This is a genomic window from Micromonospora sp. NPDC049204, assembly GCF_040647935.1.
GTDB lineage: Bacteria > Actinomycetota > Actinomycetes > Mycobacteriales > Micromonosporaceae > Micromonospora.
The window spans coordinates 279,809-337,003 of record NZ_JBEZDC010000007.1; the positions used below are offsets into that span (position 1 = coordinate 279,809).

51 protein-coding genes and 5 tRNA genes (1 of these 56 running past the window's edge) are annotated in these 57,195 nt (G+C 72.3%); 28 read left to right on the forward strand and 28 right to left on the reverse strand.

Features of this window, described 5'->3' with window-relative positions:
* The first annotated feature begins 30 nt into the window (after positions 1-30).
* From bioD to AB0A90_RS16535, 3 genes are read left to right on the forward strand one after another with little or no spacing between them, the layout of a single operon-like run.
* A complete protein-coding gene (gene bioD / locus AB0A90_RS16525; protein WP_357247838.1) occupies positions 31-756 on the forward strand; it encodes a dethiobiotin synthase in 726 nt (241 codons plus the stop codon).
* Between the two features lie 54 nt (positions 757-810).
* Complete coding sequence (locus AB0A90_RS16530; protein ID WP_357247841.1) at positions 811-2,370, forward strand: histidine kinase; 1,560 nt, start codon at positions 811-813, stop codon at positions 2,368-2,370.
* Positions 2,370-3,047, forward strand: coding sequence for a response regulator transcription factor (locus AB0A90_RS16535; RefSeq protein ID WP_357247844.1), 678 nt, complete (start codon positions 2,370-2,372; stop codon positions 3,045-3,047). The genes AB0A90_RS16530 and AB0A90_RS16535 overlap by 1 nt, the downstream gene beginning before the upstream one ends.
* Positions 3,048-3,077: 30 nt before the next feature.
* Here AB0A90_RS16535 and AB0A90_RS16540 read toward each other — a convergent pair whose 3' ends face one another.
* From AB0A90_RS16540 to AB0A90_RS16560, 5 genes are all read right to left on the reverse strand, one after another.
* A complete protein-coding gene (locus AB0A90_RS16540) occupies positions 3,078-3,899 on the reverse strand; it encodes an ABC transporter permease subunit (RefSeq protein ID WP_357247847.1) in 822 nt (273 codons plus the stop codon).
* Complete coding sequence (locus tag AB0A90_RS16545) at positions 3,896-4,828, reverse strand: ATP-binding cassette domain-containing protein (protein WP_357247849.1); 933 nt, start codon at positions 4,826-4,828, stop codon at positions 3,896-3,898. The genes AB0A90_RS16540 and AB0A90_RS16545 overlap by 4 nt, the downstream gene beginning before the upstream one ends.
* A 69-nt stretch (positions 4,829-4,897) precedes the next feature.
* On the reverse strand, positions 4,898-5,749 hold the full coding sequence (locus AB0A90_RS16550; protein ID WP_357247852.1) for a polysaccharide deacetylase family protein: 852 nt from the start codon (positions 5,747-5,749) through the stop codon (positions 4,898-4,900).
* Positions 5,750-5,784: 35 nt separating this feature from the next.
* Entirely contained in the window at positions 5,785-6,906 is a 1,122-nt protein-coding gene (locus AB0A90_RS16555; protein WP_357248065.1) for a cytochrome P450, read from the reverse strand.
* A gap of 66 nt (positions 6,907-6,972) precedes the next feature.
* Positions 6,973-7,641 carry a 50S ribosomal protein L11 methyltransferase gene (locus AB0A90_RS16560; RefSeq protein WP_357247855.1) on the reverse strand — a complete coding sequence of 223 codons (669 nt, stop codon included), beginning with the start codon at positions 7,639-7,641 and terminating at the stop codon, positions 6,973-6,975.
* A 162-nt stretch (positions 7,642-7,803) separates the two neighbouring features.
* Between AB0A90_RS16560 and AB0A90_RS16565 the strand changes: the two genes are divergently transcribed.
* Positions 7,804-8,676 carry a hypothetical protein gene (locus AB0A90_RS16565; RefSeq protein ID WP_357247858.1) on the forward strand — a complete coding sequence of 291 codons (873 nt, stop codon included), beginning with the start codon at positions 7,804-7,806 and terminating at the stop codon, positions 8,674-8,676.
* A gap of 46 nt (positions 8,677-8,722) precedes the next feature.
* Here AB0A90_RS16565 and AB0A90_RS16570 read toward each other — a convergent pair whose 3' ends face one another.
* The 3 genes from AB0A90_RS16570 to AB0A90_RS16580 all read right to left on the reverse strand — a co-directional run bounded on the left by AB0A90_RS16570 (position 8,723) and on the right by AB0A90_RS16580 (position 13,198).
* Complete coding sequence (locus AB0A90_RS16570; protein ID WP_357247861.1) at positions 8,723-11,653, reverse strand: M36 family metallopeptidase; 2,931 nt, start codon at positions 11,651-11,653, stop codon at positions 8,723-8,725.
* Positions 11,654-11,933: 280 nt separating this feature from the next.
* On the reverse strand, positions 11,934-12,515 hold the full coding sequence (locus AB0A90_RS16575; protein ID WP_357247865.1) for a TIGR03086 family metal-binding protein: 582 nt from the start codon (positions 12,513-12,515) through the stop codon (positions 11,934-11,936).
* A gap of 80 nt (positions 12,516-12,595) precedes the next feature.
* Positions 12,596-13,198, reverse strand: coding sequence for a TetR/AcrR family transcriptional regulator (locus tag AB0A90_RS16580; protein WP_357247867.1), 603 nt, complete (start codon positions 13,196-13,198; stop codon positions 12,596-12,598).
* Between the two features lie 387 nt (positions 13,199-13,585).
* Between AB0A90_RS16580 and AB0A90_RS16585 the strand changes: the two genes are divergently transcribed.
* From AB0A90_RS16585 to AB0A90_RS16600, 4 genes are all read left to right on the forward strand, one after another.
* Positions 13,586-13,658: transfer RNA gene (locus AB0A90_RS16585), tRNA-Gly, on the forward strand.
* A 34-nt stretch (positions 13,659-13,692) separates the two neighbouring features.
* Positions 13,693-13,763: transfer RNA gene (locus AB0A90_RS16590), tRNA-Cys, on the forward strand.
* A gap of 13 nt (positions 13,764-13,776) precedes the next feature.
* Positions 13,777-13,851 (forward strand) — tRNA-Val (locus tag AB0A90_RS16595).
* Positions 13,852-13,984: 133 nt separating this feature from the next.
* On the forward strand, positions 13,985-14,875 hold the full coding sequence (locus tag AB0A90_RS16600; RefSeq protein ID WP_357247870.1) for a glycosyltransferase family A protein: 891 nt from the start codon (positions 13,985-13,987) through the stop codon (positions 14,873-14,875).
* A gap of 32 nt (positions 14,876-14,907) precedes the next feature.
* On the opposite strand, the gene AB0A90_RS16605 is transcribed toward AB0A90_RS16600, so the two are convergent.
* Together AB0A90_RS16605 and AB0A90_RS16610 are read right to left on the reverse strand one after the other, a co-directional pair.
* Entirely contained in the window at positions 14,908-15,642 is a 735-nt protein-coding gene (locus AB0A90_RS16605; protein WP_357247873.1) for a GNAT family N-acetyltransferase, read from the reverse strand.
* Positions 15,643-15,799: 157 nt separating this feature from the next.
* Positions 15,800-16,042 (reverse strand): DUF6458 family protein, encoded by a 243-nt coding sequence (locus tag AB0A90_RS16610; protein ID WP_357247876.1) that lies wholly within the window; start codon positions 16,040-16,042, stop codon positions 15,800-15,802.
* 147 nt (positions 16,043-16,189) lie between these two features.
* On the opposite strand from AB0A90_RS16610, the gene AB0A90_RS16615 reads away from it, so the two are divergent.
* A tRNA-Gly gene (locus AB0A90_RS16615) sits at positions 16,190-16,262 on the forward strand.
* Positions 16,263-16,310: 48 nt separating this feature from the next.
* Positions 16,311-16,385, forward strand: a tRNA-Val gene (locus tag AB0A90_RS16620).
* A gap of 153 nt (positions 16,386-16,538) precedes the next feature.
* On the opposite strand, the gene AB0A90_RS16625 is transcribed toward AB0A90_RS16620, so the two are convergent.
* Genes AB0A90_RS16625 through AB0A90_RS16640 form a run of 4 tightly spaced genes read right to left on the reverse strand, consistent with a single transcriptional unit; the run spans position 16,539 to position 24,085 of the window.
* Entirely contained in the window at positions 16,539-19,292 is a 2,754-nt protein-coding gene (locus AB0A90_RS16625; RefSeq protein ID WP_357247878.1) for an ABC transporter permease, read from the reverse strand.
* Entirely contained in the window at positions 19,289-22,459 is a 3,171-nt protein-coding gene (locus tag AB0A90_RS16630) for an FtsX-like permease family protein (protein ID WP_357247881.1), read from the reverse strand. The genes AB0A90_RS16625 and AB0A90_RS16630 overlap by 4 nt, the downstream gene beginning before the upstream one ends.
* Positions 22,460-22,463: 4 nt before the next feature.
* Entirely contained in the window at positions 22,464-23,156 is a 693-nt protein-coding gene (locus AB0A90_RS16635; RefSeq protein WP_357247884.1) for an ABC transporter ATP-binding protein, read from the reverse strand.
* Positions 23,153-24,085, reverse strand: coding sequence for an ABC transporter ATP-binding protein (locus AB0A90_RS16640; protein ID WP_357247887.1), 933 nt, complete (start codon positions 24,083-24,085; stop codon positions 23,153-23,155). The genes AB0A90_RS16635 and AB0A90_RS16640 overlap by 4 nt, the downstream gene beginning before the upstream one ends.
* 176 nt (positions 24,086-24,261) lie before the next feature.
* Here AB0A90_RS16640 and AB0A90_RS16645 point away from each other — a divergent pair, with 176 nt between their 5' ends.
* Entirely contained in the window at positions 24,262-24,909 is a 648-nt protein-coding gene (locus AB0A90_RS16645; RefSeq protein WP_357247890.1) for a TOPRIM nucleotidyl transferase/hydrolase domain-containing protein, read from the forward strand.
* Between the two features lie 10 nt (positions 24,910-24,919).
* On the opposite strand, the gene AB0A90_RS16650 is transcribed toward AB0A90_RS16645, so the two are convergent.
* From AB0A90_RS16650 to AB0A90_RS16660, 3 genes are read right to left on the reverse strand one after another with little or no spacing between them, the layout of a single operon-like run.
* On the reverse strand, positions 24,920-25,765 hold the full coding sequence (locus AB0A90_RS16650) for a universal stress protein (protein ID WP_357247893.1): 846 nt from the start codon (positions 25,763-25,765) through the stop codon (positions 24,920-24,922).
* Between the two features lie 10 nt (positions 25,766-25,775).
* Positions 25,776-28,169, reverse strand: a complete 2,394-nt coding sequence (locus AB0A90_RS16655) for a phosphoketolase family protein (protein ID WP_357247896.1) — start codon at positions 28,167-28,169, stop codon at positions 25,776-25,778.
* Between the two features lie 60 nt (positions 28,170-28,229).
* A complete protein-coding gene (locus AB0A90_RS16660; protein WP_357247899.1) occupies positions 28,230-29,090 on the reverse strand; it encodes a universal stress protein in 861 nt (286 codons plus the stop codon).
* A gap of 483 nt (positions 29,091-29,573) precedes the next feature.
* Between AB0A90_RS16660 and AB0A90_RS16665 the strand changes: the two genes are divergently transcribed.
* From AB0A90_RS16665 to AB0A90_RS16715, 11 genes are all read left to right on the forward strand, one after another.
* Positions 29,574-30,776, forward strand: coding sequence for a serine hydrolase domain-containing protein (locus AB0A90_RS16665; RefSeq protein ID WP_357247902.1), 1,203 nt, complete (start codon positions 29,574-29,576; stop codon positions 30,774-30,776).
* A 214-nt stretch (positions 30,777-30,990) separates the two neighbouring features.
* Positions 30,991-32,250, forward strand: a complete 1,260-nt coding sequence (locus tag AB0A90_RS16670; RefSeq protein ID WP_357247905.1) for a histidine kinase — start codon at positions 30,991-30,993, stop codon at positions 32,248-32,250.
* On the forward strand, positions 32,241-32,888 hold the full coding sequence (locus tag AB0A90_RS16675; RefSeq protein ID WP_357247908.1) for a response regulator transcription factor: 648 nt from the start codon (positions 32,241-32,243) through the stop codon (positions 32,886-32,888). Before AB0A90_RS16670 ends, AB0A90_RS16675 begins: the two co-directional genes overlap by 10 nt.
* 124 nt (positions 32,889-33,012) lie before the next feature.
* A complete protein-coding gene (locus tag AB0A90_RS16680) occupies positions 33,013-33,810 on the forward strand; it encodes a type II CAAX endopeptidase family protein (RefSeq protein ID WP_357247911.1) in 798 nt (265 codons plus the stop codon).
* A 57-nt stretch (positions 33,811-33,867) separates the two neighbouring features.
* Positions 33,868-34,104, forward strand: coding sequence for an HTH domain-containing protein (locus tag AB0A90_RS16685; protein ID WP_007457155.1), 237 nt, complete (start codon positions 33,868-33,870; stop codon positions 34,102-34,104).
* Positions 34,104-34,682: a Clp protease N-terminal domain-containing protein gene (locus AB0A90_RS16690; protein ID WP_357247914.1), complete on the forward strand. Its 579-nt coding sequence runs from the start codon at positions 34,104-34,106 to the stop codon at positions 34,680-34,682. The genes AB0A90_RS16685 and AB0A90_RS16690 overlap by 1 nt, the downstream gene beginning before the upstream one ends.
* A 94-nt stretch (positions 34,683-34,776) precedes the next feature.
* Positions 34,777-35,781, forward strand: coding sequence for a diacylglycerol kinase family protein (locus AB0A90_RS16695; protein WP_357247917.1), 1,005 nt, complete (start codon positions 34,777-34,779; stop codon positions 35,779-35,781).
* A complete protein-coding gene (locus AB0A90_RS16700; RefSeq protein WP_357247920.1) occupies positions 35,774-36,775 on the forward strand; it encodes a YihY/virulence factor BrkB family protein in 1,002 nt (333 codons plus the stop codon). Before AB0A90_RS16695 ends, AB0A90_RS16700 begins: the two co-directional genes overlap by 8 nt.
* A gap of 70 nt (positions 36,776-36,845) precedes the next feature.
* Positions 36,846-38,336, forward strand: a complete 1,491-nt coding sequence (locus AB0A90_RS16705; protein WP_357247923.1) for a phosphatase PAP2 family protein — start codon at positions 36,846-36,848, stop codon at positions 38,334-38,336.
* A gap of 8 nt (positions 38,337-38,344) precedes the next feature.
* Positions 38,345-39,163 carry an endonuclease/exonuclease/phosphatase family protein gene (locus AB0A90_RS16710; RefSeq protein WP_357247926.1) on the forward strand — a complete coding sequence of 273 codons (819 nt, stop codon included), beginning with the start codon at positions 38,345-38,347 and terminating at the stop codon, positions 39,161-39,163.
* Between the two features lie 32 nt (positions 39,164-39,195).
* The gene (locus tag AB0A90_RS16715) at positions 39,196-40,230 is read left to right on the forward strand and encodes a hypothetical protein (protein WP_357247928.1); all 1,035 of its coding nucleotides are present in this window, start codon (positions 39,196-39,198) and stop codon (positions 40,228-40,230) included.
* 70 nt (positions 40,231-40,300) lie between these two features.
* On the opposite strand, the gene AB0A90_RS16720 is transcribed toward AB0A90_RS16715, so the two are convergent.
* From AB0A90_RS16720 to AB0A90_RS16730, 3 genes are read right to left on the reverse strand one after another with little or no spacing between them, the layout of a single operon-like run.
* Positions 40,301-40,429, reverse strand: coding sequence for a hypothetical protein (locus AB0A90_RS16720; RefSeq protein WP_357248085.1), 129 nt, complete (start codon positions 40,427-40,429; stop codon positions 40,301-40,303).
* Positions 40,426-41,256 carry an alpha/beta hydrolase gene (locus tag AB0A90_RS16725; protein WP_357247931.1) on the reverse strand — a complete coding sequence of 277 codons (831 nt, stop codon included), beginning with the start codon at positions 41,254-41,256 and terminating at the stop codon, positions 40,426-40,428. The genes AB0A90_RS16720 and AB0A90_RS16725 overlap by 4 nt, the downstream gene beginning before the upstream one ends.
* A gap of 5 nt (positions 41,257-41,261) precedes the next feature.
* Positions 41,262-42,224, reverse strand: a complete 963-nt coding sequence (locus AB0A90_RS16730) for a TIGR03557 family F420-dependent LLM class oxidoreductase (RefSeq protein ID WP_357247935.1) — start codon at positions 42,222-42,224, stop codon at positions 41,262-41,264.
* A gap of 379 nt (positions 42,225-42,603) precedes the next feature.
* Here AB0A90_RS16730 and AB0A90_RS16735 point away from each other — a divergent pair, with 379 nt between their 5' ends.
* Entirely contained in the window at positions 42,604-44,025 is a 1,422-nt protein-coding gene (locus AB0A90_RS16735; RefSeq protein ID WP_357247937.1) for a cellulase family glycosylhydrolase, read from the forward strand.
* 55 nt (positions 44,026-44,080) lie between these two features.
* Here the strand turns inward: AB0A90_RS16735 and AB0A90_RS16740 are convergent, their stop codons facing one another.
* The 4 genes from AB0A90_RS16740 to AB0A90_RS16755 all read right to left on the reverse strand — a co-directional run bounded on the left by AB0A90_RS16740 (position 44,081) and on the right by AB0A90_RS16755 (position 48,486).
* The gene (locus tag AB0A90_RS16740) at positions 44,081-44,401 is read right to left on the reverse strand and encodes a multidrug efflux SMR transporter (protein WP_357247939.1); all 321 of its coding nucleotides are present in this window, start codon (positions 44,399-44,401) and stop codon (positions 44,081-44,083) included.
* Positions 44,402-44,503: 102 nt separating this feature from the next.
* Entirely contained in the window at positions 44,504-45,763 is a 1,260-nt protein-coding gene (locus AB0A90_RS16745; protein ID WP_357248068.1) for a sigma-70 family RNA polymerase sigma factor, read from the reverse strand.
* A 6-nt stretch (positions 45,764-45,769) separates the two neighbouring features.
* Positions 45,770-46,171: a YciI family protein gene (locus AB0A90_RS16750; RefSeq protein ID WP_357247942.1), complete on the reverse strand. Its 402-nt coding sequence runs from the start codon at positions 46,169-46,171 to the stop codon at positions 45,770-45,772.
* A gap of 107 nt (positions 46,172-46,278) precedes the next feature.
* Complete coding sequence (locus AB0A90_RS16755; protein WP_357247945.1) at positions 46,279-48,486, reverse strand: alpha-galactosidase; 2,208 nt, start codon at positions 48,484-48,486, stop codon at positions 46,279-46,281.
* A gap of 241 nt (positions 48,487-48,727) precedes the next feature.
* Here AB0A90_RS16755 and AB0A90_RS16760 point away from each other — a divergent pair, with 241 nt between their 5' ends.
* Positions 48,728-50,719, forward strand: a complete 1,992-nt coding sequence (locus AB0A90_RS16760) for a beta-galactosidase (RefSeq protein WP_357247948.1) — start codon at positions 48,728-48,730, stop codon at positions 50,717-50,719.
* A gap of 37 nt (positions 50,720-50,756) precedes the next feature.
* Positions 50,757-51,533 carry a DeoR/GlpR family DNA-binding transcription regulator gene (locus AB0A90_RS16765; RefSeq protein WP_357247951.1) on the forward strand — a complete coding sequence of 259 codons (777 nt, stop codon included), beginning with the start codon at positions 50,757-50,759 and terminating at the stop codon, positions 51,531-51,533.
* A gap of 101 nt (positions 51,534-51,634) precedes the next feature.
* On the opposite strand, the gene AB0A90_RS16770 is transcribed toward AB0A90_RS16765, so the two are convergent.
* Both AB0A90_RS16770 and AB0A90_RS16775 read right to left on the reverse strand, forming a co-directional pair.
* Positions 51,635-51,871 carry a hypothetical protein gene (locus tag AB0A90_RS16770; RefSeq protein ID WP_357248071.1) on the reverse strand — a complete coding sequence of 79 codons (237 nt, stop codon included), beginning with the start codon at positions 51,869-51,871 and terminating at the stop codon, positions 51,635-51,637.
* Between the two features lie 95 nt (positions 51,872-51,966).
* A complete protein-coding gene (locus AB0A90_RS16775; RefSeq protein ID WP_357247954.1) occupies positions 51,967-52,215 on the reverse strand; it encodes a DivIVA domain-containing protein in 249 nt (82 codons plus the stop codon).
* 327 nt (positions 52,216-52,542) lie between these two features.
* Between AB0A90_RS16775 and AB0A90_RS16780 the strand changes: the two genes are divergently transcribed.
* The 3 genes from AB0A90_RS16780 to AB0A90_RS16790 all read left to right on the forward strand — a co-directional run bounded on the left by AB0A90_RS16780 (position 52,543) and on the right by AB0A90_RS16790 (position 54,764).
* Complete coding sequence (locus tag AB0A90_RS16780) at positions 52,543-53,406, forward strand: helix-turn-helix transcriptional regulator (protein WP_357247957.1); 864 nt, start codon at positions 52,543-52,545, stop codon at positions 53,404-53,406.
* The gene (locus AB0A90_RS16785) at positions 53,403-53,615 is read left to right on the forward strand and encodes a DUF397 domain-containing protein (protein ID WP_357247960.1); all 213 of its coding nucleotides are present in this window, start codon (positions 53,403-53,405) and stop codon (positions 53,613-53,615) included. The genes AB0A90_RS16780 and AB0A90_RS16785 overlap by 4 nt, the downstream gene beginning before the upstream one ends.
* Positions 53,616-53,813: 198 nt before the next feature.
* Positions 53,814-54,764 (forward strand): sporulation protein, encoded by a 951-nt coding sequence (locus AB0A90_RS16790; RefSeq protein ID WP_357247963.1) that lies wholly within the window; start codon positions 53,814-53,816, stop codon positions 54,762-54,764.
* 63 nt (positions 54,765-54,827) lie between these two features.
* Here the strand turns inward: AB0A90_RS16790 and AB0A90_RS16795 are convergent, their stop codons facing one another.
* Positions 54,828-55,205: a hypothetical protein gene (locus AB0A90_RS16795; RefSeq protein WP_357247966.1), complete on the reverse strand. Its 378-nt coding sequence runs from the start codon at positions 55,203-55,205 to the stop codon at positions 54,828-54,830.
* A 178-nt stretch (positions 55,206-55,383) separates the two neighbouring features.
* Positions 55,384-57,195 carry the 3' portion of a glycerophosphodiester phosphodiesterase family protein gene (locus tag AB0A90_RS16800; protein WP_357247969.1) on the reverse strand. It continues 231 nt past the right edge of the window, so the window shows 1,812 of its 2,043 coding nt (coding positions 232-2,043); its start codon lies off the right edge, out of view; it ends in the stop codon at positions 55,384-55,386.

Genomic DNA, 57,195 nt, shown 5'->3' on the forward strand with positions numbered 1-57,195 from the left:
AGCCCCGCAGTCGCGAGCAGAGGTAGCCCCGTGAGTGGGTGGGAGGGGCCGGTTCTGGTGACCGGGACCGACACCGAGGTCGGCAAGACGGTGGCGACCGCGGCGATCGCGGCCGCGGCGCAGGCCGCCGGGCTGCGGGTGGCGGTGGTCAAACCGGGCCAGACGGGTACGGCGGGCGGTGAACCAGGCGACGTGGACGTGGTGAACCGGCTGGCCGCCCCGCTGACCGGCCGCACCCTGGCCAGTTATCCGGATCCGCTCGCCCCGTTGGCGGCCGCCCGGGTGGCGGACCTGCCGCCGTTGGAGTTGTACGAGGCGGTGGACGCCGTCCGTGCGGAGGCGGACAAACACGACCTGGTGTTGATCGAGGGTGCGGGTGGGTTGCTGGTGCCGATGGGGTTGCGTCCGTCGGGGGAGCTGTGGACGATGGCCGATCTGGCGGTGTCGCTCGGCGCGCCGGCCGTGGTGGTGGCGCGCGCCGGGTTGGGCACGCTCAACCACACCGCGTTGACCCTGGAGGCGCTCGACCGGCGGGCGGTGCCGGCCGGTGTGGTGATCGGGGCCTGGCCGAGCCGGCCGGAGTTGGTGCACTGGACGAACCTCACCGACCTGGTGCCGAATCTGCTCGGCGCGTTGCCCGACGGCGCCGGGGCGATGGACCCGGGGGTGTTCCGGCGTTCCGCGCCGGGCTGGCTCACGCCGGCCCTGCACGGTGTGCTCGACGACTGGCGGGTCTGGGCCGAGGAGAGCGGCTGAGGACCTGACTTTCGTCGGTGTCCGCGCAGGTCGGGCGTGGGTAGCCTGGCCGCCGTGCGGATCCTCGACTTCTCGCTGCCAGGTCCGCTGGATCGGCGGCGTCGCCTGCTGGTGGACGCGTTGCTCTGGGCGGTGGTCGCGGCCCCGGTCGGCTACGCCGGGGTGAGCCCGCCCTACCCGCGGTACGCGCTGCCGCTGCTGGTCGGCAAGTTGCTGCTGCTCGGCGCGGCGGTGGTGGAGAGTCGACGCCGACCGTTGGTCGCCCTGGTGCTGGTGGTGCTCGGGTCGGTCGTCGATGGCAATTTCGTCTTCGCCGTTCCGGTCTTCAGCTATCTCACCGGGCGGCGCAGCGTCTCCGCGCGCCCGGTGGCCGGGGTCTTCGTGTTGATCGCGGCCGGCGGTACGGCGCTCAACCTGGGTCTGCTCGGCACCGGCGAGGCCACCTGGTTCCTGCTGGCCTCGGTGTTGCTCTTCGCCGCGGTGTTCCCCTGGTTGGTGGGCCGGTACCGGCGTCAGCAGCAGGAGTTGGCCGCCGCCGGTCATCGTCACGTGGAGGCGCTGATCCGCGAGGAGCGCGGTGCCGCCGAGCGCATCCGGCTTCGGGAACGGGCCCGGATCGCCGGGGAGATGCACGACTCGTTGGGGCACGACCTCAGCCTGATCGCGTTGCGTGCCGCCGCCCTGGAGGTCGCCGCCGACCTCGACGGGCGGCATCGGGCCGCGGCGGGGGAGTTGCGGGCCAGCGTCTCCGCCGCCACCGAGCGACTTCACGAGATCATCGGGGTGCTCCGCGAGGAGGGTGGCGCGTCGGTGCGTCCGAGTGGGGAGACCGTCGCCGACCTGGTCGACAATGCCCGGGAGGCCGGCCTGGCGGTACGGCTGGAGGCCGGCTCGGCGGTCGCGGAGCTGCCGGCGATGACCGGCCACGCGGCCCATCGGGTGGTCCGTGAGGCGCTGACGAACGCGGCCCGGTACGCGCCGGGCGCCCCGGTCGAGGTGCGCCTCATCCGCGACGGTGAGCGGGTCGAGGTGAGCGTGGTCAACGCTGCTCCGTCGGGTGAGCCGCTGCCCGCCCCGCCGTCGCAGGGCAGCGGGTTGCTCGCCCTCGCCGAGCGGGTCCGCCTCGCCGGTGGGACGCTCGACGCCGGTCCCCGCGCCGACGGCGGGTTCGCCGTGGTGGCGGCGTTGCCGGCGACCGCGCCACCGGTGGAGGCGATCGAGAGCGATCTTGCTGGCGTGTCCGGCGGCTGGCCCGGCCCGGTGGAGCGGCCGGTGGACGCGGAGCGGCGGCTGCACGACGCCCGCCGGCGCGTCCGGCGCAGTCTGCTGGTGGCGCTCCTGGCACCTGCCGGTTTCGCCCTGGTGCTCTCGCTCGTCTACTACCCGGTGGCGACCGCCGGGACGGTGCTGGACCGGGCCACCTTTGACCAGATGCGCGTCGGCACGGCCAGGTCGGAGCTGGAGGGTCTGCCCCGACGGCAGGTGGAGAGCCCCGTCGGCGTCGACCGGGCCGGCTGCGAGTACTACACCGACGGCAACTTTCCCCTCGCCGAGCCGACGTGGCGGCTCTGCTTCACCGACGGCCGGTTGGCCAGCAAGGAGTGGATCGCGTAGTGGACGCCGACAGGGCCGGGGCAGCGCCGGTGCGGGTGGTGCTGGCCGACGACGAGGCGATGATCCGGGCCGGCGTCCGGGCCATCCTCGCCACCGATCCCGGTATCGAGGTGGTCGCCGAGGCCGGTGACGGGCGCGCCGCGGTGGAGCTGGTCCGCGCGCACCGACCTCGGGTCGCGCTGCTGGACATCCGGATGCCGCGGCTGGACGGGTTGGCCGCCGCCGCCGAGATCCGCCGGCTCGTGCCGGAGACCGCGACGATCATGTTGACCACGTTCGGCGAGGACGACCATGTCGCCCGCGCGCTCGGGCACGGTGCCAACGGGTTCCTGCTCAAGGCCGGCGACCCGCGTGAGCTGATCGCCGGTGTGCACGCCGTGGCCGACGGCGGGGCGTACCTGTCGCCGCGGGTGGCCCGCTGGGTGATCGAGCTGGGTGCCGGCCGGTTGGCCCGCCGGCCCGCCGCGCGGGACCGTACGGCCGGGTTGACCGAGCGGGAACGGGAGGTGCTGGCCCTGGTCGGGGCGGGGCTGTCCAACGCCGAGATCGCCCGCCGGCTGCACCTGGTGGAGGGCACCGTGAAGAGTTATCTGACCAGCATCTTCACCCGGCTGGACGTGCGTAACCGGGTGCAGGCGGCGATCCTCGCGTACGAGGCGGGGCTGGTCGACGGCTGAGCGGGGGCCGGGAAGCCCCCGCTCAGGTCGTCAGGCGTCGCGGCGGCGCAGCGCGACCCGGCCCAGCAGCAGTGCGGCACCGGCCCAGCCGGCGAGCAGGAGCAGCCCGACCAGGCTCGGGTACGGCTCGGTGTCGCCGGCCAGGAAGTGCCCGCCGGCCACGCCGGGGAACACGTCGGCGATCCGGTTCAACACCTCGATGTCCGGCTCCTGAAGCGACAGCGGCACGATCATCAGGGTGGCGAGGAGCACGACGATCGTGAGCACCGCGCTGCGCAGTGCGGCGCCGAGGCCCAGCGCGAGCACGCTGATCAGCGCCAGGTAGACCGCCACCGCCACGATGTCGCCGATCGTCTCGGCGGCCGGGGCGCTGCCCCACTCGCCGAGCACCGGCCGGGCCACCAGGGTGCCGACGCCGCCGAGCAGCAACCCGAGCGCGAAGGTGACCGCCCCGGTGACCACGGCCTTGGCCAGCAGCACCCGGCCGCGCGACGGGGTGCACTGGAGCGTGGTCCGGATGGTGCCGCTGGTGAACTCGGCGGTGATCGCGAGCAGGCCCAGCGCCAGTACCACGTACTGGGTCAGCTCGACCGAGTCGATCAGCACGCTGCCGACGGTGACGATCCCCCGGTCGTCGGTCGGGTCGTCGTTGGTGTTGGCGTTCGCGGCGTAGATGGCGAGTTGGCCGGCGCTCGCGGCCATCACCAGCAGCCCGGCCAGCGCCGTCCACCAGGTGCTGCGGACCGAGGAGAGCTTGGTCCACTCGGCGGCCACCGCCCCCCGGAGGGTGGCCGGCGCACCGGTGGTCGGCGTGCTGGCGGGGCGGGTGCCCGTGTCGGTCCGTGCGCTCATCGTTGCCCACCCTCGGTCGGGCCGCCGGCGTACTCGACGCTGTCGGCGGTCAGTTCCATGAACGCCTGCTCCAGGGTCGCGGCCTGCGCGGTCAGCTCGTGCAGTCGTACCCCCAGTTCGTGCGCCAGGTCGCCGACCCGGTCCGCGGTGGTGCCGGTGACGGTCAGCTCGTCGCGGTCGGCCGCCACCACGCTCGCCCCGGTGGCCGTGAGGCGCGCGGCCAGGGCGGCCAGCCCGTCCGGGTGCGGGCTGCGCACCCGGACGGCGACCGTGCTGCCGGCGATTACCTCGCCGATCGGCGCGTCGGCGAGCAGCCGGCCCCGCCCGATCACCACGAGTTGGTCGGCGGTGAGCTGCATCTCGCTCATCAGGTGGCTGGAGACGAAGACGGTCCGACCCTGGTCGGCCAACGAGCGCGTCAGGTGTCGTACCCAGCGCACCCCGTCCGGGTCGAGGCCGTTCACCGGTTCGTCGAACATCAGCACCGGCGGGTCACCGAGCAGCGCGCCGGCGATGCCGAGCCGTTGGCCCATGCCGAGGGAGAGGGTCCGACCCGGTTTGCCGGCGGCCCGCGCGTCCAGCCCGACGGTGTCCAGCACCTCGTCGACCCGGCGGGCGGGGATGCCGTTGCTGCGGGCCATGGCGAGCAGGTGTGCCCGGCCGGAGCGGGCCGGGTGGATGGCGCGGGCGTCGAGCAGCGCGCCCACCTCGTGCAGCGGTCGGCGCAGCTCCCGGTACGCGCGTCCACCGACCAGGGCCTGTCCGGCGGTGGGACGGTCCAGCCCGAGGATCATCCGCATGGTGGTGGACTTGCCGGCGCCGTTGGGGCCGAGAAAGCCGGTGACCCGGCCGGGCGCGACGTCGACGGTCAACGAGTCGACCGCGACGGTCGCCCCGAACCGTTTCGTCAACCCACGTAATGTGATCATGCGCTGACGCTAGGCGTGCGGCCCGCTGCCGCGCCGCGCCCGAACGGCAGCACCCGACCCTGACTTTCGTCAGGTCGTCGGCGCCTCGGTCAGCACGTAGTCCTCCAGCAGCGCCGGCGTGAGCCCAGCCCGGTGGATCGCCTTGAGCGCCGCGAGCAGGTCGTCCATCAGCGCCGGCCGGAAGTGCATCAGCAGCACGTCGCCGGGCCGCACCACCTTCTCCGGGGTCTGGTAGCGCACCTTCCCCTCGTGCACGGTCTCGGTCCAGTGGAAGACCGCCTTCGCGCCGCAGTCGTGCGCGGCCCGCAACGTGGTGGCGTCGTGGTTGCCGAAGGGCGGGCGGAACAGGGTCGCGCGTGTGCCGAAGAGCGTCTCCAGCGTGTCCGCCGCCCCGCAGATCTCCCGCTTCTGGTAGTCGTACGACCGGCCGGACAGCGAGGTGTGCGTGATGGTGTGGTTCTCGACGACCCCGCCCGCCGCCACGATCCGCCGGAAGTAGTCGGTGTGCTCCCGCGCCGCCGGCGAGTTGAGGAACATCGTGACCGGGATGTGCGCCCGCTCGATGAAGTCGGGCACCGCGGGCGGGCGGGCCAGCCCACCGTCGTCGATGGTGATGAAGGCGACCTTCTGGTCGGTCGGCAGTCGGTGCCAGAACTGGGCCGCGCCGGTCGCGGGCAGCGGCACCGGTTGCGGTGGCGGGGCCTCGGGGAAGGTCGGCACCTGGGACACGTACCAGTCCAGACTTCCCGGTGTGGGCTTCACGGTCGGGGACGGCGAGGTCGACGGCGGGGCGGACGGCGTCGGCTGCTTCGCGGTGATCTGCCGGGCGTGGATCGTGCCGCCGGCTGTGCAGGCGCTCAGCGCCAGCAGGGCCAGAACTGGTACGACGGCGAGGATCCGACGTGCGGGGGTCGCTGACACGCCCGGAAACCTACCGAAGCGAGATCAGGATCTCATCAGGCCGGTGCCCCCGCCGAGCGGCGGATGACGAAGGCGTCCGGCATCCGAAAGGTGAGATTGTCCGGGCACCAGGGCGGACGGACCACCGTCACCCCGTCCAGCAGCGGTGCTGCCTCGGCAACCACCACGGCCGCCTCCATCCGGGCCAGCACGTCACCGACGCAGCGGTGGGCGCCCGCACCGAACGACAGGTGGCGACGGGACCCACGCTGGCCCGGCCGGAACTCGTCGGGTGTCTCGACCACCGCCGGGTCGCGGCCGGCGCGAGCCAGCCAGAGCACGAGGCTGCTGCCCGCCGGGACCGCCGTACCGCCGAGTGTGCTGTCCGTCGCCGCCACCCGCCGCCAGGTGACGATCGGCGGCTCCAGCCGCAGCCCCTCCTCCACCACGTCGGCCACCGCGACGTCGCCGGTGCGTAGGCCGGCCCGCACCGCGGGCTCGCCGGCCAGCCGGTGCAGCAGCAGGGTGAGGAACTGCGAGGTGGTCTCCTGCCCGGCGACCAGCAGGAAGAAGAGCGCGCCGACCACCACGTCCGGCGGGTGCCCGGCCGCGCGCAGCTCGCCGGCCAACCCGCCGCCGGTGGCCGCGAAGTCCCGCAGTACGCGGTGGAACCGGCCCACCTCGGCGGCGAGTGCCAGCTGCCGGTCGGTGTCCAGCGGCGCCCAGAACAACTCCAGCGCGGCGCGGGCGAACTCCTTGACCGCGCCGACGGGCGCGTCCGGCAGCTCGACCAGTCGGGCCAGCGTCAGCAGCGGCAGGTCGGCGGCGAGGTCGGCGTACAGGTCGACAGGCGCGCCGGTGTCCAGCCAGGCACCGAGCCGGGCGACCCGGTCCCGGACCAGCGCGGTGAGCCAGGGCCGCTGCGCGGCGACCCGCTCGGGGTGCAACGCCGCCGCGACGATCGCCCGGATCTCCGGATGGCTGGCACCCGAGTTGTTGGCAAGCGTCGGGGGCAGCCGGAACCGGTGCCCGGCGAGCACCCGCAACGCGGTCACCGGCATCGGGGTCACCGCGTCCAGCGCGTTGTCCGGCCGGTAGGTGACCGGGTCGGCGAGCACCTGACGGACCAGCGCGTGTCGGGTGACGACCAGGTGGCGTACGCCGACGTGGTCGCTCACCTCGGCGACGTCCGGCCAGGGTGCCTGGACCGCGGACCCCCAGCTGGAGAACAGCACGTCGACACGCTAGCGGGCGGCTCCCGGCAGCCCGGCGCGCAACTGCCAGACGGTGGTGCGCTTCACCCGTACGCTCTCCAGCGCCTCCGGCACCGGCACGTCGTACGCGGCCAACTTGTCGAAGCGGTCGCGGGGCAGGAACGCCCGGCCGGGGTCACCGACCAGCGCCGGTGCGCCGGCACGCGCGGCGCGCAGCAGGAACCGCAGCACCCGCCGGGCCATCGCGTCGCTGTAGAAGACGTCACCGGCGAGCACCACCTCGGCGTCCCCGGCGTCGGAGTCGAGGATGTCGCCGAACTCGGCGTCGACGCGTACCCCGTTGGCCTCGGCGTTGAGCGCGACGGCCGCCACCGCCAACTCGTCCACCTCGACGGCTCGCACCGCCGCCGCCCCGGCGCGGGCGGCGGCGATGGCCACCAGGCCGGAGCCGGAGGCGAGGTCGAGCACCCGGCGGCCGGCGACCAGCTCCGGGTGGTCGGTCACGTAGCGGGCGAGGGCCTGCCCGCCGGCCCAGGCGAACGCCCAGAACGGCGGCGGCCGGTCGGTGGAGAACTCGCCCTCGGTCAGCTCCCACAGCCCGATCGGCTCGTCGGCCTGGTGCAGTCGCACCTCGGGGACGAAGGGGACCGGGGCCAGCCGGGCGTGCAGCCGGACGAACGTGCTGGAGAGCTCGGACACCAGGCGATTCTCGCGCACCGGCAATGGCGGGTGGCGCGGGGAGGTGGACCGGTACGGGTGAGGGGTTCACCACCCTCGGTGAAATCACCACTCGTCCTTGGCGTCCGCTGCGAAGACACCCCTCTGTCCGGCCCGCCCGTTTCCTCCTAGCGTTTCCCGGGAGTGACGAGAAGAGGCGAGGTGGTGGTGATCGTGTGGCGGTACGCGCTGCGGGTCGGGGCGTTGGTTGCCGGCGTGACGGGGGCGGTGCTGACCCTGGCCGCGCCGGCCCAGGCGGCCTTCGCCACCGAGCTGAGCGGCCTGCCGGCCCGATTCACCGCCGGGGATCAGGTGCGGACGATCTCCGCGGTGGTGTCCCAGACGGACCGGCGCGGCGGATGCGTCAAGGTGCGCTGGTCGATGGTGCTCAGCGTGCAGGGCATCCGACTCGACCAGGTGAAGATGGACCGGGTGGAGGAGACCGGCGACTTCCCGCTGGAGGTCCGGACCGAGGGTGACGTGGCCCGGCTGACCGACCGGCAGCTCGACCCGGGCACGCTCTGCCCGGGCCGCACGGTCACGGCACGCTACCGGGTGGCCTTCGCCGAGGACGTCACCCAGGGGCGGGTCACCCTCGCCGCCGAGGCGTACGACGCCAACGCGCGCCTGCTGGCCCGGCAGACGGCCACCCGCTCGGTGCGGGGCGCGGGCGCCACCCCGACCGGTACGCCGACGCCGAGCGCCACCCCGGCGCGGCCCAGCGAGCCGGCGAGCGCGCCGGCCGAGGAGGACGACACGTCCGTGGTGGAACCGGCGGGCGACTATCCGGCCGACGCGGCCCCACCGGCGGGCCGCCCAGCCTCGCAGTCCGGCGGGTTCGGCGTGGTCCACGCGGCGTTCCTGCTCGGCGGGTTGCTGCTCTTCCTCGGGATGGGCCTGCTGCTGCGGCTGCGGCACCTGACCCGGGCCCCGGCCGACGAGGCCGAGGACCCGCCGGTGGACCGGCGCTGGGAACGGCCGGTCCCCGCCGACCGCTGGCGGCCGGCCCGCCGCTGATCGAGGGACGTGGGGGCCGGCGGGTGGTCCGCCGACCCCCACGGTGTCACCCCGAGAACGCCTGGAACTCGGCGATCCGGACCTGCGTCCGGGCCGGGCTGGCGGTCGCGCAGTCCGTCGTCGTGACCGGGTCGTCGTCCTGCTCGCCCGCGTACCGGGGGCCGCCGGTGCACTGGCTCGCCAGCACCTCCAGTCGCAGGTGGGTGGCGAGCGTGCTGGGCACCGTGAACGTGCGGAGGTTGATGTCCCGGCTGTACGACCGGTACGCCCCGCCGGGGAACGCGTCGCCCGCGCTGGTGTAGATCCGCTGCCAGCGCGCCGGATCCGCGCAGTCGGTGGTCGTCGCGTTGCAGGCGGACACCGCGAACGAGCGCAGCGCGCTGAGCGCGTTCTGACTGCCGGTGTCGGCGTCGCCGGTGATCGCCGGGCGCAGCATCGCGCTGACGTTCACCCGCTTGACCGTCTGCGGGGCGCCGCCGGGCAACGCCACGGTGAGCTGCCGGCCGGCCACCCCGTCCAGGGAGGCCCAGTTCGTCGCCTCGGTGTCGTCGGCGATCCGGTCCAGGTTGACCCCGTCGCCGGTGATCGTCGCCCCGGACGCGGTGGACGCCAGGTTGCGGCTCATCCGCAGGTCCACGAACCCGTCCTGGTCGGCCTTGGCGACCACGCTGAGCCGCTGGTGCCCGAAGCCGGGGGCCACGGCGAGCAGGTCGTACGTGCCGGCCACCATCTCCACGGTGTCCGGGATCGGCGTCGCCGGGTCGGTGTCGGCGATCGGCGTGGCCCGTGCCTCGTACGCCCCGACGTACACCCGGATCGGCGCGTCGGCGCTGTCCCCGCGCGGGCGCAGGGTGAGCGTCGCGTTGCCGCCGCCCGGCGAGGCGAAGCTCGGCGTCGGGTCGGTGTCGCCGGCGCCGTTGGTGGCGGCGTCCCGGCCCATCCCGGAGCGGGCGAACTCGGCCCAGATCAGGTCCTGGTTGGCGCCGCCGAAACGAAGCAGGTCGGCGGTGAGCATGTTGTCGCGCATGTCGAGCATGCTGACCTGGCTGGCGGCCTGGAGCAGGAACGAGTCGAAGACCAACTGCGACCAGCGCCGGTTGCCCGGGCACTTGTCGGCGGCGACCTTCCCCTGTGCGCAGTCGAGCTGCCGCTGGCCGGTGCCGAGGCCGTACCGCTTGACCAGCGCGGCGCGGACCCGGAAGTTGGTGGCGCCCCAGATCTCCCCGTCGGCGTGCACGGCGGGACCGGCGGTGTTGTAGCCGATGTCGGAGTAGTTGAGCGGGCTTCGGCTGAGGTCGTAGTTGCGGATGCCGCTGACCAGGTTGCCGGTGACGTAGCCGCCGGTGACGAAGGGCGTCTCCCCGGGTGCGCGCAGTCCGTTCTGGAAGAGGTACTCGGCGGCGAGCAGGTCGCCCCACGACTCGCCCATCGCGCCGCCCTGGTGGCCGCCGATCCCGCTGTCCGGGCCGGCGATCATCCGGTTGGTGATCGCGTGGGTGTACTCGTGGCCGATCACCGTCATGTCGTAGTCGCCGTCCACACACGGCGGGTACGGGCCACCGGCCTGCGGCTGCCACAGGTACATGTTCGTGGTCGGCGGCTGCCCGTCGCGCCCGGTGCCCTGGTTGGCGTTGTTCCGGTTGCCGGTCAGCGCGCCCTGCTGGGCGCGGCCCTGCTCGGCGTCACCGCCCAGCCCGGCCGGGGTGAGGTTGACCGCCTGGAGGTTCCACGCCGACTCGGTGAAGCCCAACTGGTACGACCAGTCGTGCATCCGGTTGTGCATGGCGAAGAGGTTGGCGATCGACGCGTCGGCGTCGTTGCGCTGGGCGGAGGTGAACACCTCCGGGTTGCACTTCGCCTGGTGCCACTGGTCGGTGAACGGGTACTCGTAGCGGCGCTCCGGGCTGGTGGTGGCCGGGACGATCGGGGTGCCCGCACCCCAGGAGAGCACCGTGTTGGCCGAGTTGCCGCGCGAGGTGAAGGTGGGTGTGCCGGTGGCCGCGTCGATGTCCCACGGTTGGCCGGTGGCCGGGTCGCGGAAGGCGGCCTGGCAGCCGGGCGCTGGGTCGCCGCACCAGCGCACCCGGGGGTCCTGCCCGGGGCCGAGGTCGCGGGGCGGGGTGGCCGGGAAGACCGCCCAGCTCGGGTTGTCGGAGTCGAAGTCGACGAGGTCCTCCCGGACCAGGACCTGCCCGGTGCCACCGTCCACGTAGCTGGTGAACGCGACCGGGTCGTCGGCGTCCGCGCCGATCATGGTCACCTCGTAGGCGGCCCGTGGCCCGTCCAGCGGCGTGGGTACGGCCACCGACCGGATGGTGTGGCTGGCCACCGCGGCGGCGGTCAGCCCGGCGTCGGCGAGCGCGGCGGCGTACGCCTGCTCGGCGGTGCGGGTGGCCGGCGCGGGCGTACCGGTGTGGCGGGCCAGCGAGGAGCTGACCGAGAGCACCGTGCCCTTGGCGACCGCGAGGGTGACGAGACCGTCCGGCCCGGCGGGCAGGTCGCCGAAGCGTTGCCGGAGGGTGACCACGGCGCCGGTGCCGATCGGCCGGACCAGCACCCGTTCCATGCTGGCCACCGCTGCGGGGTCCAGGCCGAACAGGTCGCGGTTGGCCCCCAGGTAGGCGCGGGCGGCGGCTTCCGGGTCGGCGGGCAGGCCGGTGGCGAGCGGTGCGCGGCCGGGGCCGAGGGCCTGCGGGGTGCCGAGTCGGTTCCACCGGACGTCGGGGTCGGCGGCGCGGGCCAGGCCGCGCTGGCGGGCGTCGGGTGCCGCCGTACCGGTGCGGTTGTCGGCGTCGGCGGGCTCGTGCCCCTCGCTGAACGGTCCGGACCGGCGCTCGGCGGTCGCCGCGCCGCCGGTGGGGGCCGCGGTGCTCACGCCGGTGGGGAGCAGCGCGGCGACCGTGGCCGTCGTCGCCAGGACGGCGATGAGCCGGCGTCGACGCCGGCTCATCGGGGGTGACCATTCGGGTAATGGCACGGGACCTCCTCGTGGGAGCGGAAGGGCCGGCGGCCGCCGACCGTCGATGCGCGGTGAGGCATGCGCATCTGTGGATATCAGTCGATCGAGATCGCGGCAAGGTCCCGGGGGGTCCGACGGGCCAACTGATCGAAATAGCTCGACTTCACGAAAGCCGGCCTCTGGTAGAACGCGTCAGGCGGCTGGCACCCTCTGGCGGGCCGCCCGCGGCGTCACGCGCCGCGCGCGCTCAGGCGCTCAACGCTTCAACGCTCGGCGGGCGGTCGGCTTTTCGGGGCGGTCAGTCGCCCGGCGCCCAGTCGGGGTTGCGGCCGAAGGCGGCCAGCAGGTGGTCCTGCTCGTCGGCGTCGTCGGGGACCCGCACCCCGGTCTGGACCAGGTTGTCGCGGCGGTAGTCGTCGATCTGGCCGGCGAACCACCGGGCGGCCACGTGCACCGCATCCGGGTCGAGCCGCGGCTGCGCGCCGATCGCCACCGCCACATCCCAGCCGTGGACGAGATGCTCGGCGAGGAGTTGCTGAAGGTATTCCGCGGCCGGGGTCTCACCACCGGACAGGTGCACGGCGCGGTCGAGCGTGCCCGGATGGGTGGCGGCGATCTCGGCCTGCGCGGCTGCCTCCCGCGCCACCGCGATCGGGTCGTCGCCGAGTTGGTCGCCGTCGAGTCGGTCGCCGACCTCGTCGATGGTCCGGCCGGCGAGCAGCGGGACGCTCCACCGGTCCTCACTCACCACGTGGTTGACAAGCGTGCGTACGTCCCAGTCGGAGCAGGGTGTCGGGTCGGACCACTGGCCGGGTCCGACCTGGTCCACCCGGTCGACGAATTCGGCCAGGCTCCGGCGGTACGCCTCCAGCAGATCCATGCTGCCGATTGTTCCGGTCGGCGGGGCGGGCCGAGCCGTTTTGCCGGGCCTGGTGGGGGCGATTGCGCCGGCTGTCCGGCTCAGTCCAGGTCGCTGAGGTCCAGGCCGAGCTCCCGGGCGGTGACCAGCCGGACCCACTCGCCGAACTGCCGACGGGAGATCACCCGGTCGTGTACGGCGAGTTGGACGGCGAGGCCGTCCATCACCGCGCTGATCCGCCAGGCGGCCCCGTCCGGGTCGGCGCACTGGAAGGTGCCGTCGGCCACCCCGGCGGAGATCACCGCAGCCAGGTCCTGTCGCCAGCGCAGGTCGAGCCGGCGGGACACCTTCTCCAACTCCGGGGTACGCAGCGACTCGGACCAGCCGTCGATCCACATGGACCAGGAGGTTGCCCGGCCGGCCGGCGTGTAGAGCTTGAGGATCCGGCGGAGCTTGGTCAGCGGGGGAGCCGAGGAGCGGGTCACCGTGTCCAGTCGGGCCAGATCCTGCTCGACCGCGTACGCGAAGGCCTGCGCGAGCAAGCGATCCTTGGTGGCGAAGTGGTAGAACACAAGTGCCTGACTCACGCCGGCGGCCTGTGCCACGTCGGCCGTCCGGGTGTTGGCCAGACCGCGCTCCACGATCACGTCACAGGCGGTGCGCAGCAGGGCATCCAGGCGGATCTCGGCCGCACGTCTCGTCACGACCGTTACCGTAGCCCATCCGATTGAACACGAACAGTTACCGCTACGGCCGGATCCGCGATGCGACAGTCGGAAGCCGGACACTTCCTCGGGGTGCGGTCAGTCGTTCCTGTGCGAGCGTTCACCGAGGTCCGCCGCGCGTGGATGATGCACGAAGTGCCTGGTGGGCGACGTGCGGCGCAACGATGGCCATCATCGTCCGCGCGTGCCCGAGCGTGACGGTCGGTGGCGGTCACCGGCACCAGGCCAGCCCCCTAGGAAGCCTGCCCGTGGTGGTCCCGATCCCCACCCGGCAGGGATGGGACGCGCCGAGATGACCCCGAGTTGGCAGTCTCTCACTGGCTCGGCTAAAGTTCTCATCCGTCACCCGGGAACGTCCGGGGGCGTGCGGACGTAGCGCAGCTGGTAGCGCATCACCTTGCCAAGGTGAGGGTCGCGGGTTCGAATCCCGTCGTCCGCTCGGAGCTGCCGCCACGCATGACGGGGGCAACCTCGGTGGGGTGGCCGAGAGGCGAGGCAACGGCCTGCAAAGCCGTGTACGCGGGTTCAAATCCCGTCCCCACCTCGGCAACAAGCACGGGCGATTGGCGCAGTGGGAGCGCGCTTCCTTGACACGGAAGAGGTCACTGGTTCAAACCCAGTATCGCCCACCAGCAGATCAGCGGCTCGTCACCGGAATCCGGTGACGAGCCGCTGCTGTTCAGCCTCCGGGACAGCGCCGGTGCGGCTTCGCATGGCACGCTTCCAGCGCGACGATCCATCGATTCGCAATGGCGGGGGCGGACCATGACCGGGGCGGCTGGACCATCCGACAGCGCCGAAGCGGGTGCGGCCCGCGCACCGAGGGTCTCAATCGTTGTGCCGGTGCACAACGAGGAGGAGACCATCGGGCCGTGCCTCGATGCGGTTCTCCGGCAGACGACGCCGGCAGACGAGATCATCGTGGTGGACAACGCCTCCACGGACGCGACCCGGGCCCGGCTGGCCGACTACACCGATCGGGTCGTGCTGCTCACCGAACCGCGGCTGGGCGTACTGGCCGCCCGCAACCGTGGCCTGACGGCGGCCACCGGCGACGTCATCGGGCGGATCGACGCGGACACCAGGCTGCCTCCGTACTGGGTGGAGGCGGTCCGCCGAGTCTTCGCGGACGACACCGTCGCGGCGGTGACCGGTCCGGTGACCTACTACGACATCCGCTTTCCGGCGGCCCTCAACGCGGTGGACCGGACGCTGCGCCGGGCGTGGACACTGCCGAGCCGGCAGCGGCTCGACTGGCTGTTCGGCGCGAACATGGCGGTCCGGGCTCGGGCCTGGCACGCCATCCGGCCCGACCTCTGCGACGACCTCCGCTACCACGAGGACCTCGACCTCGGCATCCACCTGCGGCGGGCCGGCCACCGGGTGGTCTTCGCCGCCGGGCTCCGGGCCGGCACCTCGGCGCGCCGTTTCCGGAACGACCCGGCCGACTTCTGGGCGTACCTGCGGATGATCGACGCCTCCTACGCCAGCCACTCGGGGCGGGCAGGTAGCGCCAGTTACTGGCGGGCCTGGCTGACCAGCCGGCTGATCATGCTCTGCTACCTGCCGTTCCGGGCGCTGCACCGAACCCACCCGGCCTACACCGCCGCCGCCCCGCCCCGGAAGAACCCGATGGCGGCGGAGCCGTCGCCCTAGCCCCGACTGGCCCGGCCGGGCGTGCTGGGTTCCTAGAAGGTGAGGATGCGGAACTCGCCCACCGGCCGGAAGCCGAGGCGGCGGTAGACCGGCTCGCCGATCGGCGACGAGGTGAGGGCGGCGGCGCGGGCGCCTCGCTCGCTGGCCAGGTCGAGCGCTGCCCTGGTCAGGGCGGCGCCGATGCCCCGGCGGCGGTGCTCGGGCTGCGTACCCACGAAGTAGAGCGTGACCAGTCCGTGGCTGAGCCAGGCGACGGCCGTTCCGACCACCTGGCCGTCGTCCAGGCGACCGGCCAGTCGGAGCACCGTGCCGTCGCCGGTGAACGCCTTCTCCCGCTCGATCGTCGCGGCCACCCCACCCGCCGCAATCCCGGACACCCGGGCGTACGCCGGGACGAACGTGTCCAGGTCGGTGGTCTCGGTGATGCGCAGGCCGGCGGGTGTCGCGACCTCGGCTGCCGCGTCGATCGCCACGGTCATGATCGGCAGGCGGGCCATCTCGGCCGCGCCGAGGGAGAGCAGACCGTCGGCGGTTCCGGCGTCGCTGTCCGGGCCGACCCACCAGACCCGGGGTACGCCGTGCAGGCGCTGCCGGGCCTCGACGAGCGCGTCCCGCGGTGTACGTCCGGCCACGCGCAGCACGCCGTTGAGGGTCGCGTGCGGCACCTCGCTGCGGTACGTCGGGAGGTCCGGCCCTCCGGCCACGCCGATGTTCCAGCCGAGCAGGTACGCCCGGTGCGCGGCCAGCACCGTGTCGAGAGACTCCACGATCCGGATGTTAACGCGGCCTCCGCAGCGCTTCACCTGCGGAAATGGCTTGATTCAACGGGTGTGACCGGCGGCACGCCGGCTGCTCACCTCGAGGCCGCCGGCACGTCCGGCATCGCGCGGTCGCTGGCTGCGCCGGCGGCGACGTGTGGTCGGGTCACATGGGCGGGGCGATGTCCCGACGCTCCTCGACCCGCGCGTACTCCACCGGCTGCTCGGTGGTGGTGACCACCTGACGGCGGCGACCCAGGATCAGCGCGGTCATGATCAGGCCGAGGACACCGGCGCCCATCAGGATCCAGCCGACCACGTCGAGGTTGATGCCGCCGACGCTGGCGTCGAGCGCGAAGGTGAGGATCGCGCCGAGCGCGATCAGAAAGATGCTGGTGCCGATACCCATGACAGCCTCCTTAGGGGGATGTGGTGTGCTGTCGAGCCCCTCAGTACCCCGGCGCGGACCAGCGCAACCGTCACCGTCCAGGGTGCCGTGCCAAGCGATCTTGGCATCGGGTAGAGTTCACCTGTCGCCGGCGGTTGTCGGGGACGTGCGGACGTAGCGCAGCTGGTAGCGCATCACCTTGCCAAGGTGAGGGTCGCGGGTTCGAATCCCGTCGTCCGCTCGTGATTCGCCCCGACGGGGGCTGACCGCCTGTTCCGGCGGTCACCACGGGCGATTGGCGCAGTGGGAGCGCGCTTCCTTGACACGGAAGAGGTCACTGGTTCAAACCCAGTATCGCCCACCATCCACACCGGCAGATCAGGTGGTCCGTTCACCCGGACCGCGGGGGTCGCCGTTCCTGCTCGGCCTGAGGGCGCCCAAGGCGATTCGGCCGAGCGCCACTTGGCCGCCGGCCACCCGCCCGGTCCGGCCACCGCCCGGTCCGGCCACCGCTTGGTTACTCGCCGGCCCGGAGGACCTCGCTCAGCCGGTCGCGTCGCCGCAGCGCCGACTCGACAGGTACGACCGTGGCGGCCGTCGCGATCAGCGTCACGCCCACCAGGCCCAGCAGCCACCACGGCAGGACCGGCACCGGGTCGGCGGTTTGGCCGGTGAGCAGCCGCAGGTCGAGTGGGCCGAGCGTCAGACGTGCGAGCAGGGCCCCGAGGAGCGGACCGCACACCGCGGCGACCACGACCGGCGGCAGCAACTCTCCGGCGGCCACCCAGCGGACGTCGCGCGGTCGCAGGCCGAGGGTCCGCAGCCGGGTCAGGGTCTGCCACCGCGCCGACGCACCGGCTGCGGCGGCGAGCGTGAGGCCGAGCAACCCCAGCGCCACCAGCACCGCGGCGGCCGTCCACGCCAGCCGTAGCACCCCCGCGGTCAGCGGAGCCACCCGCTGCGCCCGCAGGACGTCCGCGCGCAGCACGGCCTCGGAGGCGACGCCGGTGTTCGACACGGCCCGCTCCGCGCCGGGTCCGGTCACCCAGACGGTGTTCGGAGCGGTTGGCAGCCCGGCGGCGGCGAGGGCAGTGGCGTCCACGATGACGACGTCGTTGGTGCCGCCGACGGACGGAGCGGTACCGACCGCGGCAAGGGGGATCGCCGGGGCGTCGTCCCGGGGGAGCTTCAGCCGCATGCCGGTCCGCAGCCCGCCGTCGCTCGATCGGACCAGCGCCGGGACGTCCCCGGGGCCGGGTGCCGTGAGCCGGGCCAGCGCCGGCGCGTCGGGCAGCGGGGTGGTGGCCAGCAGGCGCTGGAACGCGTTGGCGTCCACGACGACCAGGAGTGGGGTGAGCAGTGTCGATTCGGTGAAGACGGGCGCCGAGGCGGTCACCTGCGCGACGACGACCTGCTCCACCCCGGGTGCGGCGGCGATGCGTTCGGCGAGTGCGGGTGTGGCGGTCGCGGCGTCGGTGTCGACGTTGAGCCGGGCGTCGGCGCCGACGGTGCTCCACGCGCCGTCGCTCAGACCCCGGGTGACGGTGGGGCCGAGGATGAGCGCGAACGACGCGAGCGCCGTGGTGCTGACCACAACCAGCAGCGGCAGTGCGCGCCCGGCCGTCGTGGCCGCCTGGGCGGCACCGAACACGGCCAGCGGGCGGCGCGAGCGCAGGGCCTGTCGGAGCGCGAACCGCGCCCCGAGGGGCAGCAGCCGGAGCAGGACGAGTGCGCCGACGAGCGCGCCCAGAGTCAGGGCGCTGATCGGCAGGACCAGGTCTCCGGTCAGCCCACCGGTGTCGCCGTCGGGGCCGGCGGGCAGCAGCCCGCGCTGGTGCAGGGCCACGAAGGCGGCGACCGCGGCGATCAGGACCGCGGCCTCCACGGCGGCGCGGCGCAGCTGACCGGTGGCCTGGATCCAGCGCCGGGCGGCCCGGTTGGCGGGTTGGCGCCGGTCGCGGCTGGCGCGGGCGGCGGCGAGGATGCCGAACGCCGGCCCGGCGACGGCGCCGGCCAGGACCAGGGGAACGGCCCAGGTCCAGGAGACGCCCGGAGCGGCCGCGCGGGCGAGCGCGAGCCCGACGGCGGCGGCCGACAGGGATACCACTGTGGACTCGACGACCAGTTCCGTACCGAGGTCGGGTAGTGCCGCCCCACGCTGACGGGCGGCGCTCAGCGCCGGGGTGCGGCGGCGGACCAGCAGGTCGGCGGCGAGCAGCAGCACCAGCACCGTGGCGGTCAGTACCCCGGCGAGCAGGACGGCGGCCTGTGCGGCGGCGACGCTGTTGCGGGCACTGGCGTCGCGCAGGGTGGTGTCGAGCCGCGATTCCCATTTCAGGGACCTGTCGCGGTCGCCCGACGAGCCGGAGGTCGCCTTGAGCTTGACCACCTGCCGGGCGAGGGCCGCGGTGGCGTCCCAGGTGAGCGCGGCGGGGTCGGGGGCGAAGTGGACGGTGCGCCGCAGTTGGTCCTCGTCCACGGCGAGCCGGGCGTCCGGCAACGACGCACGGGACAGCAGGCCACCGATCCGGGTGGTCCCCACGCCGTCGGCGCCGGGCACGGGGCGCAGGAGCGCCGGGGCGAGTCGCCAGAGGGGGTCGGCGCTGTCCGCGGGCCGGTAGATACCGCTGATCCGGACGTCCCGGTCACGGCCCTTGTTGTCGCTGACCGGGATGCGATCGCCGGGGCCGAGGCCGAGTGCGGCGGCGTCGGCGTCGGAGAGGCCGACCTGCACCGGCCAGGGTGGGGCGTCGTAGGGGATCTCGACGTACTCATCGGTGACGGCGGCGCCGGGCGCGGTGCCGGCGATCCAGGTGACGTCCGGGGCGCCCGACTCGCCGTCCAGGTAGGTGAACTGGAAGGTACGCGGCGCGCTGCCGTCGGTGATGCTGAGGACCGGGCCGTTGACGACGACGACGGGCGGGAGCAGCGCGGCGTCCAGTTCGGGTCCGAGCGCGTACGTCGCCCGCGTGCGGAAGCCGTCGACGTCGTCGGCGAGGCGGGGCACCCGGACCCGTCCGCCGGCCGACCCGTCGTCGGGTTCCCAGTGGGCGAGGACGAGGACGTTCGAGTCCTGGCCGGAGCGGCGTACCGCGTCCTGGATGGCGTCGTCGGCGGCGGCGCGGAGCAGCGTCGGCACGGCCCCGGCGAGCAGCGTGACGGCCGCGATGACGGCGGCGGTGAGCAGCAGTGGTCCGGCGTCGGCACGGCCACGGCCGCGGATGCTGGGCCAGTGCGGCGCGGGCAACCGGCGGGTCAGCCACCGCTTCACGGCGCCACCCGCAGGTGCGCGGCGTCGGCCCGGCGGACCTGGACGGTGACCACGACGGCGACCGCCAGCAGGCATCCGGCCAGCAGGACGGCGAGCAGTGCGGCCTCGGCTGGCCACGGCCACTGTGGTTGGGCGGCCGGGACGGGCGCGGCACCGGTGTCGGAGCGCACGAGCAGGGGAGCGACGAAGCGGGTGGCGAGCGCGCCGAGGCCCGCACCGGCCGCGAGCAGGGGCAGCAGGACGCCTGCGTGCTGGCCGAGTAGGACGGCCCGGATGCCGCGCCGGGACATCCCCAGGCCGCGCAGCCGCGCCACCTCGACGGCGCGGAGATGGAGGTCACAGGTCACGTGCAGGACGACGCCGGCGAGCAGCAGCAGGGCCGCGGCCGGGACGGTGAGCTGGAGCGCGGCCGGCAGCCCGACGCGCAGCGGGCCGCCGGTGAGGCGGGCGGTCTCCGCCTCGCGGGTCGCGACGGTGCCCAGGTGCAGGGCGCCGGCCCGCTCGGCGGCGTCGGGACCGGCCGGGTGGCCGACCCACCAGGCGTCGACCGGGAACGTCAGGTCGCCTCGGACGGCGCGTGCGCGGGACAGCGTGTCCAGGTCGGCCAGGACGGCGACGGCGCCGGGGGCCGACGGTACGGTCGGCACCACCCCCGTGATGACGATCGGGACGGGCGTGCTGCCGACCGTGATGCTGAGCTGACTGCCGCTGTCGGCGTCGACCTCGCTGGCGAAGGCGGCGGAGACGGCGACGGGCACCGGGCCGGGGTCGGGGAAGGCGGTGGCGACGAGGGTCCGGGCGGCGTCCTCGGCGCCGCCGTCGAGTTTGACGATCGCGGCCATCCGCAGCGCGGTTCCCGTCGGCGTGGCGGACAGCGTGACGGCCGGGTCGGTCAGCTTGCCGGGGATCGGCGGCGCGGACGTGGCGGTCCAGTCCGATCCGTCGGTGGGCCTCTCCGCCGATCCGGTGCGCGGGATGGTGAGCGTGACGGCGATGGCGACGGGTCCCCCGACCGCGTCGGTGGTGATCGGCAGGGCGACCGCGACGAGGCGCAGCCCGTCAGTCGTCGCGCAGTTGGGCAGCCGAAGCTCCTGGCCGTCGAGGGGTAGGGCGGGACCGCCGCAGGACGTGCGGAGGCCGGTGGCGTCCTGTAGCAGCAGCCGGGGCGTCACGGTGAGTGGAGTGTCGCCGGCGGCGGTCCCGCTCAGGACGAGCGGGGCGCCGGTCGGGACGGGGAGGCCGGCGACCCGGGTGCGTGGTGCCAGCGTGGTGCCCACGTCCGCCCATTCGCGGCCGCTGTCCAGCCGTCCGCGCAGCAGCGCGTCGGCGCGGGTGGTGTCGACGGCGACCAGGTGCGGCGGGATGCCGGCGCTGCCGAGCCACTGACCGACGGTGACACCACGGTTGAGGGCCGGACTCACCACCCCCGTGGTGGCCGCGCTGACGGCCGCGCCGTCGCCGGCCGCCGGCGCCGTGCTGAGGGTGAGTGCCAGGTCGGTGCCGACGGAGAGCGCCGCCTGGTCGCGCTGCGACTGGTGCCACGTCGTGTCGAAGGCGAGGCCGAAGGTGCCGGCCGCGCAGGCCAGCCCGACGAGCAGCCCGGCGGCGACCGCCTGTGGCCGGCGGGCGGCCTCCGCGACGGCCAGCGGAAGGGCCAGCCCACGGGCGCGGTACGCCAGCCGGTCGGCGGCGCGAAGCGCGGGCAGGACCACCCGGAGGGCCAGGGCGGCGCCTGCGGTGAGCAGCAGCGCGGGTGCGAGCACCCGGACCGCGTCGACGCGTGGGCTGGCGGCGGTGGGCTGCGCGTACAGCTGCCACCATCCGGCGGCGGCGAACACCGCGAGCATCACGTCGGCGCCGGATCGGGCCAGCAGTTCGCGGCGGGTGCGCTGGTCGCCGGCCGCCGGGACGGGCCGGATCGCCAGGATGGTGAGGACGGCGGCGAGCACCAGCGCGCCGCCGGTGACCGCGAGGACCTGGGCACCGGCGATGGCCGGCCGGACGGTCAGGCCGGCGCCGTCCAGCGGCGGCAGGTGGGTCAGGCCGGCGTGCAGGGCCGACGAGGCCGGTATCGCGAGCGCGGCGGCGACGGCGGCGACGAGCCCGGCCTCGAGTGTCGCGGTGGCGGCGAGCTGGCGACGACTGGTACCCAGGGCGGACCGTAGGGCGGTCTCCTCGGCGCGGATGCCCGTGGTCAGCCGGCCGGCGAGGACGAGTGCCGCCGCGGCCAGGACACCGCCGAGGACGGCGATGGCGAGCACGACGGCGGCGGTGACGTGCCGTTGGTCGTCGGCGGCCCGCAGGGTCAGCGGCAGTTCGGAGGAGACACGGGCGAGCTCGACGCGGTCGCCGAGGGTGCCCGCCAGCCGGCTGTCGGCAGCACGGACGGCCTCGGCCACGGTTTCCAGGTCGTGGCGGTTGGGGTGGGACAGGTCCGGATGGGCGGTGAGCTCCATCCGGTCGATGGTGGCACCGGTGGTGAGCAGGTCGTCGAGGTCGACGAGGAACGGGCCGTAGGCGTTGACCGGTTGCAGGAAGCGGCCGTCCCGGTAGCCGGTGCGGTAGCCCTCGGTGGACAGCGGATCGCGGTCCCAGCCGCGCTCCGGCAGCGGGCGTACCACGCCGACGACGAGCACGTCGATGGCCGGGACGGGCGCGTGGGCCAGTTCGGCGCCGAGGCGCACCCGGCGGCCGGGGGCGAGGCCGAGCAGCCGGGCGGTGGACTCCAGCAGCACCGTGTCGCCGGGGTCCTTCGGCCAGCGGCCGGTGACCAGCTCGGCTCGGGCCGGCAGGTCGTCGAGCCCCGACAGGTACGCCTGGGCTCCGACGCTGGTGCCCTCGGCGAGCGTGGGTGGCAGCGCCCGCAGCACTGTCGACGCCCGCGCGGTCGTCGTCACCGGGTATGGCCCGAGTGTGGAGGCCACCACGGTACGGGTGTCGGCGGCGACCGACGACGTGTGCGGGCCCTCGACGGTGCCGGTGTAGACGGTCACGTCGACGGCGGCGGGGACGGCGCGGGCCATGGCGACCTCCAGCGCCCGCTCGGCGGTGCGGGTGACCAGCAGGGTGCAGGTGCCCAGCAGGGTCGCGCCGATCGTGACGACCCCGAGGAGGGCTGCCAGCAACGGCCACTGCGCGCGGGCGCGCCGGCTGACCAGCCTCATCATCGCGTCACCCGGCGTCCTGTTCGTCGAGGTGTCCGTCCTGGATGTGGATCACCCGGTCGGCCAGGGCCATCATCACCGCGTCGTGCGTCGACACCACCACGGTGACGCCTTCGGATTCCACGATCCCGCGCAGCAGGGCCATCACCGACAGGCCGGTCTCGGCGTCCAGTTGCCCGGTGGGCTCGTCGGCGAGCACCAACTGGGGCGAGGCGGCCAGCGCGCGGGCGATCGCCACCCGCTGCTGCTGGCCGCCGGACAGCTCGGCCGGCCGCTGCCGGGCGTGGTCGGCCAGACCGATCAGCTCCAGCAGCAACTCGACCCGCCGCTCACGCTCGCTGGGGTCGACGCGGGCCATCCGCAGTGGGGCCGCGACGTTCTCCGCGGCCGACAGCACCGGGATCAACCCGAAGTTCTGGAAGACGTACGACACCTTCTCGCGCCGCAGCCGGGACAGCCCGTCCTCGTCGAGCGCGGTGACGTCGGTGTCGCCGACGTGCACGGTGCCGGCGTCCGGGCGGTCCAGGCCGCCGATGACGTTCAGCAGGGTGGTCTTGCCCGAACCGGACCGGCCGACGAGCGCCACCATCGAACCGGCGGCCACGTCGAACGACACGTCGCGCAGGGCGTGTACGACGCTCGGCCCGGTGCGGAAGCGCCGGTGTACGCCGCGCACACGAAGCAGTGGCTCGCCGCTCACTCGCCGCTACCCGAGTCGGGGCGGATCGTGATGTGGTCGGGTTCCAGGGCCAGCCGGACCCGTCGGGTCAGCTCCAGCGCCTGGCGGAACTCGCGGGGCACCTGGACCCGCCCGGCCCGGTCCATCACGGCGTACTCCTCGGCGATCATCTGCGTGTCACCCTCCGCGTCGGTGGTGGTGCGGCGCAGCACCTCGCTGCTGGTGCGCCCGTCCCGGATCGCGACGGTACGTTCGACCTGGCCGCTGACCTCCGGATCGTGGGTCACCACGACGACGGTCACGCCGTACCGGCGGTTGACGTCCCGCAGCACGCCGAAGACCTCCGCGGACGTGGCGGCGTCCAGTTCGCCGGTCGGCTCGTCGGCGAGCAGCACCCGCGGCTGGTTGGCCAGCGCCACCGCGATCGCGACCCGCATCTGCTGCCCACCGGAGAGTTGCCCGGGTCGCCGATCGGCGCAGTCGGCGACACCGAGGCTGTCCAGCAGCTCGGCCGCGCGCTCCCGGCGCTCCTGCTTCGGGGTTCGGGCCGCCGTCATCGGCAGGTCCACCATCTCCCGTGCGGTCAGGTACGGGATCAGGTTGCTCGCCGTCTGCTGCCGGACGAACCCGACGGTGCGCCGCCGGTAGTCCACCCGGTCCGCCCGGGACATCGCCAGCAGGTTCCACCTGTCGACGCGGACCCGCCCGGCGGTGGGGGCGTCGATGCCGGCCAGGATGGAGAGCAGCGTCGACTTGCCCGACCCGGAGGCGCCGACGACGGCGATCAGCTCACCGCTCTCCACGGCCAGGTCCAGTCCCTGGAGCGCCTGCACCTCGATCGAACCGGTCTGGTAGATCCGCACCAGGTTCTCGCAGACGATGAGCGCGTCGTGGCCGAACTCGGGTGCCCGCGCGGATGGCTGCGGCAGGGACAGCGGGGTGCTGGACATACCCTTCTCCGTCCGGGTCGTGCCGACGTCGAGCCAGCCTCGGATGGCCTCGAGAGGCTGCGGCACGCCAGTATCGCCCACCACAGAAAACTTCTCGTCATCGCAACCCCGGTGGCGAGCCGTTCCCGTACACAAACCGATAGCGGTCTTCTTCGCAGGTTGCGAGACTCCGACCTGTGCGAGAACCGGACCGCTTCCGAGGTGCCGTGCAGGTCTGGGCGGCCGGCGGCGCGGGCGCCGCGGCAGCCGCCACGGTGGCCCGTGCCCAGGCTGGCGACCTGAGCACGGTCGTGCTCGTCGAGGGCTTCAGCGACCAGTGCGCGGTGGAGGCGCTGGCCGAGCGGCGGGGCCGCGACCTGGCCGGCGAGGGCGTGTGCGTCCTGCCGATCGGCGGCGCGATGAGTGTCGCCCGCTACCTGCGGCTCTTCGGCGCGCAGGGGCTGACACCGACCGTACGAGGGCTCTGCGACGAGGCCGAGGAGGGCTTCTTCCGGCGAGGGCTGGAACAGGCCGGCTTCGGTGGCGACCTGACCCGCTCGGACCTGGAGGCGCTCGGCTTCCAGGTCTGCGTGACCGACCTGGAGGACGAGCTGATCCGCGCGCTCGGCAGCGACGGTGTCGAGCGGGTCATCGACGCCGAGCGGGATCTGGCGAAGTTCCGGGTCTTCCAGAACCAGCCCGCGCAGCGCGGACGGACGATCGAGCGGCAACTGCGCCGCTTCATGGGCACGATGAGCGGCCGCAAGGCGCGCTACGCTCGTGCGCTCGTCCACGCCCTCGACCCGGGCGCCATCCCACGACCACTGGATCGGCTGCTCACCTGACGGCGGGCGGTCAGCGTTCCCGGACCACCGCGACCGGACAGGTGGCGTGCTGGATGACCTGCTGGCTGACCGAGCCGAGCAGCATCCCGGCCAGCCCACCCCTACCCCGGCTGCCGACCACCACCGACTGCGCGGACCGGCTCGCCTCGATCAGCATCGCCGCCGGGCTGCCCGAGATCAGGTCGACGGTCACGCTGAGCTGCGGGAAGGTTCGCCGCCACGGCTCCAGCGCCTGCTCCACCGCGGCCCGCTCGTCGGGCACCCCGGCCGCCGCTGCGGGGCCCGGGGTCCAGGCGTGCAGTACGCGCAACGGCATCTGCCGGCGGGCCGCCCGTTCCGCGGCGAAACCGAGCGCCACCAGCGACGGCCCCGAACCGTCCACCCCGACCGCCACCGGGCCGTCCGGTTGACCGCCCGTCCCGTCGCGAACCACCACCACCGGGCAGTGGGCGTGGGCGGCCACCGACACGGCCGTGGACCCGGCCAGCAGGCCACCGAATCCGCCGTGGCCTCGGCTGCCGAGCACCAGCATGCCGGCCTCGGCCGAGCGTTCCTGCAACACCAGGGCCGGTGGTCCGTCGTACACGTCGCCGGTGATCGTCAGCCCGGGGTGGGTGGCGGTGGCGTCCGCCGCGGCCTTGCCGACCAGGTCCTCGACCTGGCGGCGGGCGGTCTCGTCCGGCCAGACCCCGGGCGTCACACCCGGGCCGACCCAGCCGGCCACGGTCAGCCACTCGAAGACGTACGCCAGCCGCACCGGTTGGCCGGTGTGCCGAGCCTCCTCCAGCGCCCACCGCAGCGCCACCGTGGCGTCGGTGGAGCCGTCGTAGCCGACCAGGATCTCCGCGTCGCGCACGTCGTTCTCCTCAGGGGTTCGTCGGGTCGGTTTCGCGGACCCAGCGCCACTCGGCGACCTCGGGGTCGTCCTCGCCGTAGCGGCGGGTGTAGTCGCGGGCGGCCTGCCGGGCGTCGACCATCCGCTGGCGCAGGTGCGCGGCGCGGGCGGCCAGCCCGGGTACCCGGTCGATGACGTCGATGACCAGGTGGAAGCGGTCCAGGTCGTTGAGCATCACCATGTCGAACGGGGTGGTGGTGGTGCCCTCCTCCTTGTAGCCGCGTACGTGCAGGTTCTCGTGGTTGTTGCGGCGGTAGGTCAGCCGGTGGATCAACCAGGGGTAACCGTGGTACGCGAAGATGATCGGCCGGTCCTGGGTGAAGATGGTGTCGAACTCGTTGTCGGTCAGGCCGTGCGGATGCTCGGTGTCCGTCTGGAGTCGCATCAGGTCGACCACGTTCACCAGTCTCACCCGTAGGTCCGGGAGGTGCTGGCGGAGCAGCTCGACGGCGGCCAACGTCTCCAGGGTGGGCACGTCCCCGCAGCAGGCCAGCACCACGTCCGGTTCGATGCCTCCGTCGTTGCTGGCCCACTCCCAGATCCCCAGGCCGCGTCGGGTGTGCTGGATCGCCTCGGTCATCGTCAGCCAGTTCGGCGCCGGCTGCTTGCCGGCCACCACCACGTTTATGTAGTGCCGGCTGCGCAGGCAGTGGTCCATCGTGGCGAGCAGGGTGTTGGCGTCCGGCGGCAGGTAGATCCGGACCACCTCGGCCTTCTTGTTGACCACGTGGTCGATGAAGCCGGGGTCCTGGTGGGAGAAGCCGTTGTGGTCCTGACGCCAGACGTGGCTGGACAGCAGGTAGTTCAGCGAGGCGATCGGCTGCCGCCAGGGGATGGCCCGGGTCACCTTCAGCCACTTGGCGTGCTGGTTGAGCATCGAGTCGACGATGTGGATGAACGCCTCGTAGCTGGTGAAGACGCCATGGCGGCCGGTCAGGAGGTAACCCTCCAGCCAGCCCTGGCACAGGTGCTCGGAGAGCACCTCCATGACCCGGCCGTCGGGGGAGAGGTGGTCGTCGCCGGGAACGGTGGCGGCGACCCACGCCCGGCCGGTCACCTCGAACGCCGCGCCCAGCCGGTTGGAGGCGACCTCGTCCGGACCGAACAGTCGGAACGTCTCCGGGTTGGCGCTGATGACGTCGCGGATCCACGGACCGAGCACCCCTGTCGCACCGGCCATCGGCTGGCCCGGTTCTTCGACGTCCACGCCGTAGTCGCGGAAGTCGGGCAGGGCCAGGTCGCGCAGCACCACGCCACCGTTGGTGACCGGGTTGGCGCTCATCCGCCGGTCTCCGCGCGGCGGCAGTGTCCGCAGCTCCTCCACCGGCGCGCCGGTGGCGTCGAACAGCTCCTCGGGGCGGTAGCCGCGCAGCCACCGCTCCAACTCGGCCAGGTGGGCCGGGTTGTCGCGGACCCCCGACAGCGGCACCTGGTGGGCGCGGTACGTGCCCTCCACCTGCACGCCGTCCACCTCCTGCGGGCCGGTCCAACCCTTCGGCGTCCGCAGGATGATCATCGGCCAGCGGGGACGCTCGACGACGCCGCCGGAACGGGCCCGCCGCTGGATCTCGGCGATCTCGTCCAGCACCCGGTCCATCGTCGCGGCGAGCGTGCGGTGCACCACGGCCGGGTCGTCGCCGGCCACCACGTACGGCTGGTAGCCCGACCCGCGCATCAGGTCGAGCAGATCGGCCTCGGGGATCCGGGCCAACACGGTCGGGTTGGCGATCTTGTAGCCGTTGAGGTGCAGGATGGGCAGCACCGCGCCGTCGCGCGCGGGGTTGAGGAACACGTCGGAGAGCCAACTGCCGGCCAGTGGCCCGGTCTCCGCCTCGCCGTCGCCGATCACGCAGGCCACCACCAGGTCCGGGTGGTCGAACGCCGCGCCGTAGGCGTGGCTGAGCGCGTACCCCAGCTCGCCGCCCTCGTGGATGGAGCCCGGCACGTCCGCCGCGACGTGGCTGGGGATGCCGCCGGGGAAGGAGAACTGGCGGAACAGCTTGGCCATCCCGACCTCGTCGCGCGCCACATCGTGGTAGCGCTCGGACCAGGTGCCCTCCAGCCAGGTGTTGGCCACGATGGCCGGGCCACCGTGCCCGGGGCCGGTGACCAGCATGGCGTCGAGGTCACGCGCCACGATCACCCGGTTGAGATGGGCGTAGACGAGGTTGAGCCCGGGGCTGGTACCCCAGTGCCCGAGCAGGCGTGGCTTGATGTCGTCGGGGGTCAGCGGCTCCCGCAGCAGCGGGTTGCCCAGCAGGTAGATCTGCCCGACGGTGAGGTAGTTCGCGGCGCGCCAGTAGGCGTCCAGCCGGCGCAGTTCGTCGTCGGTGAGGGCGCTTCGCACGTCGAGAGCGGTGTCCATCAGGCTGCCTCTCGCGGGTAGGAGTGGGGGCGTCGGCTTCGCCGCCGCGCACGCCCCGGGTCAGGGCCGTTGGTTCCGGGTCGGCCGGGCGTCCGGCGCGGCCAGCGGCGTCTCGGTGAGACCACGGACGACGACCACCGGTGCGGGGGAGTGGTAGAGCAGGGACTGGGCGACCGCGCCCAACATCGCTCGTCCCGGTTCGTCGCCGCGGGCGGCGACCAGCGCCAGTTGGGATGTGCGGGAGGTGTCGATCAGCACCTGACCGGGATCGCCGCGGACGACACGGCACTCGGTGGGCACCGAAGCGTTGCGGCCGGCATGCCGGGCCAGCGCCTCGGTGAGCTGCTCGGCGACCGCGTCGGTGTCCTCGTCCTGCTCGGCCACCCGCAGCGCGAGCAGCCGGGCGTCCCGGCGGGACGCGCACTCCACCGCCCACTGAAGCGCGAGGTGCGAGCTGGGCGAGCCGTCCACCCCGACCAGCACCGGGCCCGGCGGTGGCGGTTCGCGGCGGACCACCAGCAGCGGGCAACCGGCCCGTGCGGCCAACTGCACGGCGGGCGTCTCGGCCGGGACGCACTGGCCGCTGCCGGCCATCCCGCTGTCGCCGACCGCCAGCAGGAAGGCCGTCTCCGATCGGCGGATGAGGGTGGCCAGCAGGGCGCTCTCGACGATCTCGCTGCCCACGGTCAGTCCGGGTTCGGTCTGGTGGGCGAGTTGCGCGGCCCGGGTGAGCAGCTCCTCGGCCCGGTCGCGGGGCGCGGCGACGCTGTCCGCGGCGAAGGCCGCGTGCCAGTCGAAGGTGTGCAGCAGGTGCAGGGCACGGCCGTGCCCGGCGGCTTCCTGCGCGGCCTGCTCGACGACCGGGAGGTCGAGATCCGAGCCGAGGGCGACCAGCACCGCCGCGTCGGTGGCTGCGGCCATCGGTATCACCTCCCGGCGGCGCGCCCGGCACGACCACGCTGTCCCTGACCGAGGGTAGTCGGGTGCTTGCGGCGGCGTGAGCGTTCTCGGTGGAAGCGGGTCCTACTCCTGCACGACGGATAGGACGATCTTGCCCTGAATGTGTCCGAGTTCGGCACGTTCATGAGCCTTCGCCGCGTCGGGCAATGCGCGAGAGCCGGCCCGCCAGTCGCCCTGCGCAACTATGACGTGGGATTGCGACGTACCGCGTGGCCCATGCGCGCTCGGATCGCAGCAGATTCGTTGTCGTTCCCCGCCTGCATCTCGTTGACACCCCTGAATGCCTGCCTTACTGTCCTATGGTCGTAGTACAACAGGCAAGGCACGGCCGGCCCGGGCGACACGAACCGCGCGATCGGCAGCGGTACCCAGCCGCCGAAGATGCCGATCCGCGTAACCAGAGATGCGTCCGGGCAGGCGTAACCCGCGATACAGGAGGCTTGAATGGTCACTCGCCGGAGTCTGTTGCACATCGTCGCGGCCGGGGGGTTCGCTGCGGCCACTGACGCCACCGACGTGCTCGCCGCGCCGGCCCGCGCCGCTGCCGCCGCGCCGGCCCGCGCCGCTGCCGCAGCGCCGGCACGCAGCGCGACAGCGGGCCGGACACTGCGCATCGGCAAGATGCAGGCGGCGCTGGACGACATCGCCGCAGCTGCGGCGGTCGGCGTACTCGCCGAGGTAAAGAACGGCGCAGACGTCTGGAAAGGCGCCAGCGGCGTCTCGCGGCTGGGCACACGTCGACCTGTACCGGCCGAGGGGCGGTTCCGGGCAGGCAGCATCACCAAGTGCTTCATCGCCACTGTCGTCCTGCAACTCGCCGGCGAGGGGCGCCTCACGCTGGACGACACTCTGCAGCGGTGGCTGCCAGGCATCCTTCCCGACGGCTCACACATCACATTGCGTCACCTCTTGCAGCACACCAGTGGCGTATTCAACTACACGAACGCCGCGTCGTTCCGCGCTGTCTACCGGTCGGCGGCGGACATCGTCCGGATGCGTAACCGGACGTGGACACCACGAGAACTCGTCACCTTCGTCGACGACCTGCCACTGCAGTTCCAGCCCGGTAGCTCGTGGGAGTACTCGAATACCAACTTCGTTCTGCTCGGCATGGTTGTCGAACGGGTCACCGGCGCCCACTACGCAGCCGAGGTGCGCCGCCGAATCCTTCGCCCGCTCGGGCTGCGGCACACCCAGGTTCCGGGCACCAATCCCTTTCTTGCCGGCGTGCACCCGCATGGCTACCTCGCCGTAGAACACGACGGCGTTGACCACCCGGTCGACATCACCGTGTTCAATCCCTCCGTGGCCGGCGCGTCCGGCGAGATGACCTCCACAGCGGCGGACCTGAATATCTTCTTCCGCGCCTTGGTCAATGGGCGGCTGCTGGGCGCGGCCGAACAGGAGCAAATGAAGACCGCCCATGCCACGAGGCGCGACTACCAATACGGACTGGGCCTGATGACCAGGTCCACCCTCGGAGGTGTCAGGCTGTGGGGCCACCGCGGCGAGATCTTTGGTTACTACGCCGAGTCGTGGACTGCCGAAGGCAGCGGGCGCCAACTCACCGTAGCAGTCACGCCGTGGGGCGACATCGACCCGAAAGTTCCCATCACCGACCTTGTTGAGACCGTCTTCGAATCCTGACGGGCAGCATGCCGCGGGCGCTGCGAATCTGGACGCGCGACTTCGTTCAGAATTCCCTCCGGCAGCCGGATTGACGTCAGAAGATCCGAAAGGCAACGGCGCCCGCCTGGCGGCGGTGGGGAAAAGTGCACGTCGGCATGGCCACTCAGTGGATGCCGCGTACCGGGTGAGTCAGACATGGTTTGAGGTGCAGGTTGATCATGGGGGTGAGGCGATGTCGGACGGAGTGGAGGGCCGGCCCATCGGTCGGTGGACGGCGCTGCGTGGGTCACTGGTCCTCGCCGGCCAACTGATCGCGGTGCTGGCGATGACGCTCGTCGCCGCCACGGCCCTCTGCCTCATCCCGCTGGGCGTCGGTGTGCTGATCTTTCCCGGCTGCGTACGCGTCCTGCATCGTCAGGCCGAGCGGCTGCGCCGGACGGATCAGCGTTTCGCCGGCATCGACGTCGCGGTGCCGAGCCTGCCGGACCCCGCCGCGTCCGGATTCGTCGCCCAGGCGCGTCAATGCTGGCGACTCGTCAACGACCGCGCCTTCTGGCGTCTGACGCGGTGGGCGGTTGTCGACCCGTTCACCAGCACTGTGCTCGTGCTGATCGCACCACTCGGGCTCGTCGGCTGGGGTCTGTACGGGTGCGTGGCCATGCCGATCCTCTACCTCGGCCTCCGGCTGGAACCAACCGAATGGTACGTGTTCATCCCCGTCACGACGGCCAGCACGGTGCCGTACGCCGCCGTCCTCGGCTGCGCCCTGGTCGTCATCGGCCTGCTCAGCGGATCCTGGTGGTTACGGGTGCAGGCCCGCTGGTCGTCCGTGCTGATCGGCAGCCACCTGGTCGATCTGCAAGCGCGGGTCTCCGTCCTCTCGGCCAGCCGCGAAGAGGTCCGCGACGACGCGGCCGCGCAGCTTCGCCGCCTCGAACGGGACGTGCACGACGGTGCCCAGGCCCAACTCGTGGCGATCGGCATGAAGCTGGGCTTCGCCGAGACCCTCATGGCCAGCGACACCAACGCCGCGCTCGCCCTCATCGGGCAAGCGCGCGACGACTCCTCGAACGCCCTCGGTGAGCTGCGCGACCTCATGCGCGGGATCCACCCGCCTGTCCTCGCCGATCGCGGCCTGGGCGCGGCGATCGAGGCGATGGCCATCGAGTCGGCACTGCCGGTGACCACGCGGATACGGCTACCCGTACGGCTGGACTCGTCGCTCGAGGCCGCGGCGTACTTCGCCACCCGCGAACTGCTGACCAACGCCGCGAAGCACTCCGGCGCGGCTCACCTCGCGGTGACGGCGGACATCGGCGAGGACCGCCTCCGCATCGAGGTGCGGGATGACGGCAAGGGGGGCGCGGTGGTCGTCCCCGGCGGCGGGCTCGACGGCACACGCCGACGGCTGGCCGCCTTCGACGGCACTCTCACCGTCCGGAGCCCGGTGGGCGGCCCGACGGAGATCGCCCTGGAGGTGCCGTGCGCGTAGTCGTCGCAGAAGACCAGACAATGCTGCGTGTGGGCCTGGTCAGCCTGCTCGAGGCCGTCGGTCACGAGGTGGTCGAGCAGGTGGGTACCGGACCCGAGCTGAGTCGGGTGCTCGGCGACTGGCGCGCCGACGTCGCGATCGTCGACATCCGCCTGCCCCCGTCGCACACCGACGAGGGGCTGCGCGCCGTGCTGGCGGCGCGACGGGTCCAACCGGCGCTGCCGGTCCTGCTGTTCTCGCAGTACGTCGAGCAGTTGTACGTGCGTGAACTCCTCGCCGACCAAGCCGGTGCGATCGGCTACCTGTTGAAGGACCGGGTGTCCCATCCTCGCCAGTTCATGGACGCCCTCGACCAGGTCGCCGCCGGCGGCACCGTACTCGATCCCACGGTCATCGGTGCGCTCATCAACCGGGTCGAACGAGGCGGGCCCGTCGGCACACTCACGGAACGCGAGCGGCAGGTCCTCGACCTCATGGCGCAGGGCCGCTCGAACACGGCGATCGGCGACGAGATGCACATCAGCGAGAGCGCGACGACCAAACACATCTCGAACGTGTTCGCGAAGCTCGGTCTGCACCCGAGTCTCGACGACAACCGGCGGGTCCTGGCGGTACTCGCGTATCTCAACGAACGCTGAGCCTGCTTGGTAGGGGAAGCTGCACCCCAGTCGGAGGTCCAGCTCCAGTGCCCGCAGCCGCCGCCTGTCCGAGGCTGGGCACATGACGAAGACTTCTCCTCCGGCCGGAGCGGGTGGGGCCCGCGTGACGACGGTTGTCGTCACGTTCCTCGCGGTGTCGGCCGCCGCCTCGCCGGTATTCGCGCTGGCGCAGGGGGCAGCCGGGCTCGATCCGACCATCCTGGTGCTCGCCCAGTTCTCCACCACCGTCGGCGCCCTCGTCGCGTACGCCGTCTGGCGAGGCCGCCTGCCCTACCCGCGTACGACCAGGCGGGGCGTCCTCGCCCCACTCTGTGCCGCCGCCGGGCTGGCGCTGATGGTCACCCTGGTTCTCTGGCTTCTGGCGATCGCCGAACCGCACCGCTGGCAGTCGCCGCACACCTCGACGCTTCCCGCGCCCCTCGCACTGATCCTGCTCGCGCAGTTCCTCGGCGCGGCCGGCGAGGAAGTCGGCTGGCGGGGCTTCGTGCAACCCATCCTCGAAACACGCATGGCGACGCTGTCGGCCGCCGCCATCACTGGCCTGTTGTTCGGGCTCGGCCATTTCCCCATGGCAGGCGCCGGGCTCGCGGTCTACTCCGTCTTCGTCGTATCGGCCATCGGGCTGTCCGTCGCAGCGGCGGCCGTCACGACCGGACGGCCGTGGTGGGCACGCGTCCTCGTGTCCACCGTCCTGCACTGGGGCGTCAACATCGGGATACTCGTCGGCTTCTCCAGCGCCGATGAATCCATGCTGTGGATGGCCAACATCGCAGTCGCGATGGGTCTCATCGGAGCGGCGTGCGTCCCGTTCCTCATCCGGCCGAACCGTCGGGGGTCGAGTGGTTCGCCGGCACCAGCGCGCCCGGTCCAGGCCCGCGAGCCGATCAACGACTGTTACTGACCAGGGGTGCGTCAACTGGGGTTGACACGAGTCGTGCTGTCAACGTATGTTGACGGCATGAGTCAGGCGACAGAACTCGCGGCGGCAGCCGGCAGCACCGACCCCCGGGTCGGGCTGCGCGCTGTCCGCGCGCTGCGCCGGCTGCTCGAGCGGCTCGAGGTGGTCCAGGTGGACAACGCCCGTCGACAGGGCTGGTCCTGGCAGGAGATCGCCGACGCGCTCGAGGTCAGCCGGCAGGCGGTGCACAAGAAGCACGCCGGGCGACCGGCGGTCAACTCATCCTGGGAGGCGTGATGTTCGAACGGTTCACCGACCGGGCGCGCGGCGTGGTGCATCGGGCGCTGGAGGAGGCGCGGGCCGAGGGCCAACGGCCGGTCGGCACCGAGCACCTGTTGCTCGCCCTGCTCGCCGACGACGCCGGTCTGGCCAGCCGGGTGCTGGCCGACGCCGGCGTACGCGCCGACGACCTGCGCGAGCGCGTCCGCCGACACACCGTCAGCGGGGGCGCCGGCCTCGGCGACGCGGACGCGGCGGCCCTGCGGGAGATCGGCATCGACCTGGCCGCGATCGTGGCCCGCATCGAGCAGTCCTTCGGCCCGGACGCGCTGCGCGAGGCCGTGCCGGCGCCGCGCCGCCGGTGGGGGCGCAAGCGCTACCTCGGCGGGCCGTTCTCGCCCCGGTCCAAGAAAGCGCTGGAGCTGTCCCTGCGCGAGGCGCTGCGCCTGCGCCACAAACACATCGGCACCGAGCACATCCTGCTCGGGGTGCTCCGGGAGGGGCACGGGCTGGGCGCGCTGGTGCTCACCGAGTCCGGCATCGACCTCGACGATCTGCGCCGCCGGGTGGAGAGCGCGCTACGGGCGGCGGCCTGACGGGCGTGCTCGCGTTGAAACGTGTCTGTGGCACTTTCGACGCGAGCCCCCCGCTGGGTCGCTGAAGGTGCCCCGGTGCTGCACACTGGCGCCCGTGGATGCTGGACAGGACAGGCGGCCCTCGGGGGGCGACGGCGGGTTGCGCTCCGCCGTGGTGGTCAACCCGGTGAAGGTCGACGATCTCGACGAGCTGCGCCGTACCGTGAACGACGCGCTCAACGCGGCGGGCTGGCCCGAGCCGCAGTGGTACGAAACCACCGTCGACGACCCCGGCCGCGGTCAGGCCGAGCAGGCCGTCAAGGCCGGCGTCGACCTGGTCTTCGCCTGCGGTGGCGACGGCACCGTGATGTCCTGCGTCAGCGCGCTCGTCGGCACCGACGTGGCCCTCGCCGTGCTGCCACAGGGCACCGGCAACCTGCTCGCCGCCAACCTCGGTCTCTCCACCGACCTGGCCGCCGGGCTGCAGGTCGCCGTCGAGCGGGGCCGCCGACTGCTCGACGTCGGCGCCGTCGAGGACAAATACTTCACCGTGATGGCCGGCATGGGCTTCGACGCCCAGATGCTCGAGGCCACCAACGAGACCACCAAGGCCCGCATCGGCTGGCCGGCGTACGTCATGGGCGCCGCCCGCCACCTGCGGGACCGGCCGATGCGGGTGCAGATCCGCATCGACGACCGCCCGCCGGTGCGCCGCCGGGCCCGCTCGGTCCTGATCGCCAACGTCGGCCGCCTCCAGGGCGGGGTGACCCTGCTCACCGAGGCCGAGCCGGACGACGGCTGGCTCGACGTCGCCGTGCTCACCCCGCGCAGCCTGCGGCACTGGCTGGCGCTCGGCTGGGCGGTGGTCCGCCGCAGCGGCCAGGTGCCGCGGATGGAGGTGTTCCGGGGCAAACGCGTGGTGGTCAGCAGCAACCGGGCCCAGCCCAGGGAACTGGACGGCGACCTCATCTCCCCGGGCCGGCGGCTTCAGGCGGAAGTTCGGCCCGAGGCGCTCTGGCTCTGCGTCCCCCAACCCGAGGACGCCCCCGACCTGGCCGTCGACGCGCAGGGCGCCGGGGAGCGGGGCGAGCAGCTGATCGAGGAAGCGCGCCGTGAGTAGCACCCGGATCGTGCCGGAGACCCGGCTGATGGCCGACGAGGAGCTGTCCGCCGACGACGCCTGGCACACGCTGAGCCGGCAGGGCGGCTGGCACCTTCTGCGGGACGCCTTCATCCGGTTCCGCTACGGCGACGGGTTCAGCCACTCGCGGGCCTTCGCGCTGCAACTCTGCCTCGCCGTGGTGCCGTTCCTGATCGCCCTCACCGGCCTGATCAGCGAGCTGGGCGTCGAGGAGGGCGGTCAGGTGGTGGCCGACACCGTGCTGGCGCTGACCCCGGGCCAGAGCGCCCAGATGGTCGCCGAGCTGCTGGGTGAGGGCGAACGCGTCGAGGACGCGGGAGAGCTCGCACTCACCCTCGGTCTGCTCACCGGTCTGTTCGCGCTGACCACCACGATGGCCCAGATCGAACGCGGAGCCAACCGGATCTACGGCGTCGAACGGGACCGCCCCGCACTGCGGAAGTACCTCCGCGCCGCGATACTTGCCGTCACCGCCGGCCTGCCCGCGCTCGCCGGTTTCCTGATCCTGGTCGGTGGCGGCGCGATGGGTGACTCGGTGCGCAAGCACTACGAGTGGGGTGCGGTCGCCAACGGCATCTGGGACGTGGTCCGCTTCCCCCTGAGCCTCGGCCTGACCGTCCTCGCCGTCGCCGTGCTGTTCCGGCACGCGCCACGACGCAACCAGCCGGGCCTGTCCTGGCTGTTCTTCGGTGCCGGCATCGCCACGGTCCTGTGGTGGTTGGCCAGCCTGCTGCTCGCCGCGTACGTGCGGTTCAGTGACGGCTTCGGGCAGACCTACGGCGCGTTGACCGGCATGATGGCGCTGCTGCTCTGGGCCAACCTGACCGGGATGGCGCTCTTCGGCGGGCTGTCCTTCGCCGCCCAGTTGGAGGCGCTGCGCATCGGTGCGCGAGAGCCGGCCCAACCCGACCTCTGGGAGCCCGACACCGACCGTGCCGAACTGGTCGACACCGGGGACATGACGGCGCTCTAGCAACGCGGCGTGTACGACGAACGCGGATCGGGTAAAGCGGCCCCGCCAGAGCCGAACAAGGAGGTGCGGGGTGACCGCGGTCAAGGAGATGGCGCGACGTCCGATCGGTCACTTCGCCGAGCGGAGCATCGCGGGTCTGGCGGCCATCACCGGCGCCGGGGTGGCATTCGGGCTGCTGTTGCTGCTCGTCCGGGTGCGGTGGAGCCCGTTGCAGGACGGCGACCACGCCGTCGCCGAGTGGTTCAACGGGCTCGTCGCCCCGCACCACGCCCTGGTCACCGTCCTGCAGGCGGTGACCGACCTGGGTGGCCGACCGATCTACATCTGGTTGGTCAGCGTCGCCGTGGTCGGGCTCCTCATTCGCAAACAGCCACGGCTGGCCGTCTACCTGATCGTCACCGGCATCGGTGGCCTGATCCTCGACCCGTCGCTGAAGACGCTTGTCGGACGGCTCCGCCCCGTGGTGGACGTGCCGATCGCCAGCGCACCGGGAAACAGCTTCCCGAGCGGGCACGCGCTGGGCTCGATCGTCGCGTACGGGGCTCTGCTGCTGGTGTTCCTGCCGGCCATGGCACCACGTTGGCGCAAGCCCGCGATCGTCGGCTTCAGCGTGTTGGTGGCGGTGATCGGCCTGACCCGGATCGCGTTGGGCGTGCACTACGTCTCCGACGTGCTGGCCGGCTGGCTGCTCGGTGCGGCCTGGCTCGGCGTCACCGCGTACGCCTTCCGGCTGTGGCGGCGTGAGCGCGGGCGGTCGGTACCGCCGCTGAGCGAGGGCCTGGAGCCCGAGGCCGGGCACGACATCGCCCCCGCCCCGGCGGAGGAGCACGTGCTGGCGCACCCCCGCTCGGCGGTGGCCGAGCTGCTGGTGGGCTGGGTGCTCGTGTTCGGGGCGCTCTACAGCTTCGGCACGTACGTCAGCTACCACGCCAAGGGCACCCTCTTCGACACCCTCGACACGGACGTGCCGCGGTGGTTCGCCGAGCGGCACACCGACGTGTTGACCGACGTGAGTTGGTGGTGGAGCAAGTTCGGCGACACCCACGCGATCCTGATCATCTCGCTGGTCTTCTGCCCGCTGATCCTGGCGGTCTGGCGGCGCTGGCGTCCGGTGCTCTTCCTGGCGCTGGCCATGGTCGGTGAGCTGACCCTGTTCCTCGCCTCGGCCCGCGCCGTCGACCGACCGCGCCCGGCGGTGGAGAACCTCGACGGGCAGATGCCCACCTCGTCGTTCCCGTCGGGGCACATCGCGGCCACCATCTGCGTCTGGCTGGCCATCACGGTCATCGTGTTCCCGCGTACCGACAGGTGGTGGCGTTGGATCTTCGTGGCGCTGGCCGTGATCATGCCGGTCGGGGTCGCCACCTCCCGGATGTACCGGGGCATGCACCACCCGACCGACTTCATGGGCGCGATCCTGCTCTCCGCGCTCTGGATCGGGCTGCTCTACCTCGTCGTCCGCCCGAACGCCGACCTGAAGGAAGGCAACCAACCGACCATCGAGTCGGAGGACGTGAGCACCCTCGACGACGAGCTGGCGCGCGCCGGCAGAGCCGACTGAGCGCCACCGTGCTGCGGTTGATGACCTGGAACATCCGCACCGGCGGCCGGGACCGCGGCGGCGACCGGCTGGATCAGGTGGTCCGGGTCATCGACGAGCAGGCGCCGGACGTGCTGGCCCTGCAGGAGCTGCGCGGCTTCGACCGCGACGGGCTGATGGCCAGCGTGGCGGGTCGGGTGGGGATGACGCCGTACCTGGCCCGGTCCTGTCTCGGACAGCCGGTGGCGGTGCTGGTCCGGCCCCCGTACCGGGTCATCGACGCGGGGGCAGTGCGCCGGCCGTTCCACCACGCCGCCGCCCGTGTCGTGGTGGCGACCACCGCCGGCCCGCTCACCGTGCTCGGTGCCCACCTCTACCCGTACTCGGGTGGACGGCGGCGGATGGAGGCCGACTGGCTGGTCCGGGCCGTGCGACGTGCCCCGGGTCCGTTGACGCTCGTCACCGGTGACCTCAACGCGCTCGACCCGAGCGTGGACCACACCGAGCGGCTGGCCGGGATGCCGACCCTCTACCGGCGGCGGCACCTGCGCCGCCGCGGCGGCGACGTGGACACCCGCGCGATCGGCCGGTTGCTCGCCGCCGACCTGGTCGACCTCTGGCCGTCGGTCAACGCCGGGGCGGCCGAGGCCGAGGGCCGGACCGTCCCCACCCGCTTCGGTGGGGCCGAGTTCGCCGGGATGCGACTGGACTACCTGCTCGGCACCCGCGAGGTGGCGCGGCGGACGCGGGAGTGCCGGGTCGTCCGGGGCGGGACGGCGGACACCGCCTCGGACCACTATCCGCTGCTCACCACACTCGACCTCGATCCGGCCGCAACCGCCGCCTGAGGGCGTGGCGCGGGCCGGTTACCGTGCCCACCGTGACCGACCCCCTGCCGGCCCGCCCGCCGCTGCCCGACCCGCCGGGCGGGCGCGTCGCCGCACCAACGGCGGCGCGGCCGGCACCGTCCGCCGTGGACCCGGCCGAACCGGCCGCCGTCGCGCTCCCGCTCGTCGCGGCCGTCGCGCGGGGTGTGGCGTTGGTCGTGGTGCTGCCGGTACGCCTGCTCTGGGAGCTGGTCGCGGCTGCCGGCCGGCTGGCGTACCGGAGTCTGCTGACCCCCGTCGGGCGGTTCCTGGGCCGCTGGTTGTTGTCTCCGCTGTCCTGGGCGCTGCACCGACTCCTGTGGCTGCCGCTGGTCTGGTGCGCCCGTAACCTGCTCTGGGTTCCGGCGCGCTGGGCGGCCCGGGTCCTCGTCTGGCTCCCGCTGCTCTGGCTCGGGCGGGGCCTCACGTGGGTGGCCCGCACGCTGATCTGGCACCCGCTGACCTGGCTGACGTACGGCATCGCCTGGGTGGCCCGCACGCTGCTCTGGGCACCGCTGCTCTGGCTTGCCCGTCGGGGGCTGCGTCCGCCTCTCGTCGCGCTGGGGCGCGTGCTGGTGTGGCTGGCCGAGTACCTGGTCCGACGGCCGCTGCGCTGGCTGGGCGTGGCGCTGACCCCCGCCGGACGGCTGGTGTGGCGTGGCGTCCGCGCACTCGGCGGGGCGGTGAGCGCCGCGCTCACCGGGTTGGGCCGGGGGATCTGGTGGGTCGTCGTGGGGTTCGGCCGGTTGCTCGTCGCCGTGGTGGTCGGTGCGTGGCGGGCGGCCGGGTGGGTGCTGCGGCAGTTCTACCGCCTGTTGCTGCGCCCGCTCGGGCACGGGCTGCGCTGGGTGTGGCGGCACGCCGTGCACCCACTGCTGCGGGGAGCCCGGTGGGCCTGGTCGGTGACGGTCGTGCCGGTGGCGCACGGCATCCGGGCGGCCTGGCGGGCCACCGTCGCGCCCGCCGCCCGGTGGACCCGCCGGTCGGTGCTCGACCCGGCGCGGCTGGCCTCCCGTGAGGTGCTCGGCGCCCTGGGCCTACGCCGGTGACCGGGCCGCGGCCTTTCTCGCGCTGACCCGCCCGAGGTGCGCGCCGGTCAGGGCGTGCTCGCCGTCGTCCTCACAGCACCAGGTTGAGCAGCACGGTGAGCACCACCGAGGCGACGATCGAGAAGAGGATCATCAGGAGGCAGCCGAGGCCGCCGCCGAGCGGGCGGATCTCCGTGTTGCCGAAGCGCATGGGGTTCACCTGTCCGAGAGTGCGGGTTGCGGGGCGAGCAGGCGGCGGACCGCGTCCGCGACCTGCGTCGGGGCGGTCGTGACCACGTTGTGCGCGACGCCGGGGACCACCAGCAGGTTCGCGTCCGGCACGAGCCGGGTCGCCTCGTCGCGCCAGGGCGCCGGTACGACCGGGTCGCGGGCTCCGGTCACGACGAGGGTGGGCGCGGTGACGCGGACGAGGTCCCGCTCGATCGGGTTGCGCACGGAGTGCGACACGGTCGCGAGGACCCGCCGGGGCCGGGCGTTCCAGACGTCGCGGACCAGGATCGGCGCCTGCAACGGCGCCTCGCGCAGGCAGTCCACCAGCCACCTGCCGAACAGGCCACCGTGGGACCGGGCGGACGGGTCACTCGTCGGTCCGGCCAGCACCAGCGCGCGTACCGCGTCCGGGTGGTTCGCGGCGACCGAGGCGGCCACCTCGGCGCCGAACGAGTGCCCCAGCAGGCACACCGGCGGCAGCCGGTACGCGGCCAGCCAGGCGGCCAGGTGCGCGGCGTGCCGGTGGACGTCGTACGCGCCGTCGGGGTGTTCGGTAAGCCCGAAGCCGGGCAGGTCCGGCACGTACACCGGGTGGGTGGTGGCGAGCGCGACGGCCAGCGGGGTGAGGTAACGGTGGGAGACGGCCAGGCCGTGCACCAGCACCACGGGCGGCGTCCCGGTCCCCGGGTCCGTACTGCGCCGGGTGTGGGTGCGCAGCCCGTCGACGAGCCGCCACTCACTCGTCAACCCGGCGGCCGACCGGGGCGCGGCCATGGCGAGCCGCAGCTCGGTCGGACCGAAGTGGCCGCCGCGCATCGACGTCACAACTCCCGCAGCCGGGGCAGGAGCTGCTCCTGCGCCCAGTCCAGGAACATCGGCTGGGTCTCTCCGCCGACCTGGATGATCGCCACGTGGGTGAAGCCGGCGTCGACGAACTTGCGGAACGCCTCGACGTGCGCGTCGATGTCCGGCCCGCAGGGGACGCCCTCGGCGACGTCCTCCTCCCGGACGAACTGGGTGGCGGCGGCGAAGGACTCCGGGCCGGGCAGGTCGGCGTTGACCTTCCAACCCATCCCGAACCAGCGGAACTGGTCGTGCACGATCTTGCGGCACTCGGCCTCGTCGGGGCCGTAGCAGATGGCCACCTGCCCGTACCGGGGCTGGCCGGCGCCGCCGGCGTCGTCGTACATCTCGATGATGTGCCGGTCGGGTTCGGTGGAGATGATGCCGTTGCCGTACTCCGCGGCCAACGTCGCGGACTGCCGGCCGGACGCGGCCACGGCCATCGGCACCGGCCGTTCCGGGCGGTCCCAGACGTAGGCGTCGGGCACGTCGAAGTGGTTGCCGGAGAAGGTCAACGTCTCTCCGTTGAGCAGCGGCCGGATGATCTGCAACGCCTCCTCGAACATCTCGTGCCGCTGCTGCACGTGCGGCCAGCCACCGACCACGTGCTCGTTCAGGTTCTCCCCGGCGCCCAGGCCGAGGGTGAACCGGCCGTCCGAGAGCGCCCCGATCGTGCTGGCCTTCTGCGCGACCACGGCCGGGTGGTAGCGGCGGATCGGGCAGGTCACGAACGACATCAGCTGGGCGCGGGAGGTGGCGTGGGCAACCGCGCCGAGCACCGACCAGGCGTACGGGGAGTGGCCCTGGGAGTCCAGCCAGGGGTAGTAGTGGTCGGACATCACCAACTGGTCGAAGCCGGCCGCCTCGGCCCGGACCGCGTGGTCGACCAACTGCTTGGGACCGGCCTGTTCGCCCATCAGGGTGTAGCCGACGCTGACCATCCTGGTATCCCCTCTCACTGGCTGATCGTTCCCGGGATACCCCGCTCGGCCGCCGTCAACCCTCCCGTCCGGTTCGGGATGGGCAGTGCTTGACGGATGACGGGTGACCTGCCTACCGTCGGTCTTAACCGGTTAAGAACCGGAGGTGGCGCACATCCTGTGGTGGGGATGACCGCCCCGCGACGGCCCGCGCTCGCGTGGGCCGTTGCGGCTGTCCGGGGAGCGGGCCGCTCAACTGAACCGGTTGCGAGGGCCAATCCATCGCCATACGCTGATGCGTGCGCGCCGGGCGTCGGGCGCGGCTGCCGGGCTGCAGTCGCCCTTCCCCCTGTCACGTCCCACCCCTGTCGGGCACCGGGGGTCCTCCCTGAGGAAGACCATGAAGACTCGACTCACCGCCGCCGGCGCGGCCCTGCTCGCGTTGCTCGTCGCCGTGCTGGCGTTCGGCCAGCCGGCACACGCCGCGGCCGGTTTTTCCGTCGCGAACGGCAGGTTGTACGACGCCAACGGAACCGAATTCGTCATGCGGGGTGTCAACCACGCACACACCTGGTATCCGCAGCAGACCAACTCCTTCGCCGACGTCAAGGCGCTCGGCGCGAACACCGTGCGGGTGGTGCTGTCCAGCGGGGACCGGTGGACCCGCAACACCAACGCCGACGTCGCCACCGTCATCTCGACGTGCAAGGCCAACCGGCTGATCTGCGTGCTCGAGGTGCACGACACCACCGGGTACGGCGAGCAGAGCGGGGCCATCACCCTGGACCGGGCCGTCGACTACTGGCTCAGCCTCGCCGACGTCCTCGTCGGCCAGGAAAGATACGTCATCGTCAACATCGGCAACGAGCCGTACGGCAACCAGAACTACGGCTCCTGGGCCACCGACAACGCCAACGCGATCAAGCGCCTGCGGGCCGGCGGGTTGACCCACACGATCATGGTGGACGCGCCGAACTGGGGTCAGGACTGGTCCTTCACGATGCGGGACAACGCCGCGTCGGTGTTCGCCGCCGACCCGGCCCGCAACACCGTCTTCTCCGTCCACATGTACGGGGTCTTCGACACCGCCGCGGAGATCAGCGACTATCTGGGTCGGTTCCGTGCCGCCGGCCTGCCGATCGTGGTCGGTGAGTTCGGTTTCAACCACTCCGACGGGGACCCGGACGAGGACACCATCCTCGCGTACAGCCAGGCCAACGGGATCGGCTGGTTGGGCTGGTCGTGGAGCGGCAACGGCGGTGGGGTGGAATATCTCGACCTCGCCACCAACTTCAACCCGTCCAGCCTGACCACCTGGGGCCAGCGGCTCTTCAACGGCGCGAACGGCATCCGGCAGACCGCCCGGGAGGCAAGCGTCTTCGGCGGCACCCCGCCGACGACGACGCCCCCGCCGACGACGCCACCGCCGACGACGCCACCGCCCACGACGCCACCGCCCACGACGCCACCGCCCACGACGCCACCGCCCACGACGCCACCGCCCACGACGCCGCCGCCGGTCGGTGGTTGCACGGCAACGTACACGGTGACCAACCAGTGGCAGGGTGGCTTCCAGGCCGAGGTGCGGGTGACCGCCGGTGCCGCCGGGGTCACCGGCTGGACCACCCGGTGGACTCTCGCCAACGGTCAGAGCGTCACCCAGTCCTGGAACGCGACGGTGACCAGCAGCGGATCCACGGTGACCGCGCGCAACACGGACTACAACGGCCGGCTGGCCGCCGGTGCCAGCGCCAGCTTCGGCTTCCTCGGCAGTTGGACCGGCAGCAACCCCACGCCGGAGGTGAGCTGCACGGCAGGCTGACCGACGCCAGGTGGCCGGTCCCGCACCGGGGGCCGGCCACTGCGTTCGGCTGCGGTCAGTGTTCCCCGGTCAGGTTCACGATGATCACGCCGGCGATGATCAGCGCGATGCCGGTGAGCTTGGCCAGCCCGACCGACTCACCCAGGAACACCGCTCCGATCGCCACGATGGCCGCGGTGCCCAGACCCGACCAGAGGGCGTACGCGACACCGACAGGTATCTCCTTGACGGCCTGGGCCAGCAGGAGGAACGCCAGCGCATACCCGCCGAGGCACGCCACCGTCGGCCAGAGGCGGCTGAACCCGGCGGTGCTCTTGATCAGGCTGGTCGCCAGCACCTCGGCGAGGATGGCGATCCCCAACAGCACGTACGCCACGTGTCCCCCTGGTCGTCGATGATCACGGAAGGGTGTTGCAACCACCAGTTGAGCCCGCCGCGCTGACGGAAAGTGTCCAAGATTGGCAGTTGGACCGAGTCGTCACGGGAGGTCGACGGGCTCGGCTGCCAGTCGGGCTGCCCGCATCTGCAGATAGCGCTGTTCGGGCAGGCTGCTCGTGCGTGCGGCGGCGGCGCGGTAGCCCGCCATCGCCCGCTCCCGGTCGCCGGCCATCTCGTGCAGGTGGGCGCGGGCGGCGGGCAGCCGGTGGTGCCCGGCCAGTCGGGGGTCGTCGGCCAGCGCGTCGAGAGCGGCCAGTCCGGCCGCCGGTCCGTGCACCATGGCGGTCGCCACGGCCCGGTTGAGCGCCACCACCGGGCTGCCGACGAGCCGTTCCAACACCTCGTAGAGCGCCAGGATCTGCGGCCAGTCGGTCTGCGACGTGCTCGGCGCCTCGTCGTGCAGGGCGGCGATCGCGGCCTGCACCTGGTACGGGCCGACCGGCCCACGCGGCAGCGCATGGGTGACCAGGGCTACGCCCTCGGCGATCGCCGCCGCGTCCCAGCGGCTGCGGTCCTGGTCGGCCAGTGAGATCAGCTCACCGGAGGGTCCGGTCCGCGCCGGACCGCGTGCCTCGGTGAGCAGCATCAATGCCAGCAGCCCGGTCGATTCGCTGTCGTCGGGCAGCAGCGTGTGCAGTGCGCGGGTCAGCCGGATCGCCTCGGCCGCGAGGTCGATCCGCCGTAGGTCGGGGCCGGCAGTGCTGGTGTGTCCCTCGGTGAAGACCAGGTAGAGCACCTGCCGGACGCTGGTGAGCCGGTCGGCGCGCTCCGCCTCGTCCGGCATTCGGAACGGCAGCCCGGACGCGCGGATGCGCTGCTTGGCCCGGCTGATCCGTTGCGCCATCGTCGCCTCGGGCACCAGGAACGCGCGGGCGATCTCGGCGGTGCTCAGGCCGCCGACGGCGCGCAGGGTCAGCGCCACGGCCGACGTCGGGGCGAGTGCCGGATGGCAGCAGAGCATCAGCAGGACCAGGGTGTCGTCGCGCTCGGCGGTCAACTCCTCGTCCGCGGCCGGTGCGTACTGCCGGTCGTCCGGGTCGCGGCGGGCGACCAGGTCCTCCCGGCGGCGTCGGGCCTGCTCACCACGGACCAGCTCGATCATCCGGCGGTAACCGACCTGGATCAGCCAGCCGCGCGGGTTCGCCGGCAACCCCTCGGTGGGCCACTGGGTGGCGGCGGCCAGCAACGCCTCCTGCACCGCGTCCTCGGCGGTGGCGAAGTCACCGAAACGGCGGGCGAGCACGCCGAGGACCTGCGGCGCCAACTCGCGCAGCAGGTCCTCGGTGCGGGCATCGGTGATCAGCCGTCACAGCTCCTGAGGTGGGGCGGACATCACCGGGTGCACCTCGATCGGCATGTTCAGCGGCTGGCCGCCGGGGCCGGGTGCGGTGGAGATGTACGCGGCCAGTTCCACCGCCCGCTCCGGGCTGTCGCAGTCGACGATCCAGTAGCCGGCGAGGAACTCCTTCGTCTCGGCGAACGGCCCCTCGGTGACCACCGGCGCCCCGCCGTCGCCGGCGCGCACGATCCGGGCCTGTTGCGGGCCGCCGAGGCCCTGCGCGTCGACCCACTCCCCGGCGGCGGTGAGCTTGTCGTTGACCTCGCCCATGAACGCGATGTGCGCCCGGACCTCGTCCTGCGTCCAGGTGGCGATGCTCGGGAAGTCGGTCCCCGCGGCGCTGAACTGCATCAGCAGCATGTACTTCATTGGTGGCTCCTCACGCCTGGGCACCGTCGTCGTCGGTGCTCTCACCCTGAGGTAGAAACAGGCAAAGCCCTTCTCGACACCCCGACCGAAGATTTCCCAGAATCTTTTCAGACGACGGCGTCGACCTCCAGCACCAGGCTCTGTTCCGGGTGCAGGGCGGGCAGTTGCACCCCCACCCGGGCCAGCGCCGCCCCGCTGAGGGTGACACCGCTCGCAAGCCAGGCCGGCGCGGACCGCTCGATCGTCGCCGGGGCCGGTACGCCCGCCACCTGTCGCACCCGGTAACGCCGCCCGGGGTCCAGGCCGGGCAGTCGGACCGCGCCCGGGGTCTGCGTCACCGAGGTGCTCAGGCGCGCCACCGCGTACACCGCCTTGGTGTTGTCGTGATCGACCACGCCGTGTGCCCAGACGGCCGGGTCCGGGTGGTCGACCCGGACCACCCGGCCGGCGTGCAGCAGCGGCCGCAGCCGCTTGTGCAGCGCCACCCAGGCGGCCAGTTCGGTCTGCTCGGCGGCGCTGATCGAGGCGATGTCCCACTCGATGCCGTGGTGGCCGAAGAGCGCGGTCGCCGCCCGGAAGCCCAGGTCGTGCACGCGGTTGGTGGTGTGCGAGCGATGCGGGCCGATGTGCGTGCCGATCAGCTCTGGTGGTAGCAGCAGCCCGGTCCAGCGCTGGATGCTGAGCCGTTCCAGGGCGTCGTTGCAGTCGCTGGCCCAGACCCGGTCGGTGCGGGCCAGGATGGCCAGGTCCACCCGTGCCCCGCCGGACGAGCAGCTCTCGATCTCCACGCCGGGATGCCGGCGGCGCACCTCGTCGAGCAGCCGGTAGACCGCCAGGGTCTGCCCGTGCACGCCGGGACGGCCGTGGTGCCCGGCCTCGGTGAGGTCCCGGTTCTGGTCCCACTTGAGGTAGCTGATGGCGGGATGGTCGGCGAGCAGCGTGTCGAGGCGTTCCAGCAGGTAGGCGTAGGTCTCCGGGCGGCCCAGGTCGAGCACCTGCTGGTTGCGCCACGCCGGTGGCAGCCGACCCGGCACCGCCAGCAGCCAGTCCGGGTGCGCCCGGAACAGGTCGGAGTCCGGGTTGACCATCTCCGGCTCGACCCACAGACCGAACTGAAGGCCCCGGCCGGTCACGTGGTCGATCAACGGTTGCAGGCCGTCGGGCCAGACGCGCTCGTCGACGTACCAGTCACCGAGACCGGCGGTGTCGTCGCGCCGGCCGCGGAACCAACCGTCGTCGAGCACGAACCGCTCCACGCCGATCTGCGCGGCCCGGTCGGCGAGCGCCCGCAGCCGGTCCAGGTCGTGGTCGAAGTAGACCGCCTCCCAGACGTTGAGGGTCACCGGCCGGGGGGAGCGTGGGTGTCCGGGCCGGGCCCGCAGGTGCGAATGGAGTACGTCGCTGAGCCCGTCCAGCCCGACGTCGGACCAGACCGCGTAGAGCAGGGGAGTGTCGTACGACTCGCCAGGGCCGAGCCGGATCTCGCCGGGGGCCAGCAGCTCACCGCCGCCGAGGGTCGACTCGCCGGTGGGCCGGCGTTCGGCGACGGTGACGTGGTCGCCGCTCCACGCGGTGTGCACCGCCCACACCTCGCCGTGGCCGAAGCCGAACCCGGCGGTGCCGGCCACCAGCAGCAGCGTGGCGTCGTGCCCGGTCCGGCCGTGCCGACCCTCGCGGACCCAGGCGCCGTGCGGCCACGGGTGCCGCTGCGGCGACCGTTCCCGGCACCACCGGCCGGTCAGGTCGAGCAACTCGGTGGCGACCGCCGGCACCGGCAGCACCGGCGTCAGCTCCCGCAGCTCGTACGCCGTGTCGCCGTCGTTGCGCAGCCGATGGCGAACGGTCAGCAGGCCGTGCGGGTCCAGGGTGATCTCGCTGGTCAGGGTCAGCCCGGCGGCCGGGTCCGACGCCCGCACGGTCAGCAGCGCCGCCCCGGGTCCGCCGGGCCCGCCGTCGGCCGGGAGTACGCCCACCGCCTCGCCGCCACCGGCCGGGTGGCCCGGGTCGGTGCCGATGTCCCGCACGTCCCACCCGTCGAGGCGGAAGGAGGTGGACCAGTCTCGTCCGTCGCGGTGCCCGGCCAGCCCCGGCCGGCCACTCCACCCCGCGCTCGCCTCCGGCAGCAGCGACAGCACGGGCGGCTCGTCGAAGCTGCTCGGCACCACCGGCGGCACCGTCGCCTCGGCGAGCTGGTTCAGGCCGTCGTCGTCGAGGTCGCCGACGTCGCCGCCCCAGTGCACGATCCGGGGCAGTCCCGGGCCGCGCGCGTCGAGCACCAGGCTGGTCCGCGCGCGGCGCAGGTGCAGGATGCTCATCCCTTTGAGGCTCCCAAGGTCAGGCGGCCGTGATCACCCATCGGGATCCACCGAGAATCCACATTGGTCAACACGAACGACCAGTGGGGCCTCAAGTTACCCCTCAGTCGAGCGCTGTCAAGAGGGCAGTTCACCTTCGATAACCCAGTGTGATAAGGCCGTAACGCGGTCAACGGTGGAAAATGAATCGATGTTGGAACCTGTTGACTTCCGCGTCGTGCGGGGTGCACCCTCAGCTCTCATGCGGCAATGGCACGGGAACGGCATCTCTTTCGGCGGCGACTACAACCCTGAGCAGTGGCCCGAGCAGACCTGGTCCGAGGACGTCGAGTTGATGCGCCGAGCCGGGGTCAACCTGGTCTCCGTCGGCATCTTCTCCTGGGCACTGCTGGAGCCCACTCCGGGCCGATACGAGTTCGGTTGGCTGGACCGGGTGCTGGACCTCCTGCACAGTGGCGGGATCCAGGTGGACCTGGCCACCGCCACCGCCAGCCCGCCACCGTGGCTGGCCAGGGCTCACCCGGAGACGTTGCCCCGCCGCGACGACGGCACGATCCTCTGGCCGGGCGGCCGGCAGGCGTACTGCCCCAGCTCGCCCATCTTCCGCGAACGATCGCTGGAGTTGGTGCGGGCGGTCGCCGGTCGGTACGCCGAGCACCCCGCCGTGGTGATGTGGCACGTCTCCAACGAGCTGGGCTGCCACAACGCGAATTGCTACTGCGACGTCAGTGCCGAGGCGTTCCGTGGCTGGCTGCGGGAGCGCTACGGCGACCTGGCGCAGCTCAACGACGCCTGGGGCACCGCGTTCTGGAGTCAGCGCTACGGCGACTGGGCCGAGATCAACCCGCCGCGCACGGTGACGGCCTTCGCCAACCCCACGCAGCAGCTCGACTTCCTGCGCTTCTCCTCCGACGAGCTGCGCGCCCAACTGCGCGCCGAACGCGAGGTGCTCAAGACCCTGGTCCGCCAGCCGATCACCACCAACTTCATGATCGGCATGGGCGTCAAGCACATGGACTACCAGTCCTGGGCCGACGATGTGGACCTGGTGTCCAACGACCACTACCTGACCGCCGCCGACCCGCAGGCGCACCTCGGTCTGTCGCTCGCCGCCGACCACGCCCGGGGCGTCGCCGGCGGCGATCCGTGGCTGCTGATGGAGCACTCCACGAGCGCCGTCCAATGGCAGCCGCGCAACGTCGCCAAGCTGCCCGGTCAGCTACGCCGCAACAGCCTGGCGCACGTCGCCCGCGGCGCCGACGGCGTGCTGTTCTTCCAGTGGCGCGCCTCCCGGGTTGGCGCCGAGAAGTTCCACTCCGCGCTGGTGCCGCACGCCGGCCCCGACACCAAGGTGTTCCGCGAGGTCTGCCAACTCGGCGCCGACCTCAAGGCCCTCGCCGAGGTACGCGGCAGTCGGGTGGACGCCGACGTGGCCATCCTGTTCGACTGGGAGGCCTGGTGGGGTGTCGAGCTGGATTCCCACCCCAGCGCCGACGTCACCTACGACGACCGACTGAACGCCCTCTACCGCGCACTCTGGCGGGCCGGCGTGACCGCCGACATCATCCACCCCTCGGCTGACCTCAGCGGCTACCGGCTGGTGCTGGTGCCCACCCTCTACCTGGTCCGGGACGCGGACGTCGCGGCACTGCACCGCTTTGTCGAGGGCGGCGGCACGGCGGCGGTGACCTACTTCAGCGGCATCGTCGACGAGAACGACCACATCCGCCTCGGCGGCTACCCCGGCGCGTTCCGGGAGCTGCTCGGCGTACGGACCGAGGAGTTCTTCCCGCTGCGCGAGAGCGAGCAGGTCCGCCTCGACGACGGCAGCACCGCCGACGTGTGGACCGAGTGGCTGCACCCGGACGGCGCGGAGGTGCTTGCCTCGTACACCGATGGGCCCCTGCCGGGTGTGCCGGCGCTGACCCGCCACCGGGTCGGCGACGGCGCCGCCTGGTATGTCGGCACCCGGTTGGACGACGCGGCCACCGACCGGCTGGTCGCCCGGCTCGTCGACGAGGCGGGCGTGCGCCCGGCGGCGCCGGCGCCGCCCGGCGTGGAGGTGGTACGCCGGCGCGACGGGGAACGCACGTGGCTGTTCGTCCTCAACCACACCGAGGCGGAGGCCCGGCTCCCGGTGCGCGGCACCGACCTGTTGACCGGCGAACGGTGCTCCGGTGAGCTGACGCTGCCGGCCGGTGCGGTGGCGGTCGTCCGTGAGGATCGGACCTGACTCTGACGACAGTTCACGGCGCGAAGGAGCTCTCCCCATGCTCGCCCGACAGCGGCAGACCGCCATCCTCGATCTGATCCGCCAACGTGGCGGCGTACGGGTGAGCCACCTGGTCAGCCGGTTCGGCGTGTCCGACATGACGATCCGCCGCGACCTGGAGGCGCTGGCCGAGCGCGGCCTGGTGGACAAGGTGCACGGCGGCGCGACACTCGCCGGGCCGGGTTCGGCCGAGGAGCCCGGCTTCGCCGCGAAGTCGATCCGCCAGCAGGCGGAGAAGCGTGCCATCGCGGAGCGGGCGGCGACGATGGTGGAGCCGGGGATGGCGATCGCGCTCTCCGCCGGCACCACCACCGCCGCGCTGGCCACCCTGCTCTCCGACGTGCGAGGGCTGACCGTCGTCACCAACTCGATCCCGGTGGCCGACGCGCTCTACCAGGACCCGCGCGCCGACCAGACGGTCGTCTTGACCGGCGGCATCCGCACCCCGTCGGACGCGTTGACCGGGCCGGTGGCCGAGGCGGCGATCAGCGCGCTCAACGTCGACCTGCTCTTCCTCGGCGTGCACGGGCTCAGCCCGCGCACCGGATTCACCACACCCAACCTGCTGGAGGCCGGCGTCAACAGGTGCCTGATCGGTGCCGCCCGCCGGCTCGTGGTGCTCGCCGACCACAGCAAGTGGGAGACCATCGGCATCGCCACGATCGCCCCTCTGGAGGCCGCCGACGTGCTGATCATCGACAGTGGGCTACCGACGGAGGCACGCACCACGATCGGCGAACAGGTGGGCGAGCTGGTCATCGTAGAGGTCGGTTAGGGTCAGACGTCGCCTGTGCCGAACCTTGATCGACTCGGCTTCCTGAAAACCGGGGCGTCCCGGCCACCTGGACACCGCAGTATCCAAAAGCCCGAGTCGATCTAAGGATCGTCTACGGGCGAGCAGGCTTCGTCGTGGTCGGCCTGCCGCGCGCAGCGGCGGCGATCGGGCATGATCCGGTCGCAGAAGACCCAGTGTCGTACGTGCTGCGCGTCCTCCGCCGAGACCGTGATGCCGGCGACGTCGACCTGTGGCGTCGAGGTCAGCGACCGGGCGAGCGTACGGGCCAGATCCAGCGCCCCGGCCAGATCGGGGACCGTCACCGGCAGGTGGATCACGTGTCGGGGTGGCGGTTCCGTCGACTCGGTGAACGCCAGCACGGCCGCCCGAGGCAGCGGCACGAAGATCCCGCCGGGAGGCTCGTACGGCGGGATCACGGCCGACGCCTTTCGGACCAGGCATTCTGCCGAGCACGCAGCGCCCGCTTCATCCGGGCGTTCTCCGCACATAGCTGTGCCAGGTCGTGGTGCAGCGCGGTCAGGTCGAGCGCGACCCGGTGCAGGAACCGCCGTACCTCGGCGGGGTTGAGCCCCCGTCGGCCGAAGCCGACCGTGGCGAACTGACGGTCGCGGACGTGCCGCGGATGCAGCCGGCTGCCGTCGTACAGCGTGCCTCTGGTCATCGGTCACCTCTCGTCGTCGGTGAATGGGTGAGTCAGGGTCGCGACGGCGCCCCTTGACGTGGTAGGTATGTCGTCAAGTCGGTTCGGAGCCGGGAGTCGCACCTCCCGACGCTCTAGTTGAGACCCGACGAGATCCGGTATGCGACTGCCACTCGCGAGGCCGTCTCTCGTCACCTTCTCGGCTGTTGGCGCAGCCGCGTTTGCCGTGTTTGCACCGGGCTTCCCCGGGGCCGGCGATCACCCTCACCCGAAGGTCACGTTTCCAGTCGCTTGCAACTGGAGCAATGGTTCCTACACGGGCCTCGCCAACACATCGAGAGGTGAACCATGCCGCACAAGCCGTTCATCCGGACCCTTCGCGCGCAATGGCTGGGTCAGCAGTTGCGGGCTCTGCGCGAGGAGCGAGGAATGACGTTGAAGTTGGTCGCTGAGCATCTGCAACGCGACATGTCCGCGCTTGGTCGCTACGAACGCGCGGACTGGCCAATCCGCAAGGGTGATGTGATCGCGTTGCTGGATCTCTACGGATTTCACCACGCCGCCGAGCGGTCCCGTCTGCTGGCGCTTGCCGAGGAGGTGTGGCGCACGGACCGGTGGGACGAGGACTATGGCGACGTCGTGGACGCGTCCTTCATCGAATACCCCTGGCTGGAAGGCCGCGCTGAGCAGGTCTGCTGCTTCCATCTCACCCTGGTGCCGGGGCTGCTTCAGATCCGGGAGTATGCCGAGGCCGTGATTCGCAATGCGGCAGAACCGGGGGTTACCGAGGCGACGATCAACCGATGGGTCTCACTTCGGATGACCCGCCAGGAGGTCCTGAGACGACGCCGCCCACTCACGATTTCCGCGGTGATCGATGAAGCGGCGCTGCGTCGAATGGTCGGCGGCCCGGAGGTCTTACGCCGACAACTACACCACCTCGCGCAGGCGCAACGGCTGGGCAACGTGGCAATCAGGGTCATGCCATTCGGTGTAGCTCTGCACCAGGGGCTCGACGGCACGTTCTGGATATTCCGTCTGCCGGAGCCGTATCCTGCGGTTGCCTACGTCGAGTCGTTGGGTGGGCGGCTCTACCTGGAGTCGCCGAAGGCTGAGCGCTTCGTTCGCGCCTTCGGTCGTCTGCTGGATTCTGCGCTCAGCGAGAGCGAGTCAACGAAGTTGATCACGAGCATCGCGGAGGAGTTGTCATGAGCGAGAGCGTGTCTGAGGTCGCCTGGCACATCAGCAGTAAGAGTGACAGCAACGGTGGTAGCTGTGTCGAGGCCGGGCCGGTCCTGGACGGTTCCGGCCGGGTGGCGGTGCGCGACAGCAAGGATCGCGCGGCGGCGACCCTGGTCTACCCGGCCGGCAGTTGGATGGCCTTCGTCAGCGGGGTCAAAGACGGCGATTTCGCCGCCTGAAGCGCTGATCGACTCGGCTTCACGGAAGTCGGGGTGTCCCGGTCGTGGTGATGCCCCGACTTTCAGGGCAGCGAGTCGATCAAGCGGCGGCACCCTGGCGGGCGCTTCACAGCCACCTCACAGGGGTGCTGGATAGGGTGCCGGTCGAGTCAACGTCCGACTCCAACCAGGAGCGGTCGGCGTCGCACAGGAGTTCCGATGGTCTTCAAGAAGATGTTGAGCGCGTTCGGTGTGGGCGGTCCCAGTGTGGACACTGTGCTGACCAACCCCAACACCCGGCCCGGCCTGACCCTCGACGGGCAGGTCAACCTCGTCGGCGGCGACGCTGAGGCGGCCATCGAGCAGGTGGTGGTCGGTCTGGTGACCCGGGTGGAGGTCGAGGGGCACGACGCCGAATACTCCGGCACCCTCGAGTTTCACCGGATGGCGGTCAGCGGCGCGTTCCTGCTCGCCCCGAAGCAGCAGCTCTCGATCCCGTTCCAGCTCCCCGTGCCGTGGGAGACCCCGATCACCGACGTGTACGGCCAGCGCCTGCACGGCATGACGATGGGTCTGCGTACCGAGTTGGCGATCGCCCGCGCGGTCGACAAGAGCGACCTGGACCAGGTGGCGGTGCACCCGCTGCCGGTGCACGAGCGGATCCTGGAGGCGTTCCAGCGGCTCGGCTTCCGGTTCAAGCACGCCGACCTGGAGCGCGGCCACATCCGGGGCGTGCAGCAGACGCTGCCGTTCTACCAGGAGATCGAGTTCTTCGCCGCGCCGCAGTACGCGAGCACGATCAACGAGGTCGAGCTGACCTTCGTGACCAGCCAGCGCGGCGTCGAGGTCATCCTGGAGTGCGACAAGCGCGGCGGCTTCCTCAGCGCCGGGCACGACGCGTTCGGCCGATTCCAGGTGTCGCACACCGACGTCGACCGGGTGGACTGGGCGCAGGTCGTCGACGGGTGGTTGCGCGAGACCACGTCCCGCTACGGCAACCTGCGGTCCCAGTACGGCTCGGGCCGCGGTCACGGTCACAGCCGCGGGCACGGCATGGGCGGCATGGTGGCCGGCGCGGCGCTCGGCGTCGCCGGCGGCATGGTCGCCGGCGAGATGATCGAGGACGCGTTCGAGGGCGACTTCGGTGGCGACTTCGGCGGCGACGAGTAGCCGATCCGAACACGACGGTGGCCTCCGGGAGGATCTCCCGGAGGCCACCGCGCTGTGAACCGGTCAGTGCCGGGCCTTGCGCTCCTCGCCGCTGCGCCAGTTGCTGCCGGCCTTCGAGAGGCCACGGCTACCGAGGTAGCCAAGCGTCAGCAGGGTGATCAGGAACCAGGCGTTGTCGGCCCGGAAGATGTCCACCCCAGCGGAGTTCTGACCGACGACCTGCGACGCGCCCAGTACGGCGGCCACCGCGATCAGGTAGATCCAGAACTCGGTGGTCTTGAACGCCTGCTTGGTCTCCGTACCGGGTGCCTGCATGTCGTTGCGACGCCCGTCATGCATGACCGGCATCTGCTGGGTCTGCATGTCCCGCATCGACGCGGGATTCTGCGGGTCGTTCATGGGCCGGTTCATCGGCCGGGTGGAAGCAGCCTGCGTGCTCATCTGGTCCTCCTCAGGATGCGATGAGTCGTACCTGCATTCCCTCGCCCCGCTACCGCGTTTCGGCCACGGCACGGTTCGCATTCGTGGCGGGGACAACCCCCGACTACCCGAGGCCCGGGAGCAGGTAACACCGATCGCCGGCCGGAAAATCCGGCCGGCGATCGGGTGGACGACCGGGTCAGCGCAGGCCGTTGCGCCTGGCCACGCTCACCAGAAGGTCCGGGTTGTCGGTGATCATGCCGTCGACGCCGAGGTCGATGACCCGCTGCATCACCGTCGCGTCATCGACGGTGTACGGGATCACCTTCAGTCCGTCGCGCACCTGAAGCGTGCGTACGTCCGGTCCGTGGAAGTATGCCGGGTTCTCCCGCAGGTACCAGTCGTCCGAGGCGACGGTGCCCTGCTTCGGGTCGTGCACCTGCCAGTTGGCCGACACCGTGCCGGCACCGGCGGCCCGGGTCAGCTTGCCGAGGTCCTGGTACTTCCACCAGTCCAGCCCACCGGTCCACGGGCTCTTCACCGACGGGTTGCCGTACGCCGCCTGCAACGAGCACTCGTCGGCGAGGGTCGCGCACTCGGCCGGGCCGTACTGCCAGACCAGCGCGACCGTGCCGATCCGCCGGTCGAGCTGCCGCGCGTACGTGATGGTGCGCCAGTCGAACGACTGGATGGTGGCCCGGTTGGTGAAGCCGGCGCGCTGGATGGCGTCGACCAGCTTGCGGGTGAAGCTGCGGTACGGCTCGGTGTCGTTCACCACCGGGCTGATCTTCGTCTCGATGTTCATCCCGATGTCGCTGCGGCCACTGGCCTTCACCAGGGCGAAGACCTCGTCCAGGGTCGGGATCCGGGCACCCGGCGCGGGCACCTGCGCGGGCAGCTCGGGCAGCGTCTTCGTGCCGCAGTCCACGGTCTTGAGCTGCGCCAGCGTCAGCTCGTGCACCGGCTTGCCCACGTACGGGAACGTCGGGTCACCGCGGCGCACCGGCTTGGTGTCGACGCAGTGTGACCCGTTGACGGTGCGGTCGTGCAGCACCACGAGTTTGCCGTCGGCGGTCACGCCGGTGTCCAACTCCAGCGTGGAGATGGCCCGGTTGGACAGCGCGTTGGAGAAGGCCGGCAGGGTGTTCTCCGGCCGGGTGGCCCGGCCGCCCCGGTGCGCCTGGATGTCGAACGGCGCGGTGTACGCCTTCGGCAGCCGGTAACCGCGCTGCGCCAGCAGGCCCCGCAGCCGGTCCGGGTAGTCGGTGATCATGCCGTCCACGCCGTCGTCGATCAGCTTGGCCATGGTCGGCACGTCGTCGACGGTCCACGGGATCACCTTGATCCCGTAGCGGTGTGCCCGGTCGACCATCTCCTTGGTGACGTACGGCTGGTAGCCCGGGTCGGTGACCGTGCCGTTCTGCGGCATGCCGTGCACCGGTGAGAAGGCGCTGGCGCCGAAGCTGCGGATCGCCCTGATCGGGTCGCCGCCGAAGTCGTCGATGTCCAGCCCGCCCAGCCACGGCGAGGCGCCCGGCTGTCCGGTCTGCAGGAAGTCGTAGTTGGTCAGGGCGACGAGCGGCAGCTTCGGTTCGACCTGGCGCATGCGCATCAGCGCGCCCCAGTCGAAGCTCTGGATGGTGACCTGCTTGAGCAGCCCGGCGGCACGGATCTCCGCCGCGGTGACGCGGACGAACTGGTCGCGGGGCGCGGTCTCGGTCGGTGCCCCGGCCTCCACCTTGGTCTCGACGTTGAGCGTCACGTCCTTCGCCCGGTAGCGGTTCACCAGGGCGAAGACCTCGCGCAGCATCGGCATCCGGGCGCCCGGGACGGCGAGCTGACCGGGCTTGTCCGGCAGCGTCTTCGAGCCACAGTCGAGCGAGCGCACCTGGGCCAGGCTGAGCGTGTTGACGTACTTCCCGACGTACGGGAACTCCGGGTCACCGGGCGTCACCGGGGCGGTGTCGACGCACTTGGCGCCACTGACCTTCCGGTCGTGGGTGACGACGGC

Coding starts and splice junctions, on each gene's coding strand:
- AB0A90_RS16760 (WP_357247948.1), top strand. CDS start 48,728: ATGCGGCAATGGCACGGGAACGGCATCTCTTTCGGCGGCGACTACAAC.
- AB0A90_RS16670 (WP_357247905.1), top strand. CDS start 30,991: ATGTCGGACGGAGTGGAGGGCCGGCCCATCGGTCGGTGGACGGCGCTG.
- AB0A90_RS16690 (WP_357247914.1), top strand. CDS start 34,104: ATGTTCGAACGGTTCACCGACCGGGCGCGCGGCGTGGTGCATCGGGCG.
- AB0A90_RS16785 (WP_357247960.1), top strand. CDS start 53,403: ATGAGCGAGAGCGTGTCTGAGGTCGCCTGGCACATCAGCAGTAAGAGT.
- AB0A90_RS16600 (WP_357247870.1), top strand. CDS start 13,985: ATGACCGGGGCGGCTGGACCATCCGACAGCGCCGAAGCGGGTGCGGCC.
- AB0A90_RS16655 (WP_357247896.1), bottom strand. CDS start 28,169: ATGGACACCGCTCTCGACGTGCGAAGCGCCCTCACCGACGACGAACTG.
- AB0A90_RS16630 (WP_357247881.1), bottom strand. CDS start 22,459: ATGATGAGGCTGGTCAGCCGGCGCGCCCGCGCGCAGTGGCCGTTGCTG.
- AB0A90_RS16780 (WP_357247957.1), top strand. CDS start 52,543: ATGCCGCACAAGCCGTTCATCCGGACCCTTCGCGCGCAATGGCTGGGT.
- AB0A90_RS16725 (WP_357247931.1), bottom strand. CDS start 41,256: ATGCGCGGCGGCCACTTCGGTCCGACCGAGCTGCGGCTCGCCATGGCC.
- AB0A90_RS16640 (WP_357247887.1), bottom strand. CDS start 24,085: ATGTCCAGCACCCCGCTGTCCCTGCCGCAGCCATCCGCGCGGGCACCC.
- AB0A90_RS16790 (WP_357247963.1), top strand. CDS start 53,814: ATGGTCTTCAAGAAGATGTTGAGCGCGTTCGGTGTGGGCGGTCCCAGT.
- AB0A90_RS16575 (WP_357247865.1), bottom strand. CDS start 12,515: ATGGATCTGCTGGAGGCGTACCGCCGGAGCCTGGCCGAATTCGTCGAC.
- AB0A90_RS16775 (WP_357247954.1), bottom strand. CDS start 52,215: ATGACCAGAGGCACGCTGTACGACGGCAGCCGGCTGCATCCGCGGCAC.
- AB0A90_RS16545 (WP_357247849.1), bottom strand. CDS start 4,828: ATGATCACATTACGTGGGTTGACGAAACGGTTCGGGGCGACCGTCGCG.
- AB0A90_RS16750 (WP_357247942.1), bottom strand. CDS start 46,171: ATGAAGTACATGCTGCTGATGCAGTTCAGCGCCGCGGGGACCGACTTC.
- AB0A90_RS16665 (WP_357247902.1), top strand. CDS start 29,574: ATGGTCACTCGCCGGAGTCTGTTGCACATCGTCGCGGCCGGGGGGTTC.
- AB0A90_RS16730 (WP_357247935.1), bottom strand. CDS start 42,224: ATGGTCAGCGTCGGCTACACCCTGATGGGCGAACAGGCCGGTCCCAAG.
- AB0A90_RS16765 (WP_357247951.1), top strand. CDS start 50,757: ATGCTCGCCCGACAGCGGCAGACCGCCATCCTCGATCTGATCCGCCAA.
- AB0A90_RS16660 (WP_357247899.1), bottom strand. CDS start 29,090: ATGGCCGCAGCCACCGACGCGGCGGTGCTGGTCGCCCTCGGCTCGGAT.
- AB0A90_RS16685 (WP_007457155.1), top strand. CDS start 33,868: ATGAGTCAGGCGACAGAACTCGCGGCGGCAGCCGGCAGCACCGACCCC.
- AB0A90_RS16540 (WP_357247847.1), bottom strand. CDS start 3,899: ATGAGCGCACGGACCGACACGGGCACCCGCCCCGCCAGCACGCCGACC.
- AB0A90_RS16610 (WP_357247876.1), bottom strand. CDS start 16,042: ATGGGTATCGGCACCAGCATCTTTCTGATCGCGCTCGGCGCGATCCTC.
- AB0A90_RS16795 (WP_357247966.1), bottom strand. CDS start 55,205: ATGAGCACGCAGGCTGCTTCCACCCGGCCGATGAACCGGCCCATGAAC.
- AB0A90_RS16755 (WP_357247945.1), bottom strand. CDS start 48,486: ATGAGCATCCTGCACCTGCGCCGCGCGCGGACCAGCCTGGTGCTCGAC.
- AB0A90_RS16735 (WP_357247937.1), top strand. CDS start 42,604: ATGAAGACTCGACTCACCGCCGCCGGCGCGGCCCTGCTCGCGTTGCTC.